This is a genomic window from Serratia sp. CY27727, assembly GCF_052169275.1.
In the GTDB taxonomy this organism is placed as follows: domain Bacteria; phylum Pseudomonadota; class Gammaproteobacteria; order Enterobacterales; family Enterobacteriaceae; genus Serratia; species Serratia sarumanii.
Genome location: NZ_JBJNLB010000003.1, coordinates 509619 through 564248, shown reverse-complemented (window position 1 = coordinate 564248; position 54630 = coordinate 509619). Strand labels below are relative to the sequence as shown.

The 54630-nt window shown below is 59.4% G+C and carries 59 protein-coding genes (2 of these 59 running past the window's edge); 38 read left to right on the top strand and 21 right to left on the bottom strand.

Annotated features, from left to right (window positions below):
- The 14 genes from amiB to ACJ8HB_RS12245 form a co-directional block, all read left to right on the top strand.
- Positions 1-498: the final stretch of an N-acetylmuramoyl-L-alanine amidase AmiB gene (gene amiB / locus ACJ8HB_RS12310; protein ID WP_033648705.1), read on the top strand. The gene continues 1335 nt to the left of window position 1, outside the view; only the last 498 of its 1833 coding nucleotides appear in the window; its start codon lies off the left edge, out of view; its stop codon occupies positions 496-498.
- A gap of 22 nt (positions 499-520) precedes the next feature.
- Complete coding sequence (gene mutL / locus ACJ8HB_RS12305) at positions 521-2404, top strand: DNA mismatch repair endonuclease MutL (protein WP_047569649.1); 1884 nt, start codon at positions 521-523, stop codon at positions 2402-2404.
- Positions 2397-3338 carry a tRNA (adenosine(37)-N6)-dimethylallyltransferase MiaA gene (gene miaA, locus ACJ8HB_RS12300; protein ID WP_004933679.1) on the top strand — a complete coding sequence of 314 codons (942 nt, stop codon included), beginning with the start codon at positions 2397-2399 and terminating at the stop codon, positions 3336-3338. The genes mutL and miaA overlap by 8 nt, the downstream gene beginning before the upstream one ends.
- Positions 3339-3452: 114 nt before the next feature.
- Positions 3453-3761 (top strand): RNA chaperone Hfq, encoded by a 309-nt coding sequence (gene hfq / locus ACJ8HB_RS12295; RefSeq protein WP_004933678.1) that lies wholly within the window; start codon positions 3453-3455, stop codon positions 3759-3761.
- Positions 3762-3859: 98 nt separating this feature from the next.
- Positions 3860-5140: a ribosome rescue GTPase HflX gene (gene hflX, locus ACJ8HB_RS12290; RefSeq protein WP_004933675.1), complete on the top strand. Its 1281-nt coding sequence runs from the start codon at positions 3860-3862 to the stop codon at positions 5138-5140.
- A gap of 68 nt (positions 5141-5208) precedes the next feature.
- Complete coding sequence (hflK, locus tag ACJ8HB_RS12285) at positions 5209-6459, top strand: FtsH protease activity modulator HflK (RefSeq protein ID WP_033636782.1); 1251 nt, start codon at positions 5209-5211, stop codon at positions 6457-6459.
- Positions 6460-6462: 3 nt separating this feature from the next.
- On the top strand, positions 6463-7467 hold the full coding sequence (gene hflC / locus ACJ8HB_RS12280) for a protease modulator HflC (RefSeq protein ID WP_033648702.1): 1005 nt from the start codon (positions 6463-6465) through the stop codon (positions 7465-7467).
- 63 nt (positions 7468-7530) lie between these two features.
- On the top strand, positions 7531-7731 hold the full coding sequence (locus ACJ8HB_RS12275) for a DUF2065 domain-containing protein (protein WP_004933666.1): 201 nt from the start codon (positions 7531-7533) through the stop codon (positions 7729-7731).
- A 98-nt stretch (positions 7732-7829) separates the two neighbouring features.
- On the top strand, positions 7830-9128 hold the full coding sequence (locus tag ACJ8HB_RS12270; protein ID WP_033654892.1) for an adenylosuccinate synthase: 1299 nt from the start codon (positions 7830-7832) through the stop codon (positions 9126-9128).
- A gap of 233 nt (positions 9129-9361) precedes the next feature.
- A complete protein-coding gene (gene nsrR, locus ACJ8HB_RS12265) occupies positions 9362-9787 on the top strand; it encodes a nitric oxide-sensing transcriptional repressor NsrR (protein ID WP_033636784.1) in 426 nt (141 codons plus the stop codon).
- Between the two features lie 59 nt (positions 9788-9846).
- A complete protein-coding gene (rnr, locus tag ACJ8HB_RS12260) occupies positions 9847-12321 on the top strand; it encodes a ribonuclease R (protein WP_039567854.1) in 2475 nt (824 codons plus the stop codon).
- Between the two features lie 61 nt (positions 12322-12382).
- The gene (gene rlmB / locus ACJ8HB_RS12255; protein WP_004933653.1) at positions 12383-13114 is read left to right on the top strand and encodes a 23S rRNA (guanosine(2251)-2'-O)-methyltransferase RlmB; all 732 of its coding nucleotides are present in this window, start codon (positions 12383-12385) and stop codon (positions 13112-13114) included.
- 116 nt (positions 13115-13230) lie between these two features.
- Positions 13231-14859 (top strand): isovaleryl-CoA dehydrogenase, encoded by a 1629-nt coding sequence (locus ACJ8HB_RS12250; protein WP_033654894.1) that lies wholly within the window; start codon positions 13231-13233, stop codon positions 14857-14859.
- 66 nt (positions 14860-14925) lie between these two features.
- A complete protein-coding gene (locus ACJ8HB_RS12245; protein WP_033636787.1) occupies positions 14926-15324 on the top strand; it encodes a DUF350 domain-containing protein in 399 nt (132 codons plus the stop codon).
- Here ACJ8HB_RS12245 and ACJ8HB_RS12240 read toward each other — a convergent pair.
- Complete coding sequence (locus ACJ8HB_RS12240; protein WP_033638652.1) at positions 15321-15596, bottom strand: DUF1471 domain-containing protein; 276 nt, start codon at positions 15594-15596, stop codon at positions 15321-15323. The two genes, ACJ8HB_RS12245 and ACJ8HB_RS12240, sit on opposite strands and share 4 nt — an antisense overlap.
- A 122-nt stretch (positions 15597-15718) precedes the next feature.
- The gene (gene bsmA, locus ACJ8HB_RS12235; RefSeq protein ID WP_033648696.1) at positions 15719-16027 is read right to left on the bottom strand and encodes a biofilm peroxide resistance protein BsmA; all 309 of its coding nucleotides are present in this window, start codon (positions 16025-16027) and stop codon (positions 15719-15721) included.
- Positions 16028-16153: 126 nt separating this feature from the next.
- Between bsmA and yjfP the strand changes: the two genes are divergently transcribed.
- Entirely contained in the window at positions 16154-16906 is a 753-nt protein-coding gene (yjfP, locus tag ACJ8HB_RS12230) for an esterase (RefSeq protein WP_047569646.1), read from the top strand.
- A gap of 123 nt (positions 16907-17029) precedes the next feature.
- Complete coding sequence (locus tag ACJ8HB_RS12225; protein ID WP_033654896.1) at positions 17030-17392, top strand: hypothetical protein; 363 nt, start codon at positions 17030-17032, stop codon at positions 17390-17392.
- Between the two features lie 96 nt (positions 17393-17488).
- On the opposite strand, the gene ACJ8HB_RS12220 is transcribed toward ACJ8HB_RS12225, so the two are convergent.
- Positions 17489-17755 carry a DUF1471 domain-containing protein gene (locus ACJ8HB_RS12220; protein ID WP_033654897.1) on the bottom strand — a complete coding sequence of 89 codons (267 nt, stop codon included), beginning with the start codon at positions 17753-17755 and terminating at the stop codon, positions 17489-17491.
- A gap of 10 nt (positions 17756-17765) precedes the next feature.
- Positions 17766-17972, bottom strand: coding sequence for a hypothetical protein (locus ACJ8HB_RS12215; protein WP_125863085.1), 207 nt, complete (start codon positions 17970-17972; stop codon positions 17766-17768).
- Positions 17973-18208: 236 nt separating this feature from the next.
- Between ACJ8HB_RS12215 and rpsF the strand changes: the two genes are divergently transcribed.
- The 5 genes from rpsF to ACJ8HB_RS12190 all read left to right on the top strand — a co-directional run bounded on the left by rpsF (position 18209) and on the right by ACJ8HB_RS12190 (position 20122).
- Positions 18209-18607, top strand: coding sequence for a 30S ribosomal protein S6 (gene rpsF / locus ACJ8HB_RS12210; RefSeq protein WP_004933634.1), 399 nt, complete (start codon positions 18209-18211; stop codon positions 18605-18607).
- Between the two features lie 8 nt (positions 18608-18615).
- On the top strand, positions 18616-18933 hold the full coding sequence (priB, locus tag ACJ8HB_RS12205) for a primosomal replication protein N (protein WP_049233092.1): 318 nt from the start codon (positions 18616-18618) through the stop codon (positions 18931-18933).
- 4 nt (positions 18934-18937) lie between these two features.
- The gene (rpsR, locus tag ACJ8HB_RS12200; RefSeq protein ID WP_000135199.1) at positions 18938-19165 is read left to right on the top strand and encodes a 30S ribosomal protein S18; all 228 of its coding nucleotides are present in this window, start codon (positions 18938-18940) and stop codon (positions 19163-19165) included.
- A 39-nt stretch (positions 19166-19204) separates the two neighbouring features.
- Entirely contained in the window at positions 19205-19657 is a 453-nt protein-coding gene (gene rplI / locus ACJ8HB_RS12195) for a 50S ribosomal protein L9 (protein WP_004933629.1), read from the top strand.
- A gap of 111 nt (positions 19658-19768) precedes the next feature.
- Positions 19769-20122 (top strand): DUF488 domain-containing protein, encoded by a 354-nt coding sequence (locus ACJ8HB_RS12190; RefSeq protein WP_047569644.1) that lies wholly within the window; start codon positions 19769-19771, stop codon positions 20120-20122.
- 3 nt (positions 20123-20125) lie between these two features.
- Here the strand turns inward: ACJ8HB_RS12190 and ACJ8HB_RS12185 are convergent, their stop codons facing one another.
- Positions 20126-20794 (bottom strand): OapA family protein, encoded by a 669-nt coding sequence (locus ACJ8HB_RS12185; protein WP_047569641.1) that lies wholly within the window; start codon positions 20792-20794, stop codon positions 20126-20128.
- A 267-nt stretch (positions 20795-21061) separates the two neighbouring features.
- Here ACJ8HB_RS12185 and fklB point away from each other — a divergent pair, with 267 nt between their 5' ends.
- Complete coding sequence (fklB, locus tag ACJ8HB_RS12180; protein ID WP_004933618.1) at positions 21062-21682, top strand: FKBP-type peptidyl-prolyl cis-trans isomerase; 621 nt, start codon at positions 21062-21064, stop codon at positions 21680-21682.
- Between the two features lie 43 nt (positions 21683-21725).
- Here the strand turns inward: fklB and ytfE are convergent, their stop codons facing one another.
- The gene (gene ytfE, locus ACJ8HB_RS12175; protein ID WP_033648691.1) at positions 21726-22391 is read right to left on the bottom strand and encodes an iron-sulfur cluster repair protein YtfE; all 666 of its coding nucleotides are present in this window, start codon (positions 22389-22391) and stop codon (positions 21726-21728) included.
- Between the two features lie 117 nt (positions 22392-22508).
- Entirely contained in the window at positions 22509-24461 is a 1953-nt protein-coding gene (locus ACJ8HB_RS12170; protein WP_047569639.1) for a bifunctional 2',3'-cyclic-nucleotide 2'-phosphodiesterase/3'-nucleotidase, read from the bottom strand.
- 254 nt (positions 24462-24715) lie between these two features.
- Here ACJ8HB_RS12170 and cysQ point away from each other — a divergent pair, with 254 nt between their 5' ends.
- On the top strand, positions 24716-25456 hold the full coding sequence (gene cysQ, locus ACJ8HB_RS12165) for a 3'(2'),5'-bisphosphate nucleotidase CysQ (protein WP_033654905.1): 741 nt from the start codon (positions 24716-24718) through the stop codon (positions 25454-25456).
- A gap of 1 nt (position 25457) precedes the next feature.
- On the opposite strand, the gene ACJ8HB_RS12160 is transcribed toward cysQ, so the two are convergent.
- Positions 25458-26015: a YtfJ family protein gene (locus tag ACJ8HB_RS12160; RefSeq protein WP_033636799.1), complete on the bottom strand. Its 558-nt coding sequence runs from the start codon at positions 26013-26015 to the stop codon at positions 25458-25460.
- Between the two features lie 330 nt (positions 26016-26345).
- On the opposite strand from ACJ8HB_RS12160, the gene ACJ8HB_RS12155 reads away from it, so the two are divergent.
- Complete coding sequence (locus ACJ8HB_RS12155) at positions 26346-26552, top strand: DUF1107 domain-containing protein (RefSeq protein ID WP_033636801.1); 207 nt, start codon at positions 26346-26348, stop codon at positions 26550-26552.
- Positions 26553-26625: 73 nt separating this feature from the next.
- On the opposite strand, the gene ACJ8HB_RS12150 is transcribed toward ACJ8HB_RS12155, so the two are convergent.
- Positions 26626-27951, bottom strand: coding sequence for a hemolysin family protein (locus ACJ8HB_RS12150; protein WP_047569637.1), 1326 nt, complete (start codon positions 27949-27951; stop codon positions 26626-26628).
- 180 nt (positions 27952-28131) lie between these two features.
- Positions 28132-28773 carry a peptide-methionine (S)-S-oxide reductase MsrA gene (msrA, locus tag ACJ8HB_RS12145; RefSeq protein ID WP_033648689.1) on the bottom strand — a complete coding sequence of 214 codons (642 nt, stop codon included), beginning with the start codon at positions 28771-28773 and terminating at the stop codon, positions 28132-28134.
- A gap of 304 nt (positions 28774-29077) precedes the next feature.
- On the opposite strand from msrA, the gene tamA reads away from it, so the two are divergent.
- From tamA to ACJ8HB_RS12130, 3 genes are read left to right on the top strand one after another with little or no spacing between them, the layout of a single operon-like run.
- A complete protein-coding gene (gene tamA / locus ACJ8HB_RS12140; protein WP_194243329.1) occupies positions 29078-30796 on the top strand; it encodes an autotransporter assembly complex protein TamA in 1719 nt (572 codons plus the stop codon).
- Positions 30793-34611: an autotransporter assembly complex protein TamB gene (gene tamB, locus ACJ8HB_RS12135; RefSeq protein ID WP_047569635.1), complete on the top strand. Its 3819-nt coding sequence runs from the start codon at positions 30793-30795 to the stop codon at positions 34609-34611. The genes tamA and tamB overlap by 4 nt, the downstream gene beginning before the upstream one ends.
- Before the next feature lie 2 nt (positions 34612-34613).
- Positions 34614-34961, top strand: coding sequence for a gamma-glutamylcyclotransferase family protein (locus ACJ8HB_RS12130; protein ID WP_033636808.1), 348 nt, complete (start codon positions 34614-34616; stop codon positions 34959-34961).
- 53 nt (positions 34962-35014) lie between these two features.
- On the opposite strand, the gene ppa is transcribed toward ACJ8HB_RS12130, so the two are convergent.
- Complete coding sequence (gene ppa / locus ACJ8HB_RS12125) at positions 35015-35545, bottom strand: inorganic diphosphatase (protein ID WP_004933594.1); 531 nt, start codon at positions 35543-35545, stop codon at positions 35015-35017.
- Between the two features lie 260 nt (positions 35546-35805).
- Here ppa and ACJ8HB_RS12120 point away from each other — a divergent pair, with 260 nt between their 5' ends.
- Positions 35806-37359, top strand: coding sequence for a methyl-accepting chemotaxis protein (locus tag ACJ8HB_RS12120; protein ID WP_033636809.1), 1554 nt, complete (start codon positions 35806-35808; stop codon positions 37357-37359).
- 45 nt (positions 37360-37404) lie between these two features.
- Here ACJ8HB_RS12120 and fbp read toward each other — a convergent pair whose 3' ends face one another.
- Entirely contained in the window at positions 37405-38409 is a 1005-nt protein-coding gene (fbp, locus tag ACJ8HB_RS12115) for a class 1 fructose-bisphosphatase (RefSeq protein ID WP_004933587.1), read from the bottom strand.
- 169 nt (positions 38410-38578) lie between these two features.
- Here fbp and mpl point away from each other — a divergent pair, with 169 nt between their 5' ends.
- Positions 38579-39958, top strand: coding sequence for a UDP-N-acetylmuramate:L-alanyl-gamma-D-glutamyl-meso-diaminopimelate ligase (gene mpl / locus ACJ8HB_RS12110; RefSeq protein WP_033636810.1), 1380 nt, complete (start codon positions 38579-38581; stop codon positions 39956-39958).
- A 197-nt stretch (positions 39959-40155) separates the two neighbouring features.
- Here mpl and yhcN (ACJ8HB_RS12105) read toward each other — a convergent pair whose 3' ends face one another.
- The 3 genes from yhcN (ACJ8HB_RS12105) to argR form a co-directional block, all read right to left on the bottom strand.
- Positions 40156-40419 carry a peroxide/acid stress response protein YhcN gene (yhcN, locus tag ACJ8HB_RS12105; protein WP_033648684.1) on the bottom strand — a complete coding sequence of 88 codons (264 nt, stop codon included), beginning with the start codon at positions 40417-40419 and terminating at the stop codon, positions 40156-40158.
- 120 nt (positions 40420-40539) lie between these two features.
- The gene (gene yhcN, locus ACJ8HB_RS12100) at positions 40540-40803 is read right to left on the bottom strand and encodes a peroxide/acid stress response protein YhcN (protein ID WP_033638655.1); all 264 of its coding nucleotides are present in this window, start codon (positions 40801-40803) and stop codon (positions 40540-40542) included.
- Between the two features lie 403 nt (positions 40804-41206).
- Complete coding sequence (gene argR / locus ACJ8HB_RS12095) at positions 41207-41677, bottom strand: transcriptional regulator ArgR (RefSeq protein ID WP_004933572.1); 471 nt, start codon at positions 41675-41677, stop codon at positions 41207-41209.
- Between the two features lie 464 nt (positions 41678-42141).
- Here argR and mdh point away from each other — a divergent pair, with 464 nt between their 5' ends.
- A complete protein-coding gene (mdh, locus tag ACJ8HB_RS12090; protein WP_033636811.1) occupies positions 42142-43080 on the top strand; it encodes a malate dehydrogenase in 939 nt (312 codons plus the stop codon).
- Between the two features lie 66 nt (positions 43081-43146).
- On the opposite strand, the gene ACJ8HB_RS12085 is transcribed toward mdh, so the two are convergent.
- A complete protein-coding gene (locus tag ACJ8HB_RS12085; protein WP_033636812.1) occupies positions 43147-43407 on the bottom strand; it encodes a helix-turn-helix domain-containing protein in 261 nt (86 codons plus the stop codon).
- 181 nt (positions 43408-43588) lie between these two features.
- Between ACJ8HB_RS12085 and ACJ8HB_RS12080 the strand changes: the two genes are divergently transcribed.
- A complete protein-coding gene (locus tag ACJ8HB_RS12080; protein ID WP_033655297.1) occupies positions 43589-43945 on the top strand; it encodes a DNA-binding protein in 357 nt (118 codons plus the stop codon).
- A gap of 48 nt (positions 43946-43993) precedes the next feature.
- Here the strand turns inward: ACJ8HB_RS12080 and ispB are convergent, their stop codons facing one another.
- The gene (gene ispB / locus ACJ8HB_RS12075; RefSeq protein WP_033636815.1) at positions 43994-44965 is read right to left on the bottom strand and encodes an octaprenyl diphosphate synthase; all 972 of its coding nucleotides are present in this window, start codon (positions 44963-44965) and stop codon (positions 43994-43996) included.
- Between the two features lie 270 nt (positions 44966-45235).
- On the opposite strand from ispB, the gene rplU reads away from it, so the two are divergent.
- From rplU to cgtA, 4 genes are all read left to right on the top strand, one after another.
- Positions 45236-45547, top strand: coding sequence for a 50S ribosomal protein L21 (gene rplU / locus ACJ8HB_RS12070; protein ID WP_004933561.1), 312 nt, complete (start codon positions 45236-45238; stop codon positions 45545-45547).
- Positions 45548-45564: 17 nt separating this feature from the next.
- Positions 45565-45822, top strand: a complete 258-nt coding sequence (rpmA, locus tag ACJ8HB_RS12065) for a 50S ribosomal protein L27 (RefSeq protein ID WP_004933559.1) — start codon at positions 45565-45567, stop codon at positions 45820-45822.
- 105 nt (positions 45823-45927) lie between these two features.
- On the top strand, positions 45928-46899 hold the full coding sequence (locus ACJ8HB_RS12060) for a DMT family transporter (protein WP_047569631.1): 972 nt from the start codon (positions 45928-45930) through the stop codon (positions 46897-46899).
- Positions 46900-46915: 16 nt separating this feature from the next.
- Entirely contained in the window at positions 46916-48088 is a 1173-nt protein-coding gene (cgtA, locus tag ACJ8HB_RS12055) for an Obg family GTPase CgtA (RefSeq protein WP_004933553.1), read from the top strand.
- A gap of 36 nt (positions 48089-48124) precedes the next feature.
- On the opposite strand, the gene pmrB is transcribed toward cgtA, so the two are convergent.
- The 3 genes from pmrB to dacB are packed head-to-tail and all read right to left on the bottom strand — an operon-like array spanning position 48125 to position 51287.
- Positions 48125-49186, bottom strand: coding sequence for a two-component system sensor histidine kinase PmrB (gene pmrB, locus ACJ8HB_RS12050; RefSeq protein ID WP_033655295.1), 1062 nt, complete (start codon positions 49184-49186; stop codon positions 48125-48127).
- The gene (gene pmrA / locus ACJ8HB_RS12045; RefSeq protein ID WP_033648677.1) at positions 49183-49845 is read right to left on the bottom strand and encodes a two-component system response regulator PmrA; all 663 of its coding nucleotides are present in this window, start codon (positions 49843-49845) and stop codon (positions 49183-49185) included. The genes pmrB and pmrA overlap by 4 nt, the downstream gene beginning before the upstream one ends.
- Before the next feature lie 8 nt (positions 49846-49853).
- Entirely contained in the window at positions 49854-51287 is a 1434-nt protein-coding gene (gene dacB, locus ACJ8HB_RS12040; RefSeq protein ID WP_047569626.1) for a serine-type D-Ala-D-Ala carboxypeptidase, read from the bottom strand.
- A 256-nt stretch (positions 51288-51543) separates the two neighbouring features.
- Between dacB and greA the strand changes: the two genes are divergently transcribed.
- A complete protein-coding gene (gene greA / locus ACJ8HB_RS12035) occupies positions 51544-52020 on the top strand; it encodes a transcription elongation factor GreA (RefSeq protein ID WP_004933539.1) in 477 nt (158 codons plus the stop codon).
- 112 nt (positions 52021-52132) lie between these two features.
- On the opposite strand, the gene yhbY is transcribed toward greA, so the two are convergent.
- Positions 52133-52426 carry a ribosome assembly RNA-binding protein YhbY gene (gene yhbY, locus ACJ8HB_RS12030; protein ID WP_004933536.1) on the bottom strand — a complete coding sequence of 98 codons (294 nt, stop codon included), beginning with the start codon at positions 52424-52426 and terminating at the stop codon, positions 52133-52135.
- Positions 52427-52569: 143 nt separating this feature from the next.
- On the opposite strand from yhbY, the gene rlmE reads away from it, so the two are divergent.
- The gene (gene rlmE, locus ACJ8HB_RS12025) at positions 52570-53199 is read left to right on the top strand and encodes a 23S rRNA (uridine(2552)-2'-O)-methyltransferase RlmE (RefSeq protein WP_004933533.1); all 630 of its coding nucleotides are present in this window, start codon (positions 52570-52572) and stop codon (positions 53197-53199) included.
- Between the two features lie 56 nt (positions 53200-53255).
- A protein-coding gene (ftsH, locus tag ACJ8HB_RS12020; RefSeq protein WP_004933529.1) for an ATP-dependent zinc metalloprotease FtsH crosses the window boundary here: on the top strand, positions 53256-54630 show its 5' portion. Its footprint extends 557 nt past the window's final position; 1375 of the gene's 1932 nt are visible here — the first part of the coding sequence; its start codon is at positions 53256-53258; its stop codon lies beyond the right edge, outside the window.

The window sequence follows — 54630 nt, the reverse complement described above, 5'->3', positions numbered from 1 at the left end:
AGCTACTTCCTGGCGCATCCGCTGCAAGCCGACCCAAAGGTGGAAAACCGACCGCTGGACGTCGCAGCGGCGGTTAACACCTCAACACCAGACGTGCGCCAGCCTGAGCCTATCGTCAGCTCGGCCGGCGCGAGCCGCAGCGTAAGCGGCAAGACCCGGATCCACGTGGTGAAGCGGGCGGAAACGCTGTCCGGCATCGCCGACAGCTACGGCACCACCATGGCGGCGCTGCGTGATCTGAACAAACTGAAAAAAGACGGCGTGTGGGTCGGGCAACGCCTGAAGGTGCCGGCGGGGAAAGCCGCCGCCGTCACCACCACCGTCGCCAAGGCGAAAACGCCGGCGAAGAAAACGTCTAAACATAAAGTGGCCCGCGGGGATACGCTCTCCTCCATCGCTTCTCGCTACGGGGTCAGCGTCGGCGATCTGAAACGGGTCAATAATCTGAAGTCGGACGTCGCGCCGCTGGATCGGACGCTGACCATTCCGCAGGCCTAGCGCCATCGCTACAGGAGCCAGCATGCCTATCCAGGTGTTACCGCCGCAGCTTGCCAACCAGATCGCCGCCGGAGAGGTGGTTGAACGCCCCGCGTCGGTCGTCAAGGAGCTGGTGGAAAACAGCCTGGACGCCGGCGCAACGCGCATCGATATCGATATTGAACGCGGCGGTGCCAAGCTGATCCGCATTCGCGACAACGGCTGCGGCATCGGCAAGGACGATCTGGCGTTGGCGCTGGCGCGGCACGCCACCAGTAAAATCAGCACGCTCGACGATCTGGAGGCTATCGTCAGCCTCGGTTTCCGCGGCGAAGCGCTGGCCAGTATCAGCTCGGTTTCCCGTTTGACCCTGACGTCGCGCACCGCCGAGCAAAGCGAGGCGTGGCAAGCCTATGCCGAAGGGCGCGAGCAGGCGGTGACCGTCAAACCCGCCGCGCACCCGGTCGGGAGCACGCTGGAAGTGCTGGATCTGTTTTACAATACGCCGGCGCGCCGCAAGTTCATGCGCACCGAAAAAACCGAATTCGGCCATATCGATGAAGTGGTGCGGCGCATTGCGCTGGCGCGTTTCGATGTGGCGATCAACCTCAGCCACAACGGCAAACTGATCCGCCAATACCGGGCGGCGAAAGAAGAGAGCCAGCACGAACGCCGTTTGGGCAGCATCTGTGGTCCGGCGTTTTTGCAGCATGCGCTGAACATCGACTGGCAGCACGGCGATTTGAGCATCCGCGGTTGGGTGGCGGATCCGGCCGGGGCGCGCCAGCTGGGTGAAATGCAGTATTGCTACGTCAACTGCCGCATGATGCGCGATCGTTTGATCAATCACGCTATTCGTCAGGCCTATCAGGATCAGCTGAAGGACGATCAGCAGCCCGCTTACGTGCTGTATCTGGAGGTCGATCCGCACCAGGTGGACGTCAACGTTCATCCCGCCAAGCACGAAGTGCGTTTCCATCAGGCGCGGCTGGTGCACGATTTTATCTACCAGGCGGTAACCACCGTGCTGCAGCAGGCCGGTCAGACGCCGCCGCTGCCGCTGGCGGAAACGCCTGACGAAGCGCCCGCGCCGGTCTGGCAGCCGGAGAACCGCGTCGCCGCCGGCGGCAACCATTTTTCTCAGCCTGCGCCGCGCCGTGAAACGCCGCCACCGGCCGGCACCGCCCGTGAGCGGGCGCCGCAGCCGGGTTGGCAAACGGCGGGCGGTTACCAGAAACGCGAAGGCGAGCTGTACGGTAAACTGATGCAGCCCGACGCCGAGCCGCAGGCCGATGCCGCGCCGGCAGTTTCGAGCAAGCCGCCGCTGTTCCCGCCGGCGAAAGCCGCAGCGGAAACGCCGTTGGCGGGCGGCCAACACAGTTTTGGCCGGGTGTTGATGATCCATCCGCCGTGCTACGCGCTGATTGAGCAGCGCCAGCAGCCGGCGTTGCTCAATCTGGCGGTAGCCGAACGCTGGCTGCGCCAGGCGCAGCTCAACCCGCCGGCGGAAGGGCTGCGGCCGCAGCCGCTGCTGATCCCGATTAAGCTGACGTTGGAGAAGCGCGAAGCGGCGGCCATTGCGCGGCATCAGGCGCTGCTCGTGGCGATGGGGCTGGATCTACAGACGGATCATGGCCGTGTGACGCTGCGCGCAGTGCCTTTACCATTACGCCAACAAAATTTACAAAAACTGATACCCGAACTGTTAGGCTATCTGGCCGAACATCAGGAGATGTCGCCCGCGGTGCTGGCCACCTGGCTCGCTCGCCGTCTTGGCAGCGAACATGAACAGTGGAACACCTCGCAAGCGATACAATTGTTGACCGACGTTGAACGACTTTGCCCGCAGCTGGTCAAATCGCCACCGAGCGGACTTTTACAACCCGTTGATTTACAGGCCGCACTGGCGGCCCTCAAGCATGACTGACACTGAAATGACACCACGTCCCCCGGCTATTTTCATCATGGGGCCGACCGCCTCGGGCAAGACCGCGCTGGCGATCGCGCTGCGCGAACGCCTGCCGGTGGAACTGATCAGCGTCGATTCCGCGCTGATTTACCGCGGCATGGATATCGGCACCGCCAAGCCGAGCGCCGAAGAATTGGCGCAGGCGCCGCATCGGCTGATCGATATCCGCGATCCCGCCGAAGCCTACTCGGCCGCGGAGTTTCGCGCCGACGCGCTGAAGGAGATGGCCGACATCACCGCCGCCGGGCGCATTCCGCTGCTGGTCGGCGGCACCATGTTGTATTTCAAGGCGTTGCTGGAAGGATTGTCGCCGCTGCCGTCCGCCGATCCCGCGGTGCGCGAGCGCATCGAACGGCAAGCGGCGGAGCAGGGCTGGGAGGCGTTGCATCGGCAGTTGCAGGCGATCGATCCGGTCGCGGCATTGAGAATTCATCCGAATGATCCGCAGAGACTGTCCAGAGCACTGGAAGTTTTTTTTATTTCGGGTAAAACTTTAACGGAACTGACTAAAATTTCGGGTGAATCGTTGCCGTATCAAGTTCACCAATTTGCGATAGCGCCGACCAGCCGTGAGTTGATCCATCAACGCATCGAGCTGCGGTACCATCAAATGTTGGCGGCGGGTTTTGAGACGGAAGCGCGTGCACTTTTCGCACGGGGTGATTTGCATACGGACTTGCCCTCCATTCGCTGTGTCGGTTACCGCCAGATGTGGTCATACTTGTCTGGTGAAATTAGTTACGATGAGATGGTTTATCGTGGTATTTGCGCAACACGTCAGTTGGCTAAACGCCAGATGACCTGGTTACGGGGTTGGGAGTCGGTCCATTGGTTGGACAGTGAAAAGCCGGGAGAGGCTTTGGACTCGGTGACACAGGTTGTTAGTGCATAGGTTGGGTGATTGTGTACAATTGCTGAGTATTCAGCGCGCAAATTTTTTACGTCGTTTATTTTAGAGCCGACAGGTTCTTAGTTACAAACAACAAGCAAATAAGGAAAAGATAGAATGGCTAAGGGGCAATCTTTGCAAGATCCGTTCCTGAACGCATTGCGTCGTGAACGTGTTCCGGTTTCTATTTATTTGGTGAATGGTATTAAGCTGCAAGGCCAGATTGAGTCTTTTGACCAGTTTGTCATCCTGTTGAAGAACACGGTTAGCCAGATGGTGTACAAGCACGCTATCTCTACCGTTGTCCCGTCTCGCCCGGTCTCGCATCACAGTAACAACCCGAGCGGCGGTTCAAGCAACTATCACCATGGCAACAATCCGTCTGCGCAGCAACAGCCGCAGCAGGAAAGCGATGACGCTGAATAAAGCGCGTTGCAAGTCAACCATGACGGGGAGCATAAGCAGCCGCGGGCTGTTTATGTCCCCCAAACTCACGGTGAGTGTCCGTTTGAGAGGTTGCACGCTTGTTTGACCGTTATGAAGCCGGTGAGCAGGCCGTACTGGTTCATATCTATTTCTCGCAAGACAAAGATACGGAAGACCTCAACGAGTTCGAATCGTTGGTTTCCTCAGCCGGTGTCGAAGCTTTGCAAGTGGTGACCGGTAGCCGCAAAGCCCCGCATCCGAAGTACTTTGTCGGCGAAGGAAAGGCCGAAGAAATTGCAGATGCGGTGAAAGCCAGCGGCGCGTCTGTTGTCCTGTTTGATCATTCCCTTTCCCCGGCGCAGGAAAGAAACCTCGAGCGCCTGTGCGAATGCCGGGTGATCGATCGCACCGGGCTGATTTTAGACATCTTCGCCCAGCGTGCCCGCACCCATGAAGGTAAGCTGCAGGTGGAGCTGGCGCAGTTGCGTCACATCGCCACGCGTCTGGTACGCGGCTGGACGCACCTGGAGCGGCAAAAAGGGGGGATTGGCCTGCGCGGGCCGGGGGAAACCCAGCTTGAGACCGACCGTCGCCTGTTGCGCGATCGCATCAGCTTGATTCTGCGCCGCCTGGAGCGGGTAGAAAAGCAGCGTGAACAAGGCCGACGCGCGCGGACCCGCGCCGATGTGCCGACCGTATCGCTGGTGGGCTACACCAACGCCGGCAAATCCACCCTGTTTAACCGAATAACGTCTGCCGAGGTGTATGCGGCGGACCAGCTATTTGCCACCTTGGATCCTACGTTGCGGCGCATTGACGTGCCGGACGTGGGGGATACCGTGTTGGCGGATACCGTAGGCTTTATCCGGCACCTGCCGCACGATCTGGTGGCCGCCTTCAAGGCGACGCTGCAGGAAACGCGCCAGGCATCTCTGCTGCTGCACGTCATCGATGCCGCAGATCCGCGCGTCGATGAGAACATCGAAGCGGTGAACACCGTGCTGGCGGAGATAGACTCGGATGAAATCCCTACACTGTTAGTGATGAACAAAATAGATATGCTGGACGATTTTGTGCCGCGTATCGACCGCAACGACGAAAACCTGCCGATCCGGGTGTGGCTGTCCGCCGCCAGCGGAGAGGGTATTCCGTTGCTGTATCAGGCGTTGACGGAGCGCTTATCGGGGGAGATCGCGCATTACGAATTGCGCTTACCGCCACGGGCAGGCCGTCTTCGCAGCCGTTTTTACCAGCTTCAGGCGATTGAAAAAGAGTGGAACGAAGAAGACGGCAGCATTGGCGTGGTGGTGCGAATGCCGATCGTCGAATGGCGTCGTCTCTGCAAGCAAGAACAGGACCTGATTGACTTTATCGTATGATCATATCCTGTTACATTTATGCTTCGCGAAAGCCTGAAGTACCCAATCACAGAATATGGAGCTAAAACATGGCGTGGAATCAGCCCGGTAATAACGGACAGGACCGCGACCCGTGGGGGAGCAGCAATAACAATGGCGGCAACTCTGGCGGTAACAACAAAGGCGGTCGTGATCAAGGGCCACCTGATTTGGACGATATCTTCCGCAAACTGAGCAAGAAATTGAGCGGTTTCGGCGGGGGCAAAGGCTCCAACAGCAATAGCGGCGGCACCGGCACCTCTGGTCCGGGCTTCAGCGGCCGCATTATCGGTATCGCGGCGGTGGCCGTGGTGGTGATTTGGGCCGCCAGCGGCTTCTACACCATCAAGGAAGCCGAGCGCGGCGTCGTGACGCGTTTCGGCAAGTTCAGCCACCTGGTGCAGCCGGGCCTGAACTGGAAGCCGACCTTCATCGACGACGTGCGTCCGGTGAACGTGGAGTCCGTGCGCGAGCTGGCGGCGTCCGGCGTGATGCTGACCTCCGATGAAAACGTGGTGCGCGTGGAAATGAACGTGCAGTACCGCGTGACCAACCCGGAAGCGTACCTGTTCAGCGTCGTCAATGCCGACGACAGCCTGAGCCAGGCGACCGACAGCGCCCTGCGCGGCGTGATCGGCAAATACTCGATGGACCGCATCCTGACCGAAGGCCGTACCGTGGTGCGTAACGATACGCAGCGCATGCTGGAAGAGACCATTCGTCCTTACAACATGGGCATCACGCTGCTGGACGTCAACTTCCAGGCGGCGCGTCCGCCGGAAGAGGTGAAGGCGTCGTTCGACGATGCGATCGCCGCGCGTGAAAACGAGCAGCAATACATCCGTGAGGCGGAAGCTTACGCCAACGAAGTTCAGCCGCGTGCGAACGGCCAGGCGCAGCGTCTGCTGGAAGACTCCAAGGCTTATAAGGACCGTACCGTCCTGGAAGCTCAGGGTGAGGTGGCGCGCTTTGCCAAGCTGTTGCCGGAATACAAGTCCGCACCGCAGATCACCCGCGAGCGTCTGTATATCGAAACCATGGAAAAAGTGCTGGGCCATACCCGTAAGGTGTTGGTGAGCGACAAGGGCAACAACCTGATGGTGCTGCCGCTGGATCAGATGCTGCGCGGCCAAGGCGCGGCGCCGGAGAGCGGCAACAAGGATACCAGCCTGATTCGCCTCAATCCGAATCCTGCGCCGGCTGCCAACAGCAGCGCCCCGCGCACCAGCGGCGGTTCGATTATGGATCAGCGCCGGGCGAATGCGCAGCGTGACGACACCACTCGCGTAGGGAGAGAGTAATCAATGCGTAAGTCTTTTGTAGTTATTGTCCTCGCGGTGCTGGTGGTGCTGTACGCTTCGCTGTTCGTGGTGCAGGAAGGCCAGCGCGGCATCGTGCTGCGCTTCGGCAAGGTTCTGCGCGACGGCGAAAACAAGCCGCTGGTGTATGCGCCGGGTCTGCACCTCAAGATCCCGTTCATTGAGACCGTGAAGAACCTGGATGCGCGCATCCAGACCATGGATAACCAGGCCGATCGTTTCGTGACCAGCGAGAAGAAAGACCTGATCGTCGACTCCTATCTGAAGTGGCGCATCAGCGACTTCAGCCGTTACTACCTGGCGACCGGCGGTGGAGACGTCTCCCAGGCCGAAGTGCTGCTGAAACGCAAGTTCAGCGACCGTCTGCGTTCCGAAATCGGCCGCTTGGACGTGAAAGACATCGTGACCGACTCGCGCGGCAAGCTGATGTCCGACGTGCGTGACGCGCTGAACACCGGCACCGTGGGTGATGGCGAAGAAGTGGCGACCACCGAAGCCGATGACGCTATCGCCTCTGCGGCGGCGCGCGTTGAGCGGGAAACCACCGGCAAACAGCCGCAGGTTAACCCGAACAGCATGGCGGCGCTGGGCATCGAAGTGATCGACGTGCGTATCAAGCAGATCAACCTGCCGGCCGAAGTGTCCGACGCCATCTACCAGCGTATGCGCGCCGAGCGTGAAGCGGTAGCCCGTCGTCTGCGCTCGCAGGGCCAGGAAGAAGCCGAGAAGCTGCGCGCCAGCGCGGACTACGAAGTGACCCGTACCCTGGCGGAAGCCGAGCGTCAGGCGCGTATCACCCGCGGTGAAGGCGATGCCGAAGCGGCCAAGCTGTTTGCCAACGCGTTCAGCCAGGATCCGGACTTCTATGCCTTTATCCGCAGCCTGCGTGCCTATGAAGCCAGCTTCAAGGACAACCAGGACGTGCTGGTACTGAGCCCGGACAGCGATTTCTTCCGCTACATGAAGTCGCCTGATAGCCTGCGCAAGTAAGCGCCTCAGGCAATCTGATCGAGGGCCCGTTTTCGCGGGCCCTTTCTCGTTTTTGGGGGATGCATGAACTCAACGATTTGGCTGGCGCTCGGGCTGGTTCTGGTGTTGGAAGGATTGGGGCCGATGCTGTTTCCGCAGGCCTGGCGCAAAATGATTGTGGCGATGTCGCAGTTGCCGGACGCGACGCTGCGGCGATTTGGCGGTGGAATAGTGGTTGCGGGCTGCGTGATCTACTACATGTTGAGCGGCCGCACGGGTCTTTAAAGTCTAGCCCAAAATTTATGCAATCGTATGCTAAAAGTGCTGAAAATCGAAAATTACGGTGGTAGAATCCATTTTTAAGCAATCGGTGATTTTGAAAAATGGGTAAGAACGTCGTCGTACTGGGCACCCAATGGGGTGACGAAGGTAAAGGCAAGGTTGTAGACCTGCTGACTGAACGGGCTCAATATGTTGTGCGCTACCAAGGTGGCCATAACGCTGGCCACACTCTGGTAATCAACGGTGAAAAAACCGTTCTTCATTTAATTCCTTCAGGTATTCTGCGTGAAAACGTCACCAGCATCATCGGCAACGGTGTTGTTCTGGCGCCGGACGCGTTGATGAAAGAAATGGGTGAACTCGAAGCGCGTGGCATCCCGGTACGCGAACGTCTGTTACTCTCTGAAGCTTGCCCGTTGATCCTGCCTTACCACGTCGCGTTGGACAACGCGCGTGAGAAAGCGCGCGGCGCAAAAGCGATCGGCACCACCGGTCGCGGCATCGGCCCGGCTTACGAAGATAAAGTCGCTCGTCGCGGTCTGCGCGTCAGCGATCTGTTCAACAAAGAAACCTTCGCCGCTAAGCTGAAAGAGATCGTCGATTACCACAACTTCCAGCTGGTCAACTACTACAAAGTTGAAGCCGTCGATTATCAGGCGACGCTGGACTACGTGCTGTCTATCGCCGACATCCTGACCGCCATGGTGGTTGACGTTTCCGAACTGCTGGACGGCGCGCGCAAGCGTGGCGACCTGATCATGTTCGAAGGCGCTCAGGGCACCCTGCTGGATATCGACCACGGTACTTACCCGTACGTTACCTCCTCCAACACCACCGCCGGCGGCGTGGCTACCGGTTCCGGCATCGGCCCGCGTTATGTGGACTACGTGCTGGGCATCGTGAAAGCCTACTCCACGCGCGTGGGTGCAGGTCCGTTCCCAACCGAACTGTTCGATGAAACCGGCGAGTACCTGTGCAAGCAGGGTAACGAGTTCGGCGCCACCACCGGCCGTCGTCGTCGTACCGGCTGGCTGGACGCGGTAGCGGTGCGCCGCGCGGTGCAGATCAACTCCCTGTCCGGCTTCTGCTTGACCAAGCTGGACGTCCTGGACGGCCTGAAAGAAGTGAAGATCTGCGTGGGCTACCGCATGCCGGACGGCCGTGAAGTGGATACCACTCCGCTGGCGGCTGAAGGCTGGGAAGGCATCGAGCCTATCTACGAAACCATGCCGGGCTGGAGCGAAACCACCTTTGGCGTGAAAGAGCACAGCAAGCTGCCTCAGGCTGCGCTGAACTACATCAAGCGCATCGAAGAAGTGACCGGCGTACCGGTAGATATCATCTCTACCGGCCCGGATCGCAGCGAAACCATGATCCTGCGCGACCCGTTCGACGCATAATCAGGCTTTGCAGCATTAAACAAACCGGGCGCGTCCCGGTTTGTTTTTATCCTGACTCCCTCCGATTGCGGTTTCACGTCAAAAAATCCTTTCATAAACCCGCCTTAGGGCGCGGGATTCGCTAAATAATTAGCGACGAACTCTCCGGCTGGTTTATTATCCAATGAGTAATCTTTTGAATAGCGCCGAAAAGCGGCGTATCAGACGGGTAAAACGATACCCAGAGGTAAGATGTGCAGTTAACAAGTTTTACTGATTATGGCCTGCGGGCGTTGATCTACATGGCCTCGTTGCCGCAGGACAAGATGACCAGCATCTCGGAAGTGACCGAGGTTTACGGCGTGTCTCGCAACCATATGGTGAAGATCATCAATCAGTTGAGCCGGGTAGGTTTTGTCACGGCGGTGCGCGGCAAGCATGGCGGCATTCGCTTGGGCAAACCGGCCGAGAGCATTCGCCTCGGCGACGTGGTACGGGCGCTGGAGCCGCTCGCGCTGGTTAACTGCAGCAGTGATTTTTGCCACATCACCCCTGCCTGCCGATTGAAGCAGGTGCTCCACCAGGGCGTACAGAATTTCCTTGAAGAGCTGGATAAGCATACGTTGGCCGACATGGTCGAAGACAATCCGCCGCTCTACAAGCTATTGCTTGTCGAATAAAACGACGTTGAGAAGACAAGGCTCAACGTCATCCTGCTGATGACAACGGAGGAACCGCAATGTCACAAGATCCATTCCTGGAACGAGAAGCAGAAAAATACGAATCCCCTATCCCCAGTCGTGAATATATCCTGGCCCATTTGGCGAAAAGAGAAACGCCGGCCAGCCGCGAAGAACTGGGCAACGAACTGGGCCTCAGCGGTGAAGAGCAGCTGGAAGCGCTGCGTCGCCGCCTGCGAGCCATGGAGCGCGATGGCCAGTTAGTGTTTACCCGTCGCCAGTGCTACGCGCTGCCGGAGCGTCTGGATCTGCTGCGCGGCACGGTGATCGGCCACCGCGACGGCTATGGCTTCCTGCGCGTTGAAGGCAGCAAAGACGATCTGTACCTGTCTGCCGAACAGATGAAAATGGCGATCCACGGTGACGTGGTGTTGGCGCAGGCGCTGGGCGCGGATCGCAAAGGGCGCCGCGAAGCGCGCATCGTGCGCGTGCTGGTGCCGAAAACCAGCCAGATTGTCGGCCGCTTCTTCATGGACGCTGGTACCGGCTTCGTGGTGCCGGACGACAGCCGTCTGAGCTTCGATATTCTGATCCCGGCGGACAGCGTCAGCGGCGCGCGCATGGGCTTTATGGTGGTGGTGGAGCTGACTCAGCGCCCGACCCGCCGCACCAAGGCGGTCGGCAAGATCGTCGAGATCCTCGGCGACAAGATGGGCACCAGCATGGCGGTGGACATCGCGCTGCGCACCCATGAGATCCCGCATACCTGGCCGCCGCAGGTGGAAAAACAGGTGGCCGATCTCAGCGAGCAGGTGCCGGAAGCGGCCAAGAAGGGCCGCGTCGATCTGCGCAAGCTGCCGTTGGTGACCATCGACGGTGAAGACGCACGAGACTTCGATGACGCCGTGTACTGTGAGAAGAAACGCGGCGGCGGCTGGCGCCTGTGGGTGGCGATCGCCGACGTCAGTTACTACGTGCGCCCGCGCACCGCGCTGGACGACGAAGCGCGCAGCCGCGGCAACTCGGTGTACTTCCCGTCGCAGGTGATCCCGATGCTGCCGGAAGTGTTGTCCAACGGGCTATGCTCCCTGAACCCGCAGGTCGATCGCCTGTGCATGGTGTGCGAGATGACCATCTCCGCCCAGGGGCGCCTGTCTACGGCCAAGTTTTACGAGGCGGTGATGAGCTCGCACGCTCGCCTGACCTACAACAAGGTGTGGCACATTCTGCAGGGCGATCAGGAGCTGCGCGAGCACTACCATCCGCTGGTCAAGCACCTGGAAGAGCTGCACGCGATGTACAAGGTGCTGGATAAGGCGCGCGCCGAGCGCGGCGGCATCGCGTTTGAAACCGAAGAAGCCAAGTTCATTTTCAACGCCGAGCGTCGCATCGAGCGCGTGGAGCCGACGGTGCGCAACGACGCCCACAAGCTGATCGAAGAGTGCATGATCATGGCCAACGTGGCGGCCGCGCGCTTCGTCGAGAAACGCAACGAGCCGGCGCTGTACCGCGTGCACGATCGTCCGAGCGACGACCACATCTCCGCGCTGCGCAGCGTGCTGAGCGAGCTGGGGCTGACGCTGGGCGGAGGCAACAAGCCGCAGCCGAAGGACTATGCGGTGCTGATGGATGAAGTGTCCGAGCGTCCTGACCACGAAATGCTGCAAACCATGTTGCTGCGTTCGATGAAGCAGGCGATTTACGATCCGGAAAACCGCGGCCACTTCGGCCTGGCGCTGGCGTCTTACGGCCACTTCACTTCGCCGATCCGCCGTTATCCGGATCTGGCGCTGCACCGCGCGATCAAATATCAGCTGGCCAAAGAACACGGCGAGCCGAAAGAGCGCTGGACGCCGACCGGCGGCTGGCACAGCGAATTCGAAGAGATGCTGCAGTTGGGCGAACACTGCTCGATGACCGAGCGCCGCGCGGACGAAGCGACGCGCAACGTCGCCGACTGGCTGAAGTGTGACTTCATGCAGGATCACGTCGGTGAAGTGTTCAGCGGCATCATCTCCAGCGTGACCGGCTTCGGTTTCTTCGTGCGCCTGAACGATCTGTTCATCGACGGGCTGGTGCACGTATCAACGCTGGATAATGATTACTATCGCTACGATAATATCGGCCAGCGCCTGATCGGCGAATCTTCCGGCACCGTCTATCGCCTGGGGGATACGGTGGAGATCCGCGTGGACGCGGTGCATATGGACGAGCGCAAGATTGACTTCGCGCTGGTGTCCAGCACCCGCAAAGCGCGCGGTGAAGGTAAAACCGAGCGCGATCGCGCCAAGAAGGGCGGCCAGCGCACGCTGCGCGACAACGGCAACGCGGGGCGCGGCAAGCGCCGCGGCGGCAAACCGCCGGCCAACTTCGAGCCGGACAGCGCCTTCCGCAAGCAGGACGACGCCAAGCCCGCGGACAACGTGAAGAAGGCGAAAAAGAAAGCCAAGAAAGCGTCCGACAAAACGCGGAAAATCGCGGCGGCGACCAAAGCCAAACGCGCAGCCAAGAAGAAAGGTGCCGAGCAGGCTTAACCTGCCGCACATCGTTATCATCGGCCGGTTATCGCCGGCCGCACGAATTTAAAAGAGCATCATGAGCGAAATTATTTACGGCATCCACGCCGTCAAAGCCCTGTTAGAGCGCGATCCGCAACGCTTCCTGGAAGTGTTTATCCTGAAAGGCCGCGAAGATCGTCGCCTGCAACCGCTGATCGCCGAGCTGGAAGCGACCGGCATCGTGATCCAGGTGGCGAACCGCCAATGGCTGGATGACAAGGTTGAAGGCGCGGTGCACCAGGGGATCATCGCCCGGGTGCGCGAGGGGCGTCAGTATCAGGAGAACGATCTGCCGGGCCTGCTGGAAAGCGTGGAGACACCGTTCCTGCTGGTGCTGGACGGCGTGACCGACCCGCACAACCTCGGCGCCTGCCTGCGCAGCGCCGACGCTGCCGGCGTGCACGCGGTGATCGTGCCGCGCGACCGTTCCGCCCAGCTGAACGCCACCGCCAAGAAAGTGGCCTGCGGCGCCGCCGAAAACGTGCCGCTGATCCGCGTGACCAACCTGGCGCGCACGCTGCGTCTGCTGCAGGAAATGAACGTTTGGGTGGTGGGCACCGCCGGCGAAGCCGACCATACGCTGTATCAGAGCAAAATGACCGGCCCGATGGCGCTGGTGATGGGCGCGGAAGGCGAAGGCATGCGCCGTCTGACCCGCGAACACTGCGACGAACTGATCAGCATCCCGATGGCTGGCACCGTCTCTTCGCTGAACGTGTCGGTCGCCACCGGCATCTGCCTGTTCGAAGCGGTGCGCCAGCGCGGCTGATTCTTCTGACGGGGGCTTAGTGCTCCCGTTAATTCCCCCTCTTGTGATCCCGCCTGCGGCAGAAATCTCTGCGCCGACCATACTTACTCCTGACGCTTTTCTCAGGGAGCACTCTCATGGTCTGGACTACGCACACCGTTTTTAACCAACCCAAGCCGCTGGGCAACAGCAACCTGTTTCTCTCCGATACGCCGCTGCGCGAAGCGTTGCAGCGCGAGCAGGGCGGCTGGGATGCCGAGGTATTGGCCTCGCTGGGCCAGCAGCTCGGCACCCAGGAGTCGCTGGAGCTGGGGCGCCTGGCCAATGCCAACCCGCCGGAGCTGCTGCGCTACGACGCCACCGGCCAGCGGCTGGACGACGTTCGCTTTCACCCCGCCTGGCATATCCTGATGCAGGGGCTGATCGCCAACCGGGTGCACAACCTGCCCTGGCAGGAGGATGCGCGCATCGGTTCCTTCGTGGCGCGCGCCGCGCGCTTTATGCTGCATGCGCAGGTCGAGGCCGGCACGCTGTGCCCGGTGACCATGACCTTCGGCGCTACGCCGCTGTTGCTGCAGGCGTTACCGGCCGAGTTTCGCTCCTGGCTGACGCCGCTGCTGTCGGATCGTTATGACGCTCACCTGCTGCCTGGCGGGCAAAAGCGCGGCCTGCTGATCGGCATGGGCATGACGGAGAAACAGGGCGGCTCCGATGTGCTGAGCAATACCACCACCGCCGCGCCGCTCGGCGCGCGCGGGCCGGGTGAAGCCTACCGGCTGGTGGGGCACAAGTGGTTCTTCTCGGTGCCGCAGAGCGATGCGCACCTGGTGTTGGCGCAGGCCGAAGGCGGGTTGTCCTGCTTCTTCCTGCCGCGCATTTTGCCGGACGGCAGCCGCAACGCCATTCGCCTGGAGCGGTTGAAAGACAAGCTGGGCAACCGTTCCAACGCCAGTAGCGAAGTGGAATTTCAGGACGCCACCGCCTGGCTGCTGGGGGAGGAGGGCGACGGCGTGCGGCATATCCTGAAGATGGGCGGCCTGACCCGTTTCGACTGCTCGCTCGGCAGCCACGGCCTGATGCGCCGCGGGTTGTCGGTGGCGCTGTATCATGCGCTGCAGCGGCAGGCGTTCGGCAAGCTCTTGATCGAACAGCCGCTGATGCGCCAGGTTCTGGCGCGCATGGCGCTGCGGCTGGAAGGGCATACCGCGTTGCTGTTCCGGCTGGCCCGCGCCTGGGAGAGCCGCAGCAATGAGGGCGAACTGATCTACAGCCGCCTGCTGACCCCGGCGGCCAAATACAGCATCTGCCGCCAGGGCATGCCGTTCATCGCCGAGGCGATGGAGGTGCTGGGCGGCATCGGCTACTGCGAAGAGAGCGAGCTGCCGCGCCTGTATCGCGAGATGCCGGTCAACAGCATCTGGGAAGGTTCCGGCAACATCATGTGTCTGGACGTGTTGCGCAGCCTGCACAAACTGCCGGGCGCGCTCGAGATGCTGCAGTTCGAACTGCAGCCGGTGCGCGGCCAGAATCGGTTGTTCGATCATGCCTGGCGGCAGTGGCAGCAGCGCGCCCGGCAACCGAGTGAGGAGATGGGGCGGCTGCTGACCCAGCAGCTGTTCGATCTGTGCTGCGCCGCGCAGCTGCTGCAGCACGCCAGCCCGCAGGTAGCCGACGCCTGGTGCCATCTGACGCTGGATCACCGCGGCGAGAGCCTGCTGTCGGCCGAGGTGTGCGAACTGCTGCTGAACCGCGCTATCGGCGGTTAGGGAAAAGGGTGGCGCGCGGCGGCGAAAACCTTTTTAATTCAGTCTCACTCTGACAGGAAAATGCACATGGATATTCTCAGCGCGTTGGCGGCGTTCGCCTCTTACTTCTTCAGCGGTTTCGCCATGGTTTTGGTGTTTCTGTTCGTCTATACCCGCATCACCCCGCACGACGAATGGGCGTTGATCAAGGCCGATAACCAATCCGCCGCCTTTGCTTTCATCGGCGCTTGCCTGGGGTATGTGATCCCGTTGGCCAGCGCGGCGATCAACTCGATCAGCCTGCTGGATTACCTGCTGTGGGGCGTGGTGGCGCTGGTGGTGCAACTGCTGTTGTTCGCGGCCGTGAAGATCTACATGCCGCGCATCAGCGACAAGATCGAAGCGAACCACCTGGCCGCCGGGATTTTCCTGGGGGGCGTCTCCGTCAGCGGCGGCGTGTTGAATGCGGCTTGCATGAGCTATTAAAGGTATAAGATGGCCGAGGCGCGCCAGCCAAGCGGGTGCGCCTGTTCTTCCATCCGCAGGATGCGGTAATAGCTGGCGCCGTGCTGGCCGGCGGTGCGGGCGATGGCCTGCTCCGCCTCCTGCGGTGAACCGGGCAGATCGTTAAAGGTGATCTCGGCGATTTCACTGAGCGGCGTCACGCGATCGGCGGGCGCCAGTTCGGCGGACTGTGCGCCGGTGCTGAGCAGCCCTACTGAAAGCAGGAGGGAGGTGAGTGCGGTGGAGCGTTTCATGGCGTTCCCCTTCGTCAGATCCTGAATCGCACCCGCAACATGCGGCATGCTGTCCGCCAGTGTGCAACACCCTACTTCAGCCTGTGCAAAGCCAGTGTAAATCTGCTTAAAAAATCCCCGCCTTACCGATACAGGATCGCCTGGGAATACCATTGGCCCGGCACGACGGTTTCGCTGTTCATGATGATCACGTAATACCGGGCGCCGGCGGCGGTGGCCTTGCGCTGGATCTCCGCTTCCACGTCCATCGGGCTGCCGCGCACTACGGCGGTGACGGTACCTATCTTCACCAGCTCGGCGGTCTGCGCGCGGACGATCTCCTGCGCCTGTGCGGTGGGCGGCGGCGGCGGTTTCGGCGTGGTGGTCATGATGCCGCAGGCGGAAAGCTGTGCGGCCAGCGTCAGGATGATGAGTGTACGGACAAGCGTCATGATGACCTCGGAAGAGCCGGTAGATGGCTTCAGTGTAACGCAATATAAGCTGGAACAGATTGAGCTAACGCTGGCCGGCGCAAGTTTGTCATGATGAGTGCCAACAGGTGCGTTGAGGATGAACGGATGATCGAAATTCATGACGAGCGGGCGGGCGATATCGCGGTGATCCATGCGGTGCCGGCGGGGCAGTATCATTGGCCGTTGCCGACGGTGTTCTTCTGTCACGGCTATACCTCGTCGAAAGAGGTGTACGGCTACTTCGCCTATGCGCTGGCGCGCGTCGGTTTTCGGGTGGTATTGCCGGATGCCGATCGGCACGGCGAGCGGTTCGACGGCGATGAGGCGCGGCGTCTGGCCACGTTTTGGGAGATCCTGCGCAGCAATATCGACGAGCTGCCGCAGATCAAGGCGCACTTCGAGCGGCTTGGCCTGATTGCCGACGGGCGTATTGGCATGGCCGGCGCCTCAATGGGGGGCATGACCGCGCTTGGCGCCTTCGCGCGCTTTCCGTGGGTCCGGGCGGCCGCCAGCCTGATGGGTTCCGGCTATTACCGTTCGCTGGCGCAAACGCTGTATCCGCCGTTGGGCGCAGAGGGCGAGGCGCTCTCGCCGGCGGCGTTTGCGGCGCGCACCGCCGTGCTGGCGGAATATGAGCTGGAGGGGCGTTTGGAGACGATCGCCGGGCGGCCGCTGCTGCTGTGGCACGGCGAGACGGACGACGTGGTGCCGGCGGCGGACAGCCTGCGTTTGGCGGCTGAACTGCGCCGGCAAGGTGCGGGCAGCCGTCTGACGTCGCTCGTCGAACCGGGGGTGAAGCACCGCATCACGCCGCTGGCGCTGTCCGCCACGGCCGACTTCTTCCGCCGCGAGCTGTAGTACGCATCCTGGCGCGATGCCTGGAATTGCACCTCTCTGTGCCTGCTGTTTCGGCCATCGTTTGGCCGAATAAAGGGGAGAATGCCAGCGTGAATTCTTTCAGGGTAGCAAGGAGCAAAGGGCATGATAAAAAACATCGGCAGTGCGGACGGTTTAATGGGAACGATGAAAGCACGCGCCGAGCTTAACTCAGCGGCCTTCAGCGAGATGTTGGGGGCCGCCGACGGCAAGGCGCGGCAAAACAAGGCGAATCCGCTGTCGCGCATCACCGCGCAGACGATGCAAAACGTGACGGCGCTGTTCGCCTCCGCGGCGAAAGCGGCGCCCACTCACCCCGCGGCAGCCGGTGCGCTCTCGTTCGAACAGCGGGCGACGCTGGCGGAAAGCGCAGAGCTGCTGCAAACGCGAACGAACTATCTGCGGACGGCGCTGCAATTGCACAATCCGGGCAAGGCGTTCAGCATGCCGGCGCTGCTCAAGCTGTGATGAGGAAAGCGGAGCGCCCAACGAGCGGCGCTCCGGTGCGGACTGAACGGGCTTTCTGATGAAGCCCTGGGGATTTCCCTGGCGTGGCTTGTCTCTTTAGCGATACAGCTCGGCGCTGACGTGCATCGTGCTGTTGTCGCCCGGTTCGTGCAGGGCGATGATGCGATAAGAGGTCGCGCCGCGTTGATCGGCGATTTTACTGACCTGGCTGCTGGCGTCATCCGGCGAAACCACGTTCTGGTTCAGGGTGATGAAGCCGACGCTCTGGCGTTGATCGGCCTGGTGCGACGTGATCTCCGTGGCGGCCATTACGTTGGCGGAGAACAGGGCGGCCAGCGCCGTTGCGAGAATGATGCGTTTCATAGTGCCTCTCTTACTTTTTGCCGTTACGGCCTGACAGCGAGTGTCGCTGCGGCAAAAAGTCATTTATCTGCATTGAATAACCTGGAATCTTTTTCGTCGCGCTGTCTGCGGCGGATATGGTTAATTTTAGTCCGTTGCGGCGGATTAAAAAGCGGGGTCTTTTGATGGCCTCTTTCAAAAAAAGTGAAATAGATTTGTGACTCAGCGCTGATTTCATTGAAAGATTTTTGAAACCGATGGATCGGCGTACATAGGTTCTCCCACGAGCAAATCGTGCTATTTCCCATAACGCCTCGCATTAACGCGAATAAAACCCACGCAGTCCTTGAGTTTCCCGCCCTGCGTCAGTATGATTACGCGTCATTTTTCAGCCGCACACTAAACACGTTCCTTGCTTCCATGGGCCGCGGTTGACCCTGACAGGAGGCTGAATAATCCGTAAGGAGCAATTCGATGCGTCATTACGAAATCGTTTTTATGGTCCATCCTGACCAAAGCGAACAGGTTCCGGGCATGATCGAGCGTTACAGTGCTACCATCACTAACGCGCAAGGTCAGATTCACCGTCTGGAAGACTGGGGCCGCCGTCAGCTGGCTTATCCGATCAACAAACTGCACAAGGCTCACTACGTTCTGCTGAACGTTGAAGCGCCGCAGGAAGCGATCGATGAGCTGGAAACTAACTTCCGCTTCAACGACGCCGTTATCCGCAGCATGGTTATGCGCGTTAAGCACGCGGTAACTGAAGCATCTCCGATGGTTAAAGCGAAAGACGAACGTCGTGGCGATCGCCGCGAAGACTTCGCTAACGAAACCGCAGATGATGCAGATGCTGGGGATTCTGAAGAGTAATTGCCGCCGTGACGGCTAATCGTCTGGTTTTGTCGGGCACTGTGTGCAAGGCGCCGGTTCGAAAAGTGAGTCCTTCCGGGATACCGCACTGCCAATTTGTGCTAGAGCACCGTTCGCAGCAGATGGAAGCCGGATTCAGCAGACAAGCATGGTGCCGAATGCCCGTGGTTGTCAGCGGACAACAGTCACAAGCACTAACTCAAAGATTAACGGTCGGCAGTCAGATTACCGTGCAAGGCTTTGTAAGCTGCCATCAAGGGCGCAACGGGCTGAGCAAATTGGTTCTGCATGCCGAGCAGATTGAATTGATAGATTCTGGAGACTAGCCAAATGGCACGTTATTTCCGTCGTCGCAAGTTCTGCCGTTTCACCGCGGAAGGCGTTCAAGAGATTGACTATAAAGACATCGCTACGCTGAAAAACTACATCACCGAAAGTGGTAAAATTGTACCGAGCCGTATCACCGGTACTCGTGCAAAATATCAGCGCCAGCTGGCCCGTGCTATCAAGCGCGCGCGCTACCTGTCTTTGTTGCCGTACACTGATCGTCATCAGTAATCGGCCACTGTCCATTAACGACTTTGAGAGGATAAGGTAATGCAAGTTATTCTGCTTGATAAAGTAGCAAACCTGGGCAGCCTGGGTGATCAAGTTAACGTTAAAGCGGGCTACGCTCGTAACTTCCTGGTACCACAGGGCAAAGCTGTTCCTGCTACCAAGAAAAACGTTGAGTTCTTCGAAGCACGCCGTGCTGAACTGGAAGCCAAACTGGCTGACGTTCTGGCTGCTGCTGAAGCTCGCGCAACCAAGATCAACGAACTGGGTTCAGTCACCATCGCTTCCAAATCTGGCGACGAAGGTAAACTGTTCGGCTCTATCGGCACCCGCGACATCGCTGACGCAGTGACTGCGGCAGGCGTTGAAGTTGCCAAGAGCGAAGTTCGTCTGCCGAACGGCGTTCTGCGTACCACTGGTGAGCACGAAGTGCACTTCCAGGTACACAGCGACGTGTTCGCACAGCTGAATGTAGTTGTGGTTGCAGAAGCGTAATTTACGCTGCTGTTAACCCGGTTAAAACGCCAGCCTCGCGCTGGCGTTTTGCTTTTCTGCGCCCGGCAAAACGCGCTACGCTTGAAGACGGGATGAAAAGGAGAGCGTGCGATGGCAAAGATTACGCTACAGCGGGTTTATGATTTCAGCGCGCCGGCGCCGGAACACTGTTATCTGATAGACAGGCTATGGCCGCGCGGCATCAGCAAGGCGCGGCTGACGGGCGTGCAGTGGCTGAAACAGGTGGCGCCGGATGACGAACTGCGCAAGTGGTTCCATCAGCATACCGACCAGTGGGCGGTCTTCGAGGCGCGTTACCGCCAACAGCTAGCGGCCAACGACGCCTGGCAGCCGCTGGTGGCGCTGTTACGGCAGGGGCAAACGCTGACGCTGCTGTATGGCAGCAAAGATACCGAGCACAACCAGGGCGTGGTGCTGCGCGAGTTTTTGCTGGCGCAGCTGTAGGGATTAGCGTTCCCGGCGGTAGCTGCCGTCGGCCTGGCGGCGGAACAGCGCCTGGCTGTTGTCCACCGTGGTCACCGACAGCGCGTTAATCACGCCGTTGGCGCCGCGTTCGATGCGCACTTCCTGGCCGGCTTTCATGTTGCTCAGCGGCTTGTCGCCGCCTTCCACCTGCGCCATGGCGAACACTTCATTCACCGGCAGATTGTTGTCGCGAAACAGCTGGGCCAGGGTCTGGCCGGGCTGGATCTGATAACGCTGCCAGTTGCCCGCCGGCGTTGGTTCGTTGGCAGACGTGGTGCCGCCGTTTTGCAGATCGGCCTGCAGCGGCACGCTGGTTTCCTGCTGGGAAACCGGGAACGGCTGTCTTTCGGGCGAGTACGGCCACAGCAGGGCCAGCAGCAGGATGATGCCGAAGATCAGCACCCAGCGGCGGTGGAAGTAGGGCAGTGGCTCCATCCAATGGAAACCGTCCGGCAGATGCCAGACTTTGGCCAGCAGCGCTTTGACCTGCTGCATTTTGTCGTTGGCCGGCGGTGGCTCCGATGGCGGTTCCGCGCCTTCAGACGTGGGTGCGGCGCCCGGTTTCAGGCGCTGGCTGACATTCAGCCAGGTGCGCAGCAGCGGCTGGTAGATGCGGGTGGTTTTCCTTCTCCTGGGCGCGATTCTGCCCATGGTGACCTCTCTTCGACGGCGTAATAATGAGCGCGGCGCGGCAAGCGCGTCGCCTGCCCGATATCCTGCTTTCAGTATAGTCCGCTAACTGATTGAAGTGAAAGGCGGCTGAGCGGCAGGGCCGGGGTTTGCGGCTGCGGGCGTTAACAGAAGGTTATTGTTTCTTTTTCTACGACAAAAGTCATCATTCTCCACACAAGATTTTACCCGGCATTGACGCGCTGTTATGCTGCGCTTTCGACTTTTTACAGACTTAAGGAAAACCCCATGACAACCCCTTCTTTTGACAGCGTTGAAGCGCAAGCAAGTTACGGGATTGGTTTACAGGTCGGCCAGCAGCTGCAAGAGTCCGGGCTGGAAGGTTTGCAACCGGAAGCTTTGCTGGCGGGCCTGCGTGACGCGCTGGAAGGGAATGCCCCGGCGGTTCCGGTAGACGTGGTGCACCGTGCGCTGCGTGAAATCCACGAGCGTGCGGACGCGGTGCGCCGCGAGCGCCAGCAGGCGATGGCCGTTGAAGGCCAGAAATTCCTGGACGACAACGCCAAGCGCGACGACGTGACGCTGACCGAGTCCGGCCTGCAGTTCTCCGTGCTGGAGCAGGGCAACGGCCCGATCCCGTCCCGTCAGGACCGCGTGCGCGTGCACTACACCGGTCGTCTGATCAACGGCGACGTGTTCGACAGCTCGGTCGAGCGCGGCCAGCCGGCAGAATTCCCGGTCAGCGGCGTGATCCCAGGCTGGATCGAAGCGCTGACCCTGATGCCGGTCGGCTCCAAATGGCAGCTGTATATCCCGCATAACCTGGCCTACGGCGAGCGTGGCGCAGGCGCGTCCATCCCGCCGTTCAGCGCGCTGGTGTTCGACGTCGAGCTGCTGGAAATCCTGTAATCCCACCGAGGATTGCTCCGGGCGCCTTCGTGGCGCCCTTATTTTATGCGCCGCGCAGCGCGCGCGGGAACAGCAGATTGTTTTCCAGGCTGATGTGCTCCATCAGATCGCCGATAAATTCATCGATGCCGGTGTACAGCGCTCGCCAGGTGGTGCAGGCGCCCTCCGGCGGCGTCACGTTATCGGTGAGGAACTTCACCACTTCCAGCTGCTCACCCGCCTCGTCATGTTCATGCTCCATCACCGAAATCGGTCCGGCGGCCTGCGGCCCCATGCCCTGTTTGATCAGCGGGAACAGGATCTGCTCCTCTTTCATCATGTGATTCTCCAGATCCAGGCGGATCAGGTTCAGCTGCTTCGCCAACCCGCGCGGGCAGCTGGGTTTGTCGCCGTGCACGCGTTCGACTTTTTCCGCCATCAGCACCAGTTCGGCCAATTGCTCGCGGTGCCGCTGATGAAAGCGCGGCAGAATGTAATCGATCACCTCACCGAGCGGCGCTGTGCGCCAGTCCCGGCTTTGTTCCGGCGTGGCGGCGAGTGCGGCCAGCGCGTTCTCCAACTGGTCGATGTCCAGCCCTTTACGCTCGGCGGCGCGCGCCAGCGACTGCCGGCCGCCGCAGCAGAAATCCAACTGATGCTGGCGAAACAGTCGGGATGCCCGGGGAATGGCGATGGCGAGCGCGCCAAGGGATTGGTTGCGGTAATCCATGGTAGTGCCTCTTTAAACGAAGGAATTTTATAACATACATTTTAAATGCAATTTAAAGGGCGCGCCAGTGGGAAAATAGCGAAGATGGCCGGGGGATGGCCCCGGCCGGGTGATTATTTATTTCGCGCTTAAATCGATGCGATAGAGCGCGAAGCCGATACGGTCATTGCCCTCGGCGGTCATCGGATATTGAGCGTGCTCCTTGATAAACGCTGTCGCTTTGTCCGACGGCGAAGTCTCGAAGCGGATATCCAGCGGCTGCTGGCTGCTGAAGGTCGCCAAACGCCAGTTGTTGTCCGCCTGCGGATGCACCGCGCCGTGCCGTTGGGTTTCGGCGCTGATGTAGGCCGCCAGCACCGAACGGTTCTCATCCGGCGAAGCGAAGGCGATGTGTTTGTCGCCGGTGCCGGCAAACTTGCCGCCGTAGGCGCGGTAGTTGTTGGTGGCGACCAGGAAGGTGGCGTTCGGATCGATCGGCTTGCCGTTGAAGGTCAGCTGCTTGATGCGCTCCGCCTTGTCGTTGATCAGCTGGCATTCGCCGTCGTAGCGTGCCGGCTGGCTGACGTCGATCTGGTAGTTGACGCCGTCGATCACGTCGAAGTTATAGGTGCGGAAGCCGTCCCAGTTGATCAAGCCCTGCGGCTTGGCGCTGTTGACGTCGATCTGGTTGAACTGGCCGGCGGAGCACTCCAGCCACTCTTTCACCTCTTTGCCGCTGGCCTTCACTACTACCAGGGTATTGGGGTAGAGATAGAGATCGGCGGCGTTGCGGAAGGTGAGCTGGCCCTTTTCCACTTCGACGAAGCTGGCCGGATCGTTCTTGCGGCCGCCGACCTTGAACGGCGCCGCCGCCGACAGCACCGGCAGATCGGCCAGATCCGGATCGCCCTGAATGTAATGTTCAACGTAGGCCTTCTGCGCATTGTTGACGATCTGCACCGTCGGATCGTCCTGCACCAGCGCCAGGTAGCTGTACATGTTGCCGTCGGATTTGCCGATCGGCTGGCTGACGAACTCGCGCGTGCCCTTGTGATCGTCCGCCAACACTTTCACCAGCGCGGTATCTTCCGCCGCCAGCGATTTCTTGTTCTCTTTGTCGTAGATCGGCCGCGCTTCCGCTTTGGCGGCGGTCACTTTCCAGCTGCCGCCATCGTTGTTGAGCTGCAGGTCGACCACGCCGAGATGATCGCCCCATTGGCCCGGCATCACCGCCGGTACGCCGTTCAGCAGGCCTTTATCGATATCCGCGCCTTTGATGTTGGCGAAGTCCTTGCTCGGGAACACCGCATGGGCGTGGCCGAACATGATGGCGTCGATGCCCGGTACCTGGCTGAGGTAGTAGACCGAGTTTTCCGCCATCGCCTTGTAAGGCTCGCTGGACAGCCCGGAATGCGGGATCGCCACCACCAGATCGGCGCCCTGTTTACGCATTTCCGGCACGTAGCGCTTGGCGGTGGCGGTGATGTCGTCCACCGTCACTTTGCCCTGCAGGTTAGCTTTATCCCACACCAGGATCTGCGGCGGCACGAAGCCGATGTAGCCGATGCGCAGCGTATGCGCCTTGCCGTCGCGGTCTTTCACCGGCGTATCGACGATGATGTACGGCGTGAACAGCGGTTTTTGCGTTTTGGCGTCGATGACGTTGGCGTTGATGTACGGGAATTTGGCGCCGGCGATGGCGTTCTTCAGGTAGTCCAGCCCGTAGTTGAATTCATGGTTGCCGATGTTGCCGACCACGTAGTCCAGCGTGTTCATCGCCTTATAGACCGGGTGCACGTCGCCCGGCTTCAACCCCTTGGCCGCCATGTAGTCGCCGAGCGGGCTGCCCTGAATGATGTCGCCATTGTCCACCAACACCGCGTTGGTAGCCTGTTGGCGCGCCTGCTGGATCAGGCTGGCGGTGCGCACCAGGCCGAACTTGTCGGTCGGCGTGTCCTTGTAGTAATCGAAGTCCATCATGTTGCTGTGCAGATCGGTGGTTTCCAGCACGCGCAGATCGACGGTGGCCGCCTGCGCCGAGGCGCACACCAGCAGCGCAAGCGCGGACAGCGTCAGTGGATGCTTCATCATTTGGGGGCTCTCCATTCCATTATTCGAGTGTTATCGCAGAGGAAAATGTAATTAACATTGCTTGCCACAGTAAACTGTGAAGTGTGGCAGAAAACGGCGGCAGGTAACGCGGGGAAGTTCACAGTTGCGCCCAACAAGATCTGAGGAATTCCCGGGGGTTAGCCGGTTGAGATGGATATTCGGCGTAAAAAAAACTAGTCTGCTAGCAGAGACAGAGGGAAATTTCCCACGGAGATGCAGAGTTGAGGTGCATGATGTTAGAGCGAATTTGCCAACTGTCCCGCGAGGCGGGGGCGGCGATCATGGCGGTGTACGACGGTGAACAACCGCTTGATGTCGCACAGAAAAAAGATGATTCACCGGTGACGGCGGCCGATCTGGCGGCGCATCACATCATCAAGCGCGGCCTGGCGGCGCTGACGCCGGAGGTGCCGCTGCTGTCGGAAGAAGATCCGCCGGCGTGGGAAGAGCGCCGCAGCTGGACGCGTTACTGGCTGGTCGATCCGCTGGACGGCACCAAAGAGTTTTTGCACCGCAACGGTGAGTTCACGGTCAATATCGCTCTGATTGAAGAGGGGCAGGCGGTGATGGGCGTAGTGTACGCGCCGGCGATAGACGTATTGTATCTGGCGGAGCGCGGCAAGGCCTGGAAAGAAGAGAAGGGCGTGCGGCAGGCGATCGGCGTCAGCAACGCGCATCCGCCGCTGGTGGTGGTGAGCCGCTCGCATATCGACGACGAGCTGAAAGATTATCTGCAGCAGCTGGGCGAGCACCAGACCGTGTCCGTCGGCTCCTCGCTGAAGTTCTGCCTGGTGGCGGAAGGCAAGGCGCAGCTCTATCCGCGCTTCGGGCCGACCAACATTTGGGATACCGCCGCAGGGCATGCGGTGGCGGTGGCCGCCGGGGCGCAAATTCACGATTGGCAGGGCAGGCCGTTGCTCTATACCCCGCGTGAATCCTTCCTCAACCCCGGCTTCCGGGTGTCGCTGTTCTGAGTTAGTTCGCCAACAGCTGGTGCAGCTTGGACATCACCTGCTGCACCTCTTCCGGCGTCAGCGCGCCGTCTTTGGCAAACTGAATGCGCCCTTGCTTATCCAGCACCACGATGGCGGAGCCTTTCGGCTGCAGATCCCAGGCCTTGCGCACGTTACCGTCGCTGTCGACGATAAACTGCGACCACGGGAACTCCTTCTTGCTGTCTTCAATGCTGCTGCGCACAAACATCGCGGTGCCCATCAGGGCATCGTCGGTGTTGACGATTGTCGTCGTTTGGTAACGATCGTGTGGTAGCTTCGCCTTCTTGATCGCTTCAATCAGTGGGTCGTTCATGTCTTTGGCGGAGCTGCGGCCGGCAATATGTTGTATCACTCGCACTTTTCCACTGAGCTGCGCGCTGTTCCAGTTCTGGTAGCTAAAATTACCTTCAGCGTAATTGAGCTCTCCTTTGTCGCTGACGCCGACCGGCGCCACGCGCTGCTGGAGCTGGAAGTTGTGCGCGGAAGCGAAAAGCGGGGCGAGCAGCAGGGATACCATCAGCATGCGACTTGTTTTCATGCTTTCTCCTTGTAATGGGGGGAATTTGTGCGACAGCACTTCGACAGCCTAAAGCATAGGATGTGATAAGAGGTCTGTCCTGTTAACCGGATCGCAGATTTTCCCTTGGTTCGCTAATCATCAGATTTTGAAGGGATATCCTGAAAACGTTATAAATTATCATATACAATTCTGTCAAAAAGTGTAAATCCAGTGCAGATCACCGGGCAGAAGTGAACGATCTGGTCTTTACTGGGTCTACTACATGCAATCAAGTTGCGTTCTGAATTTCGAGGCTGCCACCTTTGGCGGCTCGCTGAGCGCATGGATCAACGGGAGGAGCGTAAAAGAATGAGAATCTTCCAGCGTTATAACCCTTTGAAAGTGGCGAAGTACGTTAAGACCCTGTTTCGCGGAAGGCTGTATATCAAGGACGTGGGCGCATTTGAATTCGACGAGGGGAAAATCCTGCCGCCGAAGATTCGCGACAAGCGCCATTTCAGCGTGATGTCTGAAGTGAACCGTCAGGTGCTGCTGCTGCAGGCCGAGATGGGGTGAACACCTCGCTGACAGCGGTAAAAAAATGCGGCCCCGATGGGGCCGCTGATGTTTTTGTCTTATCGCCGTCAAGCTACGGGGTGTCATCCGGCGCTTTCGGCAGCACCGCCGCCGGTTTGTCGCTCAGCCGGGTGACCAGCAGCTGGTCTATCTTGTAGCTGTCGATATCCACCACTTCGAACTTGTAGCCGGCGTATTTGACGAAGTCGGTGCGTTTCGGGATCTTGCGCAGCATATACATCATAAAGCCGCCGATGGTCTCGTAGTTGCCCGCCTGCGGGAACTCGTCGATATCCAGCACGCGCATCACGTCGTCGATCGGCGTGCCGCCCTCAATCAGCCATGAGCTTTCGTCGCGCGCCACGATCTGCTCTTCCTGGCCCTGGCCGACCAAATCGCCCATCAGCGTGGTCATCACGTCGTTGAGGGTGATGATGCCCACCACCAACGCATATTCATTGAGGATCACCGCGAAGTCTTCGCCGGCGGTCTTGAAGCTTTCCAGCGCTTCGGACAGCGTCAGCGTATCCGGCACGATCAGCGCCGAGCGGATCTGCACGCCGCTGCTCAGCACCAGGCTCTGGTTGCCCAGCACGCGGTTCAGCAGGTCTTTGGAGTCGACGTAGCCGACCACCTGATCGATATGGCCGTCGCACACCAGGAACTTGGAGTGCGGATGGGTCGAGACCTTCTCCTTGATGCTCTCTTCGCTTTCGCGCAGGTCGAAGTACACCACGCTTTCGCGCGAGGTCATCGAAGACGGCACGGTGCGCGATTCCAGTTCGAACACGTTTTCAATCAGCTCATGTTCCTGCTTGCGCAGCACGCCCGCCAGGGCGCCGGCTTCCACCACCGCGTAGATGTCGTCGGAGGTGATGTCGTCCTTGCGCACCATCGGCAGCTTGAACATACGGAAGATCAGGTTGGCCATGCCGTTGAAGAACCACACCAGCGGGCGGAAGATCATGATGGAGAAACGCATCGGGTTGATGATCCGGACGGCGACCGTCTCTGGTGCAATCATACCGATGCGCTTCGGGGTCAAATCGGCGAACAGGATAAACAGGCTGGTCACCAGCACGAAGGAGCAGATGAAGCTGACCTGTTCCGCCAGTTCGGGCGACAGGAAACGATCGAACAACACCTTGAAGGTGGGAGAGAAAGCCGCGTCGCCGACGATACCGCCGAGGATGGCCACGGCGTTCAGGCCGATCTGCACCACGGTGAAGAAGATGCCTGGGGTTTCTTGCAGTTTAAGCACTCTGGCGGCGTTGACGTTGCCTTCGTCCGCCATCAGCTTCAGTTTGATCTTGCGCGAGGCGGCCAGAGAGATTTCCGACAGTGAGAAGAACGCACTCACCGCGATCAGAAAAAGAATCAGTAAAATACTGTTTAACATAATCTATCCATACGTGCCGACGGGATGCCGGCGCTCTTGAGGAAGGGTAGTACATAGCAAAAAAAGCAGCGATAACAACCAGAAGGGAAGCTATCGGGCCGCAGAAGCGGCCCGCACAGTATAGCAGTTGCCCCACAGGGGCCGCCAGCGGTTAAAAAAGTGCCGCCGGCCGGCATCGGATCAGCCCTGCGGCGGCAGGCAAACGCCGATGCCGCCCAGCCCGCAGTAGCCTTCCGGATTCTTGAACAGGTACTGCTGATGATCATCTTCCGCGTAATAGAACGGCAGCGCCGGTGCGATCTCGGTAGTGATGACGCGCTTGTCGCCCGCCGCCTCCATCGCCTGCTGGAAGCGCTGCAGGCTGCTTTCCGCCTCGGCCTGCTGCTCCGGGCTCAGCGTATAAATCGCCGAGCGGTACTGGGTGCCGACGTCGCCGCCCTGGCGCATGCCCTGCGCCGGATCGTGATTTTCCCAGAACACCTGCAGCAGCTGTTTGTAGCTGACGACCTGCGGATCGAACACCACGCGCACCACTTCGGCGTGGCCGGTCTGGCCGCTGCACACTTCGCGGTAGGTCGGGTTCGGCGTGTAGCCGCCGCTGTAGCCGGCGGCGGTGCTGTAGACGCCCGGCTGCTGCCAGAACAGGCGCTCAACGCCCCAGAAACAGCCCATGGCGAAGATCGCCACCTCCATGCCTGCCGGCACCTGGGTCATCGAGTGTTCGGTGACCACGTTGAGCGTTGCGACAGGCATTGGCGTGGTGCGGCCAGGCAGCGCGCTTGCCTTATCGACGGTTTGTGATTTATCAAAAAATGGCACCACGGTTGACTCCTGTTGTCACAGTAAGAATTGACCCTACATGGGGGCGGTTCGGTTGTATCTCACCGCGTCTTTGCCCACAATAAGTGGCAAGTTGAGTTTATGTATAAGCTTAACGCAGTATTTTGAGCGCCAAAAGTGAAGAATTCGCCTGTTGCGCGGTGGTGGCAAGCGCGGCGGGCGGCGTCCGGAACAAGGTTGAAGAGGGCTGCCGTCATGATAGCGCGGAGTCTGCCCTGGCCCCGGAGCGAACACCATAACAGGAAAGTAAAATCAATAAGGAGAACACGTGCCAAAGTACCCGGTCATGTGCTTGATATCTGTGTTGCTTGCGGCACCTGCGGCCTATGCGGCCAACGTGCGCTTGCAGGTGGAGGGGTTAAGCGGAGAGTTGGAAAAAAACGTCCGGGTGCGGCTGTCGTCGATCACGCCTGAAGAGGTCGGCACCGACGGGCGCTTCCGCGCGCGGGTGGATGAGGCGGTGCGCCAGGGGCTGCGCGCGCTCGGCTATTACCAGCCGACCATCGAGTTTACGCTGGACGATCGGCCGGGGATGTCGCGCCCGGTGCTGCACGCCAAGGTCAATCCGGGCGAACCGGTGCGTATCGCCGGCGCCAACATCGTGCTGGAAGGCGGCGCGAAGACCGATGAGGACTACCTGGCGCTGGTGAAGAAGGGGCGGCCGACCATCGGCGAGATCCTCAACCACGGCAAGTATGACAGTTTCAAAGGCTCGCTCACCGGCCTGGCGCTGCGCAAAGGCTACTTCGACGCCGACATGACCAAAAGCCAGCTCGGCGTGGCCGAAGATCTGCACAAGGCGTTTTGGGATATCGATTTCAACAGCGGCGAACGTTACCGCTTCGGCAAGGTGAAATTCACCGGTTCGCAAATCCGCGAAGACTATCTGCAAAATCTGGTGCCCTTTCATCAGGGGGATTACTACAGTTCGGAGGATTTGGCCGAGCTGAACCGCCGTTTGTCCGCCACCAACTGGTTCAACTCGGTGGTGGTATCCCCTGATTTCAACGATGCCAAAGAGAACAAGATTTTGCCGTTGGACGCGCTGGTGACGCCGCGCACGCGCAACACCGTCGAAACCGGTATCGGCTACTCCACCGACGTCGGCCCGCGGGTGAAAGGCACCTGGAAAAAGCCCTGGCTCAACGATCGCGGGCATAGTCTGGAAACCAGCGCCAGCGTGTCGGCACCGGAGCAGCAGCTGGATCTGACCTACAAAATCCCATTGCTGAAGAACCCGCTGGAGCAGTATTACCTGCTGCAGGGCGGCCTCAAGAACGTCGATCTTAACGACACCAAGTCCGTCACCTCCAAAGTGGTGGCCTCGCGCAACTGGGATCTTTCCAGCGGCTGGCAGCGGGCGATCAACCTGACCTGGCGCTGGGATAACTTTACCCAGGGTAACGTCAGCAACACCACCATGCTGCTGTATCCCGGCGTCAGCTTCAGCCGCACCCGTTCGCGCGGCGGTCTGATGCCGACCTGGGGCGACAGCCAGCGCTACTCTATCGACGTGTCCGACACCTCCTGGGGCTCCGGCGTGGACTTTGCGCTGATGCAGGCGCAGAACGTCTGGATCCGCACCCTGGCCGACAAGCATCGTTTTGTGGCGCGCGGGCAGGTGGGCTGGATAGAAACCAACGACTTCGACAAGGTGCCGCCGGATTTGCGCTTCTTCGCCGGCGGTGACCGCAGCATTCGCGGCTACAAGTACAAAGACATCTCGCCGCGCGGTGACGACGGCAAGCTGACCGGCGCCTCCAAGATGCTGACCGGCTCGCTGGAGTACCAATACAACGTGACCGGCAAATGGTGGGGGGCGATGTTCGTCGACTCCGGTGAAGCGGTGAACGATATCAAGAAGAGCAACTTCAAGACCGGCGCCGGCGTAGGCGTGCGCTGGCAGTCGCCGGTGGGGCCGGTGAAGCTGGATATCGCCGCGCCCGTGGGGGACAAGGACACCCACGGGATGCAGTTCTACATCGGTTTGGGGCCTGAACTATGAGCCTGGTTAAAAAGATTTGTCTCGGATTTCTGGTCGTTCTGCTGTTGCTGATCGGCGGCCTGGCCTTCCTGATAGGCACCACCACCGGTTTGCATATGGTCATCAACGGCGCGGCGCGCTGGGTGCCGGGGCTGGAGATCGCCGGCGTCAGCGGCGGCTGGCGCGATCTGACGCTGAAGGGCGTGAAGTATCAGATGCCGGGCGTGACGGTTAACGCCGGGCAGTTCCATCTGTCGCTCGATCTCTCCTGCTTTAAGCGCAGCTCGCTGTGCGTCAACGCCTTGACCGCCCAGGATGTGGACGTGGCGGTGAACACCAAAGAGATGGCGCCTTCCGCGCCGGTGGAGGAGAGCAGTGAGCCGACCACCAATCTCAGCACGCCTTACCCGATCACGCTGCGCCTGTTGGCGTTGAACAACGTCAAGGTCACCGTCGACGACACCGCCATCTCGCTGGCCGAGTTCCGCACCGGCGCGCAGTGGCAAGAGCGCGCGCTGACGCTGATGCCGACCAAGATCGGCTCGCTGCTGATCGCCTTGCCGAAAACCCCGCAAAATCCGTTGCCGGAAGCGGTGCAGCCGGCGGTCGAGGTGGCGAAAAAGGTCGGCGAGCAGGCCACCGACGCGGCGAAGCCGGCGCCGCAGCCGGAAGAGAAGCCGCTGGGCGAAACGCTGAAGGAACTGTTCGCCAAACCGCTGTTGCCGGATCTGCCTGACATCCGCCTGCCGCTGGATATCACCGTCAAAGAGATCAGCGGTGAGCAGCTGCGCTTGACCGGCGATACCGACGTGCTGATCACGAGCCTGTTGCTGCAGGCCAGCACGCAGGATCAGCATATCCAGCTGGACAACTTCGACGTGAAGTCGCCACAGGGCACGCTGTCGGTGCAGGGGCAGGCAACCCTGACCGGCGACTGGCCGGTGTCCCTGACCGCCAACAGCGCGCTGAATATCGAACCGCTGAAGGGCGAGAAGGTGAAGCTGAACGTCGGCGGCGGGCTGCGTGACGAGCTGAAGGTGGCGCTGAACCTGTCCGGCCCGGTCGGCGCCCAGCTCGATGTGCAAACCCGGCTGGCCGAAGCCGGCCTGCCGCTGGCGCTGACGTTGCAGAGCAGGCAGCTGAAATGGCCACTGAGCGGCGAGGCGCAGTATCAGGTCAACGATTTCCGCCTGCGCTTTAACGGCAAGGCGACCGACTACGCGCTGTCGACGCGCGCCAATCTGAAAGGCCAGGACTTGCCGCCGGCGGTGCTGACGCTGGACGGCAAAGGCAACGTCGAGCAATTCAAGCTGGAGCGCCTGCGCCTGGCGGCGCTGCAGGGCAATACCGATCTCACTGCGCTGGTGGACTGGAGCAAGGCCATCAGCTGGACCTCGCAATTGACGCTGAGCGGCATCAATACCGCCAAGCAGTGGCCGGAATGGCCGGCGAAACTCGACGGCAAGATCACCACGCGCGGCAGCCTGCACGGCGGCAGCTGGCAACTGCAGGTGCCGGTGCTGCAGCTGGACGGCAACGTGAAGCAGAACAAGGTCACGGCGCGCGGTACGCTGAGCGGCAACGCCGCCGGGCAGTGGAAAATCCCCGGCATCGATCTGGCGCTGGGGCGTAACCAACTGAACGTCAAAGGGCAGCTGGACGAGAAGAGCTGGAACCTGGACGCGAACATCGACGCGCCGCGTCTGGACGGCGCGCTGCCGGGCCTGGGCGGCACCGCCAAAGGGCTGCTGAAGCTGCGCGGCAATCTGCAGGCGCCGCAGCTGCTGGCTGATTTGACCGCATCCGGCCTGCAGTGGCAGGCGCTGCGCATCAACCGCGTGAAAATAGACGGCGACGTGCGCTCCACGGATCAGATTCAGGGGCAACTGGCGGTACGCGTCGAGCAGCTGAAGCAGGATGCGCTGGAGGTCAGCCTGTTGACTCTCGATGCCAAGGGCAGCGAGAAGCAGCACCAACTGCAGCTGAAGATCGACGGCAAACCGGTCTCCGGCCAGCTGGCGCTGCAGGGCAGTTTCGATCGTCAGCAGCAGCGCTGGCGCGGCAATCTGAACAACACTCGCTTCGATACGCCGGTCGGGGAATGGCGCCTGACGCGCGCCATCGCGCTGGACTACCTGAACACCGAGCAGAAAATCAGCGTCGGGCCGCACTGTTGGCAGAACCCGAACGCCGAGCTGTGCGTGCCCAAGACCATTGAAGCCGGCCAGAGCGGCCAGGCCAGCGTGGTGCTCAACCGGTTCGATCTGGCGATGATCAAGCCGTTCCTCGGCCCGGAAACTGCCCTGAGCGGGGTGTTCACCGGCCGGGCCGATGTCAGCTGGAAACCGGGCGGCGCGCTGCCGGAGGCGAAAGTCACGCTGGCCGGCAACGGCGTCAAGGTGGTGCAGCAGGTGCAGGGCAACGCGCTGCCGATCGCCTTCGACACGCTGACCCTCAACGCCGGCCTGAACAACGGTCGCGCGCTGGCCGACTGGCGGATCAAGCTGACCAACAACGGCCAGTTCGACGGCAATATCCAGGTGGCGGATCCGCAGGTGCGGCGCACCATCAGCGGCAACGTCAATATCACCAATATCTCGCTGGCGCTGATCAACCCGGCGCTGATGAAGGGCGAAAGCGCGGCGGGCATGCTGAACGCCAACCTGCGCTTGGGCGGCAGCGCGCAGAAGCCGCTGGTGTTCGGGCGCCTGGCGTTGGATCGGGCGAAGGTGCAGGGGCACTGGATGCCGTTCGATATGACCGACGCGCGGCTGGCGGTGAATTTCAACGGTATGACCTCGACGCTGGAAGGGCTGCTCAGCACCACGCGCGGTCAGCTGAATCTGGCGGGCGACGCCGACTGGCGCGATATCAACGCCTGGCGTGCGCGCATTGCCGCCAAGGGCGATAAGCTGCGGGTGACGGTGCCGCCGATGATCCGCATCGACGTGTCGCCGGATCTGGTGTTCGAAGCCACGCCGCAGCTGTTCTCGCTCAACGGCAAGGTCGACATTCCCTGGGCGCGCATCACGGTGCAGGAGCTGCCGGAAAGCGCGGTGGGCGTCTCTTCCGACGAGGTGATGCTGGACGACCAGCTGAAGCCGATTCAACCGAAGACCGCCTCGATCCCGATCAACAGCAATCTGATGATCCACGTCGGCAATGACGTGCGGTTGGACGCTTTTGGTCTCAAGGCCCGTCTGAAGGGCGACCTGAAGGTGGTGCAGGACAAGAAAGGGCTGGGCCTCAACGGCCAGATTGACATCCCTTCCGGCCGCTTCCATGCTTATGGTCAGGATTTGATCGTGCGTAAAGGGCAGCTGATGTTCTCCGGCCCGCCGGATCAGCCGCTGCTGAATATCGAGGCGATCCGCAACCCGGAATCCACCGAGGACGATGTGACCGCCGGCGTGCGCGTGACCGGCCTGGCGGATGCGCCGAAGCTGGAAGTGTTCTCCGATCCGGCCAAATCGCAACAGGAAGCCCTGTCTTATCTGCTGCGCGGCCAGGGCTTGAGCAGCTCCGGCGCCGACGGCAACGCCATGACCTCGATGTTAATCGGCATGGGGGTTGCACAAAGTGGTCAACTTGTGGGTAAAATCGGCGAGGCATTCGGCGTAAGTAATTTGGCTCTGGACACTCAGGGGGTTGGCGACAGTTCCCAGGTTGTCGTGAGCGGCTATGTTCTCCCAGGCTTACAAGTAAAATATGGGGTGGGCATCTTCGACTCCTTGGCCACGCTGACGTTGCGTTATCGCCTGATGCCTAAGTTGTATCTTGAAGCGGTGTCTGGTCTCGACCAGGCATTAGATTTGCTCTATCAGTTTGAGTTTTAGCGATGCGAATAATTGTCTACGGCAGTTTACGGCGCAAACAGGGAAACAGCCATTGGATGACCAACGCCCAATGGCTCGGCGAGCACGAGCTCGAAGGCTATCAGATTTATAATCTGGGCCATTACCCGGCGGCGATCCCTGGAGAGGGCACGATACATTGCGAAGTGTATCGTATTAACTCATCGATTCTGGCAGAGCTGGACGAACTGAAAAGCAACACCAAGGACTATAAGCGTGAACTGATTCAGACGCCTTATGGGAGTGCGTGGATCTACCTGTACAAACACAGCGTGGACGGTTACCCGCGAATTACCAGCGGCGACTGGCTGAAACGTCTCGACGATCAGTAATAAAAAAAACACCGCTCATTGAGCGGTGTTTTTTCATCGGACGGCGGCAGGCATTACTTCTTGGCGGCGCGTTCGAACGAGGCGATGATTTCCGCTTTAGCCGCGGCAGCGTCTGCCCAGCCTTCCACTTTCACCCATTTGCCTTTTTCCAGATCTTTGTAGTGCTCGAAGAAGTGAGCGATCTGGGCTTTCAGCAGTTCCGGCAGGTCGTTCACGTCTTTCACGTGATCGTACTCTTTGGTCAGCTTGCTGTGCGGTACCGCAACCAGCTTGGCGTCTTCACCGGCTTCGTCGGTCATCTTCAGCACGCCAACCGGACGGCAGCGGATTACGGAGCCCGGCTGCAGCGGGTATGGGGTTGGGACCAGCACGTCAACCGGGTCGCCGTCCAGAGACAGGGTGTGGTTGATGTAGCCGTAGTTGCACGGGTAGAACATCGCGGTGGACATGAAACGGTCAACGAACAGCGCGCCGGTTTCTTTGTCGATTTCGTATTTGATTGGATCGGCGTTGGCCGGGATTTCGATTACTACGTAGATGTCTTCCGGCAGGTCTTTGCCAGCAGGGACCAGATTCAAGCTCATGTCGGTTTCCTTTAATCATCAAACCAGAAATGGAGTGGCGGCTATTATAGCGGACTCTTTTGCGATTTCCTGCCCTTTTCATCGTCGAAAACCCAGTGCGCCGGCGCACGGAGAATTTCCAGATTAATCCCGCCGCGGCATGAAGTTTTGCCTCCGCCTGCCGATAACTTCAACAAACAATAATGAGCCAGCAAAGCTGGCTCCGCGTTTTGCCACCCCTACTACGTCTGATCTCACTATTCTGAAGCCGGGAAGAACTCATGCTAAAAAAGATTACGGTGAAGGCTGGGCTGATCGCCCTGCTGAGCCTGATGACCATGCTGCTGATCATGGTCAGCGTTATTGGCGTCAACGCGATTAACGAAGGATCGCGCTCGATCCATACCTTAAACCAGATCCTCGGCGAAGAGCTGGGCTCGCTGGCCAACAGCTCCAACCTGACGCTGCGCGCCAGAACCGCCGCCTCGCTGGCGGTGCGCCAACGGGAGATCGGCCAGACTGATGTCTCCGACGCCACCGTGGGCCGCATCTACGGTTACCTCGAGCAGTCGAACAAGGAAATGGCGCGCTTTGTCGGCGTCGGCACCGTGACCGAGCGCGGCCGCGAACTCTCCAACCGCCTGCAAAACAGCTACCGCGCCTATCTGGATCAGGGCGTGAAGCCGATGGCCGCCGCCATCAAGGCCGGCAAAATCGATGAGTATTATCATATTCAGGAAACGCGCATCTCCGCGTTGAGCATCGCGTTCGAAAAGGATCTCAGCGATTTCCGCAGCTTCGCCATGAAGCTCGGCGCGCAGCAGGTGTATGACGCGGAAAGCAACGCCAGCACCAAGATCTCGCTGATCGTGGTGGCGGGCCTGCTCAGCGTGCTGCTGGCGGTGCTGGCCTGGTTCGCGCTGCGGGTGATCATTCTGCGCCCGCTGGACGAGTCCATCGCGCAGCTGGAACACATCGCCGGCGGCGATCTGACCCATGAGATCCGCGGCGAGGGCGATACCGAGATGGGCCGCCTGGTGCGGGCGATGCAGCGCATGCAGCAGGCGCTGGCCAGTTCGGTCAGCAAAGTGCGCGACGCCAGCAGCCAGATCGACACCGGTTCACGCGAACTGGCGGCCGGCAACCTGCATCTGGCGCAGCGCACCGAAGAATCGGCCGCTTCGCTGGAAGAAACCGCCGCCAGCATGGAACAGCTGACCTCGACGGTGAAAATGAACGCCGAGAACTGCGAACAGGCCAACCAGCTGGCGCTGAGCGTGTCCGATATCGCCAACCAGGGCAGCGAGGTGGTCAGCCAGGTGATGAGCAAGATGCAGGCGATCACCGACAGCTCGCGCCGCATCGCCGACATCATCAGCGTGATGGACGGCATCGCCTTCCAGACCAATATCCTGGCGCTGAACGCGGCGGTGGAAGCGGCGCGCGCCGGCGAACAGGGCCGCGGTTTTGCGGTGGTGGCCGGTGAAGTGCGCAATCTGGCGCAGCGCAGCGCCCAGTCGGCGAAAGAGATCAAAGGGTTGATCGAAGCGTCGCAGAACCGGGTGCAGGAAGGCGAGCAGATGGTGGAGTCGGCGGCGCAGACCATGAGCGGCATCACCGGCGAAGTGGGCCGGGTGACGGCGTTGATGCGTGAGATCTCGGCGGCGACGCGCGAACAAAGCAGCGGTATCGAACAGGTGAACCTGGCGGTGGCGCAGATGGATCAGGTGGCGCAGCAGAATGCGGCACTGGTGGAAGAGTCGGCGGCGGCGACGCGCTCGCTGGAAGATCAGGCTCAGCTGCTGGCGCAGAGCATGGCGGCGTTCAAGCTGTAAGGCGATAAGGGTTCGGCGCGGCGCCGAACCCTTGCAAAGAACGCGTTACTCGTCCGGGTTTTCGGCGATGAAGCGTTCCGCGTCTTCTACCATCGACTTGGTGCCGACGAAGAATGGCGCGCGCTGGTGCAGTTTCACCGGCGTGATGTCCAGAATGCGGTTTTTGCCGTCGCTGGCCTTACCGCCGGCCTGTTCGGCCAGGAACGCCATCGGGTTGCATTCGTACAGCAGGCGCAGCTTGCCTTGCGGGTGGCTGGCGGTGCTTGGGTAGATGTAGATGCCGCCTTTCAGCAGGTTGCGGTGGAAGTCCGCCACCAGAGAACCGATGTAGCGCGAGGTGTAAGGGCGCTGCGTCGCTTCATCCTGCTCCTGGCAGTATTTGATGTATTTCTTCACGCCGAGAGGGAACTTGATGTAGTTGCCTTCGTTGATGGAATACATGTTGCCGCTCGCCGGGAAGCGCACTTTCTCGTGGGAGAGGCAGAATACGCCCAGAGACGGGTCGTAGGTGAAGGCGTGGACGCCGTAACCGGTGGTGTACACCAGCATGGTGGACGAACCGTAAACCACATAACCCGCTGCGACCTGGGCGCTGCCCGGCTGCAGGAAGTCTTCTTCGGTCACCGGCGTGCCGACCGGCGTGATGCGACGGTAGATAGAGAAAATCGTACCGACCGAGACGTTGACATCGATGTTGGACGAACCGTCCAACGGATCCATCAAAACGACATACTTGGCATTTTCAGCTCGCTCGCCGTCGAATATCACGATTTCATCTTCTTCTTCGGAAGCGATACCCGCAACTTCACCACGCGCTTTCAACGCCGCTTTCAGTTTTTCGTTCGCGTACAGGTCCAGTTTCATCTGAACTTCGCCCTGTACGTTGGACACCCCGCTGGTGCCCAGAATATCAACCAGGCCGGCCTTGTTGATGTCGCGGTGGATGATTTTGGCGCCCAGTTTAATTGCAGAAAGTAACGCGGTCAGCTCGCCGGTGGCGTGAGAGAAGTCGTGCTGTTTCTCGACGATAAATTCGCCTAACGTTTTCATGACACAATCCCTGAATCTACGGATGGATAGCGGCCTGTTAACAAACCGCCAACGTTTTCGCGTGCAGTGTAGCCCAAAGATGCGCGCTATTCATAGGCAAATCCATTTCTTCTGGACGATTCTGAGCGTTAGAATATGCCGACATTCGATGCACTCACATGAGAAACCTATGCGCATTCACATTCTTGGGATCTGTGGCACCTTTATGGGCGGGTTGGCGATGCTGGCGCGCTCACTGGGGCATGACGTCACCGGTTCGGACGCCAACGTCTATCCGCCGATGAGCACGCTGCTGGAGAACCAGGGGATCGATCTTATTCAGGGTTATGATCCGGCCCAGCTGGATCCGGCGCCGGATCTGGTGATCATCGGCAACGCCATGACGCGCGGCAACCCGTGCGTGGAGGCGGTGCTGGAACGTGGCATCCCTTACGTTTCCGGCCCGCAGTGGCTGCACGATGCCGTGTTGCGCGATCGCTGGGTACTGGCGGTCGCCGGCACCCACGGCAAAACCACCACCGCCGGCATGGCGACCTGGATCCTCGAGGCCTGCGGCTACCAGCCCGGCTTCGTCATCGGCGGCGTGCCGGGCAACTTCGACGTATCGGCGCGCCTTGGCGGCAGCCCGTTCTTCGTGATCGAGGCCGACGAATATGACTGCGCGTTCTTCGACAAGCGCTCCAAGTTCGTGCACTACAGCCCGCGCACGCTGATCATGAACAACCTGGAGTTCGACCACGCCGATATCTTCGACGATCTGAAAGCCATCCAGAAACAGTTCCACCACCTGGTGCGTCTGGTGCCGGGCAAAGGCAAGATCATCCTGCCGGACAACGACAGCCACCTGAAGCAGGTGATGGCGATGGGCTGCTGGAGCGAGCAGGAGCTGGTGGGGGAAGAGGGCACCTGGCGCGCACAGAAGCTGACGCCGGACGCCAGCCATTACGCTGTGTTCCTCGACGGCGAACAGGTCGGCGAAGTGAACTGGGCGCTGGTGGGCGAGCACAACATGCATAACGGCCTGATGGCCATCGCCGCCACCCGCCACGTCGGCGTGCAGCCGGCGGACGCCTGCCGCGCGTTGGGCGATTTCATCAACGCCCGCCGCCGCCTGGAGCTGCGTGGCGAAGCCAACGGCGTCACGGTCTACGACGACTTCGCGCACCACCCGACGGCGATCCTGGCCACTCTGGCCGCGCTGCGCGGCAAGGTCGGCGGCACGGCGCGCATTCTGGCGGTGCTGGAGCCGCGCTCCAACACCATGAAAATGGGCATCAGCAAAAACGATCTGGCGCCTTCGCTCGGCCGCGCCGACGAGGTGTTCCTGTTCCAGCCGCACCACATTCCGTGGCAGGTGGCGGAAGTGGCGGATGCCTGCGTGCAGCCGGCGCATTGGAGCGCGGATCTCGACACGCTGGTGGACATGGTGGTAAAAACCGCACAGCCGGGCGATCACATTCTGGTGATGAGCAACGGCGGCTTCGGCGGCATTCACGACCGTCTGCTGGACGCGCTGGCGAAAAAGCAGGAACCGAAAGTCACCTACTGATCGCTCAGCCGCATCAGCCACATCAAGGGCCGCATTCGCGGCCTTTTTTACGCCCATAAAAAAGCCCTCGCGAGCGAGGGCAACGGGGTTCGTCGGATAGGACGACGAGAGGGTCTCTGGGAAATCGGCGTTTGCGTCAGAACTCGGCAGTGGCAGTGACGAGGGTAATCAGCTCTGCAAAGCCGTTCCCAGAGTTGTTATTTGTAAATCTCGGCGGTGGCGTGGTAGTTGCCTTCGTTACGCGCTTCGATCACGCGGTAGGCGGTCGCGCCTTTCGCGTCGGCTTTGTCGGACAACGCCTGGCGAATGTCGGTCGGCGCGCCGTCGATGCCGCTGACGGTGATGGTGCCGATAGATTGCAGATTGGCGGTCTGATCGTTAGTCACCAGCTGGGCGGCGGAGGCGCCGAAGGAGATGACAGACAGCAGGCCGAATGCAGCGAGAGTAGTTTTCATGTTCATGATAGCGATCCTTGGTCATAACAGCCTGGAAGGGCTTGGCAGCGATTTTTATTCTTGAAGGCCGTTATGACAGCGTTTGATTCCAGAGATGTATTGCCCGTTGCCGGGTAATGCCGGTACTTATTTGTAGATTTCAGCGGTTGCGTGGAAGCTGCCGTCATTGCGGGCTTCGATTACGCGGTAAGCGGTCGCCCCTTTGGCGTCGGCTTTGTCGGACAGCGCCTGGCGGATGTCGGAAGGCGCAGCGGCGACGCCGCTCACGGTGATTACACCGGCCGGTTGCAGTTTTGCGGCCTGAGTTGCATCAATAGATTGTGCTGCGAATGCACCAAAGGAAAGCATGGACAGAACGCTCAGGGTTGCAACGGTAGCTTTAATTTTCATCATCTCACCTCATCGTATTCTTTTATCAGTTCCAACGAACTGTGATTCAGTTCACGAAAATGAGTATACAGCTAGTAACGCGAAAAATTAATAGTTAGCTAACAGTTGCTAGTGAAACTTTAACCTTATGATCCTTATTTTTTATAACTGTAAGGAATAAAAAACGCTCACAAAACGATCTTTTGATGTTAAATTTATGTAATTTCAATAAGGTAAGTGCTTTTGACCAAAAGTGCGGAAGATCACAGTGGGTACTGCTGGTTACATGTAGATGTCATGGAAATGTGTTGCTGAGGGATAAAAAAGCAGTGTTAAACGCGGTTGAGGGCGGGAAAGGTAACGTAAGAGTTAAAGAAGCGCTAACAAAGTGCGGGCTAAAGCCGCACTTTGTTAGCGCCAGGTTTCACAGCTCTTGCTCGAACACGCCCAGAATAGCCTCATGCAGTTTCTGAGCGGTAAAGCCGTTGGACGGGGTGACGAAAATCGTGTCGTCGCCGGCAATCGTGCCGAGGATGCCCTGGGATTTCCCCAATGAGTCGAGCAGGCGGGCGATCAGCTGCGCGGCGCCCGGGCTGGTGTGGATCACCACGACGGCGTCGTTATGGTCGACGTCCAGCACCAGATTCTTCAATGGGCTGGTGGTGGTCGGCACGCCGAGTTCGGCAGGAAGGCAATACACCATTTCCATTTTGGCATTGCGCGTACGTACCGCGCCGAACTTGGTCAGCATGCGCGATACTTTGGATTGGTTAATGTTTTCGAAGCCTTCTTCTTGCAGCGCCAAAACGATCTCGCCTTGAGAACTGAATTTTTCTTCTTTCAATAACGCTTTGAACGTCTTGATCAGATCTTCCTGTTTTGCGGGATTACGCATTTTGCACCGTGGAATGTTGATAGTGGAAGTCATGATTATGCATATAGATGAATTTTTATGCAACAAAGGCCGACCCAAAGAAAATAAGCATGACCGGGCGGCGAGGAAAGGGCGGCATTTTAACAAAATCCGGCCGCGATGAATATGCCCTTTTGGCGACGGAAAATCGGCCCGCAGTGGTAAATAAAATGTTATTAAAATGATGTTGTTCTGATGTTGCGTAAGGGTGTAATGTAACGGCCGGTTAACTTGCTCGTGAATAACCTCGCACTATTTTTGATTAGTGTGCGCTATGCCCTTCATGCGTAAGCGATTTAATCTAAAATGGGCGCGACAGCGGCCGTTTTATTACACCTGCAGGCAAGAATTGGCTAATTTATTGTTTTGAAAGGTGTAATGACTTAAGGTCCGTAACCAACACATTCACGGCGCTTTATATATTTAAGATAATAAAGGAGTATAGGATGAAAGTTGCAGTTCTCGGTGCTGCTGGCGGTATCGGCCAGGCCCTCGCCCTTCTACTCAAAACCCAGCTTCCTTCAGGTTCTGAACTCTCTCTCTACGACATTGCCCCCGTTACCCCAGGCGTTGCCGTCGACTTAAGCCACATCCCAACCGCAGTTAAAATCAAAGGCTTCAGCGGCGAAGACGCGACCCCGGCTCTGCAAGGTGCGGACGTGGTGCTGATTTCCGCCGGCGTGGCCCGTAAGCCAGGCATGGATCGCTCTGACCTGTTCAACGTTAACGCCGGCATCGTGCGTAACCTGATTGAACAAGTGGCGAAAACCTGCCCGAAAGCCTGCATCGGCATCATCACCAACCCGGTTAACACCACGGTCGCCATCGCGGCGGAAGTGCTGAAAAAAGCCGGCGTTTACGACAAGAACAAACTGTTCGGCGTGACTTCGCTGGATATCATCCGTTCCAACACCTTCGTGGCCGAGCTGAAAGGCAAGCAGCCGGAAGAGCTGAACGTGCCGGTCATCGGCGGCCACTCTGGCGTGACCATCCTGCCTCTGCTGTCGCAGATCCCAGGCGTGAGCTTCACCGATCAGGAAGTGGCGGATCTGACCAAGCGCATTCAGAACGCCGGCACCGAAGTGGTGGAAGCCAAAGCCGGCGGCGGGTCTGCAACGCTGTCCATGGGCCAGGCGGCCGCCCGTTTCGGTCTGTCTCTGGTGCGTGCGCTGCAGGGCGAGAAAGGCGTTGTGGAATGCGCTTACGTTGAAGGCGACGGCAAATACGCTCGCTTCTTCGCACAGCCGCTGGTGCTGGGCAAGAACGGCGTTGAAGAGCGCAAGGATATCGGCACCCTGAGCGCCTTCGAGCAGAAAGCGCTGAACGAGATGCTGGACGTGCTGCACAAAGATATCGAACTGGGCGAGAAGTTCATCAATAACTGATCGACGCCGATAGTCAGCCGATAAACGCCGCCGGACGCTGTTCCGGCGGTTTTTTTTGCTCCGCGTTCACGATTTGATGCGCGCCTTGCGATCCAGCAGGCAATCGCTGTGCGGATCGTAATAGCGGCTTGGCCAGATCTCCGAGGGGTGGACGCCTATCGCTTCGGCGATCAGCCATTCCCCCTTCGGCCACGGGCGCGACAGCGCGTTGGCCAGCGTCGATGAGCTTAATCCGGCCTTGCGCGACACTGCCGCCAGCGTGGTGCCCTGCTTGCGTAGCGCCGCGATGATATCTGCCGGATGCCAATCTGGGTTCCTTGAATTCATGTTTACATTCCTTTTCTGATTAGCCAAAGTTGCGTTAGTGGTATAACTAACGGGTCAAGGTTAAGCGCATGAACAACGTGAAACGCTTATTCGGAAACCAGAATACCATTAAATTTCCTAAAAAATACCCAAGTAATTTCCAAAAAATGACGTTGCCCACTATTGCCCAGAGATGATGGCTATGAAAAAAGAGTGGTTTGCCGCCAAGGAACTGACAGGCATCGCAGGATTACCTTCCTCACCACAGGGAATCAATCTGATGGCCCGGCGCGAAGGCTGGATCAGCCGCAGGCGTAAAGGCGTGCAGGGAAAAGCGTTGGAGTACCATATCGACAGCCTGCCTTCAGACGTGCGTAACCTGCTGGTGCTGAAGGAAGACGGGGCGGCATATGACGTAGAGCGTCAGGATCCGTTGGCGGTCTGGATCGAGTATTACTACCATTTGACGGAAAGCGAGCGCGAGAAAATGGTGGCTTTCCTGATGCGGGAAGGGATCGGCGGCCTGCTGGCGCGTATCGACGAAGAGAGCAATACCTAGGCAGGCCCGCGTATGCGGGCCTGATGGTTTTTAAGAAACATTAATTTCTTAAAAGTCGCGTTGCACCGCCAGATGGGCCAGGCCCTCCAGCGCCGTGCGGTGCTCCGATGCCGGCAATGCCTGCAGCGCGGCGATCGCCTTGTCGGCCTCTTCCTCGGCGCGTTTGCGGGTGTATTCCAGCGAACCGCATTGCTGCATCGCCTGCAGCACCGGCTCCAACAGGTGACGGCCGTTGCCTTGCTCAATCGCGCCGCGGATCATGTCACGCTGGGCGTCGTCGCCGTTGTGCATCGCGTGCAGCAGCGGCAGGGTCGGTTTCCCTTCGTTCAGATCGTCGCCGGTGTTTTTGCCCAGGGTGCTGCCGTCGGCGCTGTAGTCGAGCAAATCGTCGATCAGCTGGAAAGCGGTGCCGAGGTAGCGGCCATAGTCTTGCAGCGCCCGTTCTTGCTCAGCGCTGGCGCCGGACAGGATCGCCGACGATTGCGCCGCCGCCTCAAACAGACGGGCGGTTTTGCTGTAGATCACCCGCATATAGCTTTCTTCGCTGATGTCGGGATCGTGCACGTTCATCAACTGCAGCACTTCACCTTCGGCGATGACGTTGACCGCTTCCGACATCAGCGCCAGCACGCGCAGGGATTCCAGGCTGGTCATCATCTGGAAGGCGCGGGTGTAAATAAAGTCGCCGACCAGCACGCTGGCGGCGTTGCCGAACGCCGCGTTGGCGGTGGCTTTGCCGCGGCGCATGTCCGATTCGTCGACGACGTCGTCATGCAGCAGCGTGGCGGTATGGATGAATTCGATCAGGGCGGCCACGGTGACGTGCTTGCTGCCTTCATAGCCCAATGCCCGCGCCGCCAGGACGGCGATCATCGGCCGGATGCGCTTACCGCCACCGCTGATAATGTAATAGCCAAGCTGATTGATGAGCGTGACATCGGAATTCAGCTGTTCGAGAATTGTTGCGTTCACGGCCGCCATATCTTGCGCGGTTAACTCGGTAATTTGCTCTAGGTTCATTGTATTTTTTTCAGCTGTGTTTCTCTTCACCGCGTTGAGATCGCTGCTCACATCGGTACATGGCGGTAACTGTCCCTATGATTGTACTTGAAAAACGGTTCAGATAAACGCCACGAAAGAAACTGCGCTTTTTTTCTTCTTTTTTCTTGTTCTGGTCTTATTCTGCTCTTGTCATGCGCTGCTTTTTTGCGTAGAATTCGCGCCCTATTGTGAATATTTATAGCGCGCTCTGAACTAACACAGTCGGGCACGCGGAAAGCGGAGTTTTATATGTACGCGGTTTTCCAAAGTGGTGGTAAACAACACCGAGTAAGCGAAGGTCAGACCGTTCGCTTGGAAAAGCTGGACATCGCAACTGGTGAAGCGGTTGAGTTTGACCAGATTCTGATGATCGCTAATGGCGAAGATATCAAAATCGGCGTTCCTTTCGTCGATGGCGGCAAGATCAAAGCTGAAGTCGTTGCTCACGGTCGTGGCGAGAAAATTAAAATTGTTAAGTTTCGTCGTCGTAAACACCACCGTAAGCAGCAGGGCCACCGTCAGTGGTTCACTGACGTTAAAATCACCGGCATCAGCGCTTAAGTTAGGAGAGCGGATTAATGGCACACAAAAAGGCTGGCGGCTCGACTCGTAACGGTCGCGATTCAGAAGCTAAACGTCTGGGCGTAAAACGCTTTGGCGGCGAAGCAGTACTGGCAGGCAGCATCATCGTTCGTCAGCGCGGCACCAAATTCCACGCTGGTACCAACGTGGGTTGCGGCAAAGACCACACTCTGTTTGCTTTGAAAGACGGTAAAGTCAAATTCGAAGTTAAAGGCCCGAGCAATCGTAAATTCATCAGCATCGAAGCTGAATAATTTTTCGAGCCTTACGAAATAGATGTAAGCCCCGCAATTCGTTGCGGGGCTTTTTACATTTATGGGTTGCCTGAGGGCAGGCCCGTCAGCGTTGGCGAAGGTGATATGGATACGAAGCAGCAGGTCGGCGTTGGCATTTCTCTGGCGTTAACCACGGCGGTTTGCTGGGGCGCGTTGCCGATTGCGATGAAAGAAGTGTTGGTGGTGATGGAGCCGTTTACCGTTGTCTGGTATCGCTTTACCATGGCCGCCATCGGTTTGGGCGCGATCCTCGCGGTGCGCGGCAAGCTGCCGCCGCTGACGATGTTCCGCCAGCCGCGTTGGCTGCTGCTGTTGGCGATCGCGACGGCGGGGCTGCTGGGCAACTTTGTGTTCTTCAGCTCCTCGCTGCAATACCTGAGCCCGACGGCGTCGCAGGTGATTGGCCAGCTGTCGCCGGTCGGCATGATGTTCGCCAGCGTGCTGATTTTAAAAGAACGCATGCGTATCACCCAGGTCATCGGCGCCCTGATGCTGATTTGCGGACTGATGCTGTTTTTCAACGTCAGTCTGATAGAGATCTTCACCCGGCTGACGGACTACACGCTGGGCGTCATGCTGGGCGTGTGCGCGGCGATGGTCTGGGTGAGCTACGGCGTGGCGCAGAAGGTGTTGCTGCGCCGACTGGCTTCGCCGCAGATCCTGGTTATGTTGTACACTTTATGTGCGATAGCGTTGTTCCCTCTGGCCAAACCCGAGGTGATTTTCCAGCTGAGCGGCTGGCAATTGGCGTGCCTGCTGTTTTGCGGCGCCAATACGCTGATCGGCTACGGCGCGCTGGCAGAGGCGATGGCGCGTTGGCAGGCGGCGCAGGTAAGCGCGTTGGTGACGCTGACCCCGCTGTTTACCCTGCTGTTTTCAGATTTATTGGCGTTGGCCTGGCCCCAGGCATTCGCCGCGCCGACGCTGAACATTGTCGGCTATGTCGGTGCGTTTGTGGTTGTGGCGGGCGCCATGTTTTCCGCAATTGGTCACCGGTGGTGGCCGCGACGGGCAGAACCCCCCCTGGTTGCTCCTTTGAAGCAGCCCGGTGAATGATTTACGGAGACGGTAAATGAAGTTTGTAGATGAAGCAGCGATTCTGGTCGTTGCAGGCGACGGCGGCAACGGATGCGTCAGCTTCCGCCGCGAAAAATATATCCCCAACGGCGGGCCTGACGGCGGCGACGGCGGCGACGGCGGCGACGTCTACCTGCTGGCGGACGAGAACCTCAACACTCTTATCGACTATCGCTTTGAGAAGTCTTTCCGCGCCGAGCGCGGCCAGAATGGCCAGAGCCGCGACTGTACCGGTAAACGCGGTAAAGACGTCATCATCAAGGTGCCGGTCGGCACGCGCGTGAAGGATCAGGGCACCGGCGAGATCCTCGGCGACATGACCCGCCACGAGCAGAAGCTGATGGTCGCCAAAGGCGGCTGGCACGGCCTGGGCAACACCCGTTTCAAATCTTCGGTCAACCGTGCACCGCGTCAGAAGACGCTGGGTACCGCTGGCGAAGCGCGCGACCTGTTGCTGGAGCTGTTGCTGCTGGCCGATGTAGGCATGCTGGGGCTGCCGAACGCCGGTAAATCGACCTTCATTCGCGCGGTGTCCGCCGCCAAGCCGAAGGTGGCCGATTATCCGTTCACTACGCTGGTGCCGAGCCTGGGCGTGGTGCGTATGGACCATGAGCAGAGCTTTGTGGTCGCCGACATTCCGGGGCTGATCGAGGGCGCCTCCGAAGGTGCGGGCCTGGGCATTCGCTTCCTGAAACACCTGGAGCGTTGCCGCGTGCTGCTGCACCTGGTGGACATCGCGCCGATCGACGAATCCGATCCGGTGGAGAACGCCAAAGTCATCATCAACGAGTTGAACCAATACAGCGAAAATCTGGCGCAGAAGCCTCGCTGGCTGGTGTTCAACAAAATTGATGTGATTGGTGAGGAAGAAGCCGCCGAACGCGCCAAGGCGATTGTGGAAGGCATGGGCTGGGAAGGGAAGTACTACATGATCTCCGCCGCCAACCGCGAAGGCGTCAACGCGCTGTGCTGGGACGTGATGAACTTCATCAACACCCAGCCGAAAGCGATGGCGATCGAAGAAAGCGCACCGGAAAAAGTCGAATTCATGTGGGATGACTACCACCGCGAGCAAATCGCGGAAGTGGAAGCCGAAGCGGAAGATGACTGGGATGACGACTGGGACGAAGACGACGACGAAGGCGTCGAAATCATTTACCAGAAGTAATTCGGTGATAAGGGGCTCAGCAACGCTGGGCCCTTGTTATTTAAGCGCCTTTTCCGGCAGCCAGCACTGGGCGTTCAGGCCGCGCGCATCGCGGCGGTTTTCCAGCGTCAAACGCCCCTGGTGCAACTGCACGATGCGGATCACGATATTCAGGCCCAGCCCACTGCCGCCGTAGCGTTGATCCATGCGGCGAAACGCCTGCGTCAGCTCCCCGACCATCTCTTCCTTGATCCCCGGGCCATCGTCGATGACTTGCAGCAGATAGCCGTTGTCTTGCGGCGTTAACTGCACCTGTATCGCGCCGCCTTCAGGGCCGTAACGGTGGGCGTTTTCGACCAGGTTGCGCAGCAGCAGCCGCAGCAGCACCGGATCGCCGTTTACTGTGGCAGTAGCCGGCAAGTGCCAGTCCAGCGTCTGCCCACGTTGGGCGGCCATTTCGTCGAGCTCTTCACGCAGCGGCTGGATCACATCGGCCACCCAATCGACATGCTGATAATGGCCGCGGGCGAAGTCTTGCCCGGCGCGCGACAGCATCAGCAACTGCTCGACGGTGTGCATCAACTGATCGATGCGGGCGATCAGCGCCTGGCTGCCCTTGACGCCCTGTTTCTCCATCAGTTCCAGATGCAGGCGGATGCCGGCCAACGGCGTGCGCAGCTCGTGGGCGGCGTCGGCGGTGAACAGGCGTTCCTGTTGAATGGTGTTGTCCAATCGTGAGAACAGCTGATTGAGTGCATTGGTGACCGCCACCATTTCCTGGCTGTCGCTGGCGATCGGCAGCGGCGTCAGGTTATCGGCAGAGCGCTTTTCCAGCCGTTTCTGCAATTGGTTGAGCGGGCGGATGATCCAACTGATGGCCCAAAACGACGCCAGCAGCGTGACGATCATCATGATCAGCGAAGGCGCCAACAGCGACGCGATGGCCTCGGCGATCTCGCTATCGACGCGTTCGGTACGCACTTTGGCGGACAGGGTTTCGTCCACCAGGAAGCCGATCTGTTCCTGGCTTTCGTGCCACAGCCAGAAGGCGCTGATGAGTTGCGTGACCAGCAGGATCAGCGCCAGCATCAGCAGCAGGCGGCGGCGCATGCTGATCATGAGGAGGGTTCCAGGCGGTAGCCGATGCCGCGCACGGTGCGGATGCGATCCTTGCCCAGTTTGCGGCGCAGGTTGTGAATGTGTACTTCCAGCGTGTTGGAACCTAAATCGTCTTGCCAGGTATAGAGATCCTGCTGCAGGAGTTCACGGTTGACCGTCTGCCCGGCACGCATGATAAGACGCGCCAGAATGGCGAACTCTTTCGGCGTGACCTCCACCGGCTGCTGCTGCAGGTAAACCTGCTGGCTGGAGAGGTTCAGCTGCAGATCGTCCACCTGCATCAGATTGTCGCTGTGCCCCTGGTAGCGCCGCAGGAGGGCGCGCACGCGCGCCTGCAGCTCGACCAGCGCGAAGGGTTTGACCAGGTAGTCGTCGGCGCCGGCGTCCAGCCCGTCGACGCGGTCTTCCAGCGCGTCGCGGGCGGTCAGGATCAGCACCGGCAGATCGATCTGTTGGCGGCGCCACTGCCGCAGCAGCGCGGCGCCGTCGGTGTCCGGCAGGCCGAGATCCAGGATCACCATGCTGTATTGGCTGGTGATGAGCAGGCTGTTGGCCTCCGCCGCCGTGGCGGCGCAGTCGCAGACGTAACCTTCGCCGGTCAGCGCCAGCGCCAGCCCCTGTTGCAACAGTTCATCATCCTCAACGACCAGCAGCTTCATGATGATCCTCAGTTGTTTTGGTAAATATCCCGATACAGGCGGCTTTCGAAACGCACCAGCGGCGCGCGGCGCTGTTTCTGATCCTCCGGCGGCACGGCGTAGCCGGAGAGATACTGCACGAAGGCCATGCGCTGGCCGCTGGCGGTGGTGATGAAGCCCGCCAGGTTGTACACGCCCTGCAGCGCGCCGGTCTTGGCCGACACTTTGCCGTCGACGCCGGCTTCGTGCAGGCCGCCGCGGTAGCGCAGGGTGCCGTCATAGCCGGACAGCGGCAGCATCGAGATGAAGTTCAGCTCGTTGTCGTGCTGCGCGATGTACTGCAGCGCCTGCATCATGGTCGCCGGCGCCAGCAGGTTGTGGCGCGACAGGCCGGAGCCGTCGGCGATGATGGTGTTGCCCAGATCGATGCCGGCCTTCTGGCGCAGCACCTGCCGTACCGCATCGGCACCCGCTCGCCAGGTGCCCGGCACGCCGAAGCGTTCGTGGCCGATGGTGCGGAAGACGGTATCGGCGATCATGTTGTCCGATTTTTTCAGCATGATCTTCAACAGATCGTGCAGCGGCGCCGACTGGGTTTGCGCGATCACCGTGCCGGTGATGCCGGGGCGCGTCTGGCGTTTCAAGTGCCCGTCGATCTGGATGCCGGCCTGGATCAGTTCGTCTTTCAGGATGGCGCCCGCATAGCTGGCACCGTCCTGGATGGCGAAGGCCAGCGGCAGCGGTTCGCTGCGCTGCGTCAGGCAACCGGTCAGGGTAAAGCGGTTCAGCTCGCCCGGCACCACGTCCAGTTCGCAGTACTGCGCGTCTGCAGAGCCGCGCGCCAGGGTGCGCACCTGGCTAAACATATTGACCGGATAATAGGAGGCGACACGGATAAACGCCATGTCGCCCGGATTCGGCGCGCTGTACAGCGAAACCGAGAAACAGTTGCGATCGACGATGGCGGCGGCCGGCGGCGCGCTGAAGCACTGCGTCAGATCGTTCCACGGCCAGCCGGGCGCCTTGTCATGGCTGGCGAAGACCGAGGTATCGACCAGCACGTCGCCACTGATTTGGCGCACGCCCTGTTTCTTCAGGACGGCCACCATATTGCGCAGGCTCTGGCGTTTGAAGGTCGGATCGCCGCTGAAGCGGGCGATCAGGTTGCCGCGCAGCACGCCGTCGCGGATATCGCCCTGGCTCTCCAGCGTGGTGGTGAAACGGTAATCGGGCCCGAGTTGCAGCAATGCCGCCAGCGCCGTTAGCACTTTTTGGGTACTGGCCGGCAGCGCCATCTGCTGAGAGTGAAAATCGATCGTCGGCGCGCCGGCACCGATTTTCTGAACGACCAGGGCAAGGTTGGCCCCATCAGGCAGATATTGTGTGTACTCTTCAACCGGGGCCGCATTCGCATTCAGAACAAATGCGCAAGCCAATGCACTGACAATTCGTGAAAAACGCATAATCTCGGGATAACAGCTGGATAACGTGCCGTCATACTACGGTGCAATCAGGGAAAAAGTAAACGATGACCCTCAAGGAACTCTAGGCTAAAATGCGTATCAAAATGCAAAACCGATCTTGGCTTGGGCTCCGTTCCGAGTCAGGTTTCTTTTGTTTGTCGCCTGGAGGCGGGTGGCGGTATGCCAACCGTGTTTTCATACGAATACGTCAGGATGACGGTTATTTGAACAGGAAAGATTTAGAGGTATTTATACGATGAACCAAATTCCGATGACCTTGTTTGGCGCTGAAAAACTGCGCGAAGAGCTCGAATATCTGAAAAGCGTGCGCCGCCCGAAAATCATTGCGGACATCGCGGAAGCGCGCGAGCACGGCGATTTGAAAGAGAATGCCGAGTACCACGCCGCCCGCGAACAGCAGGGTTTCTGCGAAGGCCGCATTCAGGAAATCGAAGCCAAGCTGTCCAATGCTCAGGTGATCGATATCACCAAGATGCCGAACACCGGCCGAGTGATCTTCGGCGCCACCGTATCGGTGATGAATCTGGACAGTGAAGAAGAAGTGACTTACCGCATCGTTGGCGACGATGAGGCCGATTTCAAGAAAAATCTGATTTCGGTAAACTCGCCGATGGCGCGCGGCCTGATCGGCAAAGAGCAAGACGATGTGGTGGTGATCAAAACCCCTGGCGGCGACGTCGAGTATGAGATCCTGAAGGTTGAGTATCTCTGATCGAGGCCGTTGGTCATTAATGCGCCAACGTTTTGTAAAGATAGGAAAAAGGCCGCAAGCGGCCTTTTATCTTGGTCAGGCGCATGGCACCTTTTCGTTAACCTGATGGTTATTAACGCGGTAGACTGATCTTGCGCTCTTTCGACGGGCGGTAAAGAATAAGCGTACTGCCGATAACTTGCACATTGCAGGCGCCCGTTTCACGCACGATAGCATCGGCGATCAGGGTTTTGGTTTCGCGATCTTCAGCGGCGATTTTTACCTTGATCAGCTCGTGATGCTCCAGAGCCTGTTCAATTTCAGCCAGCACCCCTTCGGTAAGACCGTTATTGCCCAGCATCACCACCGGTTTTAACGGATGCGCCAGGCCTTTCAGGTGCTGTTTTTGTTTATTATTCAGATTCATTGTCTTTTTTGCTTAAGTTGGGATTGAAAACGGTACATTCTACCGCCATCTCATGTATATCACCAAATCGGTCTTCACCGGTGTGAGTCTACGTGAGCAGCGACCCTGACATAAGACTCTTTTTATGATAGTTGGAAAACGAGATGGCTAATAAAAAGCGTTCGGCTAGCTCCAGTCGCTGGTTACAAGAACACTTTAGCGATAAATATGTACAGCAGGCGCAGAAAAAGGGACTGCGTTCCCGCGCCTGGTTTAAACTTGATGAAATACAGCAGAGCGACAAACTGTTCAAACCGGGCATGACCGTGGTGGATCTCGGCGCCGCGCCGGGCGGCTGGTCGCAGTATGTGGTCACCCAAATCGGCGGTACCGGGCGCATCATCGCCTGTGATATTTTGCCAATGGATCCTATCGTTGGCGTCGATTTCCTTCAGGGCGATTTTCGTGATGAACTGGTGCTGAAGGCGCTGTTGGAACGAGTAGGCGAGAGTAAGGTTCAGGTGGTCATGTCCGATATGGCCCCGAATATGAGTGGCACCCCGGCGGTCGATATTCCAAGGTCGATGTATCTGGTGGAGTTGGCGCTGGATATGTGTCGGGATGTCCTCGCACCAGGCGGAAGTTTCCTGGTGAAGGTGTTCCAGGGAGATGGCTTTGACGAGTACCTACGGGAAATTCGCTCCCTGTTTACGAAGGTTAAGATTCGTAAGCCAGACGCTTCCCGCGCCCGTTCGCGCGAAGTGTACATTGTAGCGACAGGGCGCAAACTGTAGTACCCTAACGCTGTTTGTTAACACAGTTGTAAGATGAGGTTAATCCCTTGAGTGACATGGCGAAAAACCTAATTCTCTGGTTAGTCATCGCGGTAGTGTTGATGTCTGTATTCCAGAGCTTTGGGCCCAGCGAGTCGAATGGCCGTAGGGTGGATTACTCTACCTTCATGTCCGAACTGACCCAGGACCAGGTTCGCGAAGCGCGAATCAACGGACGTGAAATTAACGTTACCAAGAAAGACAGTAACAAATACACGACCTACATCCCTGTCAACGATCCTAAGTTGCTGGATACGTTGTTAACGAAGAATGTGAAAGTTGTCGGCGAGCCGCCTGAAGAACCGAGCCTGCTGGCTTCTATCTTTATCTCCTGGTTCCCGATGCTGTTGCTGATCGGGGTCTGGATCTTCTTTATGCGGCAAATGCAGGGCGGCGGCGGCAAGGGCGCGATGTCCTTCGGCAAGAGCAAGGCCCGCATGCTGACGGAAGACCAGATCAAGACCACTTTCGCCGATGTCGCCGGTTGTGACGAAGCGAAAGAAGAGGTGAGCGAACTGGTGGAATACCTGCGCGAGCCGAGCCGTTTCCAGAAATTGGGCGGCAAGATCCCGAAAGGCGTGCTGATGGTTGGCCCGCCGGGGACCGGTAAAACGCTGTTGGCGAAAGCGATCGCCGGCGAAGCGAAGGTGCCGTTCTTCACCATTTCCGGTTCCGACTTCGTCGAAATGTTCGTCGGTGTGGGGGCATCCCGCGTGCGCGACATGTTCGAGCAAGCGAAGAAAGCCGCGCCGTGCATCATCTTCATCGATGAAATCGACGCCGTCGGTCGCCAGCGTGGCGCCGGCCTGGGTGGCGGTCACGATGAGCGCGAACAGACCCTGAACCAGATGCTGGTTGAGATGGACGGTTTCGAAGGCAACGAAGGCATCATCGTCATCGCGGCCACCAACCGTCCGGACGTGCTTGACCCTGCGCTGCTGCGTCCGGGCCGCTTCGACCGTCAGGTCGTGGTCGGGCTGCCGGATGTGCGTGGCCGTGAGCAGATCCTGAAGGTGCACATGCGCCGCGTGCCGTTGGCGGCCGACATCGACGCCTCCGTCATTGCGCGCGGTACGCCGGGCTTCTCCGGTGCCGATCTGGCTAACCTGGTCAACGAAGCGGCGCTGTTCGCCGCCCGCGGCAACAAGCGCGTGGTGTCGATGGTGGAGTTCGAGAAAGCCAAAGACAAGATCATGATGGGTGCGGAACGCCGCTCCATGGTGATGACCGAAGCGCAGAAAGAGTCGACCGCGTATCACGAAGCGGGCCACGCCATCATTGGCCGCCTGGTTCCTGAACACGATCCGGTGCACAAGGTGACGATCATTCCTCGCGGCCGTGCGCTCGGCGTGACCTTCTTCCTGCCGGAAGGGGATGCGATCAGCGCCAGCC

Bases quoted from the DNA above. Each gene is read 5' to 3' on its own strand.
- mpl (WP_033636810.1), top strand. From the start codon at position 38,579: ATGCGCATTCACATTCTTGGGATCTGTGGCACCTTTATGGGCGGGTTG.
- ACJ8HB_RS12160 (WP_033636799.1), bottom strand. From the start codon at position 26,015: ATGAAAACAAGTCGCATGCTGATGGTATCCCTGCTGCTCGCCCCGCTT.
- ACJ8HB_RS12240 (WP_033638652.1), bottom strand. From the start codon at position 15,596: ATGAAACGCTCCACCGCACTCACCTCCCTCCTGCTTTCAGTAGGGCTG.
- pmrB (WP_033655295.1), bottom strand. From the start codon at position 49,186: ATGATCAGCATGCGCCGCCGCCTGCTGCTGATGCTGGCGCTGATCCTG.
- rplU (WP_004933561.1), top strand. From the start codon at position 45,236: ATGTACGCGGTTTTCCAAAGTGGTGGTAAACAACACCGAGTAAGCGAA.
- rlmE (WP_004933533.1), top strand. From the start codon at position 52,570: ATGGCTAATAAAAAGCGTTCGGCTAGCTCCAGTCGCTGGTTACAAGAA.
- ACJ8HB_RS12130 (WP_033636808.1), top strand. From the start codon at position 34,614: ATGCGAATAATTGTCTACGGCAGTTTACGGCGCAAACAGGGAAACAGC.
- tamB (WP_047569635.1), top strand. From the start codon at position 30,793: ATGAGCCTGGTTAAAAAGATTTGTCTCGGATTTCTGGTCGTTCTGCTG.
- rpmA (WP_004933559.1), top strand. From the start codon at position 45,565: ATGGCACACAAAAAGGCTGGCGGCTCGACTCGTAACGGTCGCGATTCA.
- ACJ8HB_RS12225 (WP_033654896.1), top strand. From the start codon at position 17,030: ATGATAAAAAACATCGGCAGTGCGGACGGTTTAATGGGAACGATGAAA.
- ACJ8HB_RS12120 (WP_033636809.1), top strand. From the start codon at position 35,806: ATGCTAAAAAAGATTACGGTGAAGGCTGGGCTGATCGCCCTGCTGAGC.
- yhcN (WP_033648684.1), bottom strand. From the start codon at position 40,419: ATGAACATGAAAACTACTCTCGCTGCATTCGGCCTGCTGTCTGTCATC.
- ACJ8HB_RS12275 (WP_004933666.1), top strand. From the start codon at position 7,531: ATGAACTCAACGATTTGGCTGGCGCTCGGGCTGGTTCTGGTGTTGGAA.
- ACJ8HB_RS12080 (WP_033655297.1), top strand. From the start codon at position 43,589: ATGAAAAAAGAGTGGTTTGCCGCCAAGGAACTGACAGGCATCGCAGGA.
- ytfE (WP_033648691.1), bottom strand. From the start codon at position 22,391: ATGGATTACCGCAACCAATCCCTTGGCGCGCTCGCCATCGCCATTCCC.
- cgtA (WP_004933553.1), top strand. From the start codon at position 46,916: ATGAAGTTTGTAGATGAAGCAGCGATTCTGGTCGTTGCAGGCGACGGC.
- yhcN (WP_033638655.1), bottom strand. From the start codon at position 40,803: ATGAAAATTAAAGCTACCGTTGCAACCCTGAGCGTTCTGTCCATGCTT.
- hflC (WP_033648702.1), top strand. From the start codon at position 6,463: ATGCGTAAGTCTTTTGTAGTTATTGTCCTCGCGGTGCTGGTGGTGCTG.
- ACJ8HB_RS12185 (WP_047569641.1), bottom strand. From the start codon at position 20,794: ATGGGCAGAATCGCGCCCAGGAGAAGGAAAACCACCCGCATCTACCAG.
- greA (WP_004933539.1), top strand. From the start codon at position 51,544: ATGAACCAAATTCCGATGACCTTGTTTGGCGCTGAAAAACTGCGCGAA.
- rnr (WP_039567854.1), top strand. From the start codon at position 9,847: ATGTCACAAGATCCATTCCTGGAACGAGAAGCAGAAAAATACGAATCC.
- ACJ8HB_RS12270 (WP_033654892.1), top strand. From the start codon at position 7,830: ATGGGTAAGAACGTCGTCGTACTGGGCACCCAATGGGGTGACGAAGGT.
- argR (WP_004933572.1), bottom strand. From the start codon at position 41,677: ATGCGTAATCCCGCAAAACAGGAAGATCTGATCAAGACGTTCAAAGCG.
- fklB (WP_004933618.1), top strand. From the start codon at position 21,062: ATGACAACCCCTTCTTTTGACAGCGTTGAAGCGCAAGCAAGTTACGGG.
- rpsR (WP_000135199.1), top strand. From the start codon at position 18,938: ATGGCACGTTATTTCCGTCGTCGCAAGTTCTGCCGTTTCACCGCGGAA.
- tamA (WP_194243329.1), top strand. From the start codon at position 29,078: ATGTGCTTGATATCTGTGTTGCTTGCGGCACCTGCGGCCTATGCGGCC.
- cysQ (WP_033654905.1), top strand. From the start codon at position 24,716: ATGTTAGAGCGAATTTGCCAACTGTCCCGCGAGGCGGGGGCGGCGATC.
- ACJ8HB_RS12250 (WP_033654894.1), top strand. From the start codon at position 13,231: ATGGTCTGGACTACGCACACCGTTTTTAACCAACCCAAGCCGCTGGGC.
- ACJ8HB_RS12085 (WP_033636812.1), bottom strand. From the start codon at position 43,407: ATGAATTCAAGGAACCCAGATTGGCATCCGGCAGATATCATCGCGGCG.
- pmrA (WP_033648677.1), bottom strand. From the start codon at position 49,845: ATGAAGCTGCTGGTCGTTGAGGATGATGAACTGTTGCAACAGGGGCTG.
- bsmA (WP_033648696.1), bottom strand. From the start codon at position 16,027: ATGACGCTTGTCCGTACACTCATCATCCTGACGCTGGCCGCACAGCTT.
- hfq (WP_004933678.1), top strand. From the start codon at position 3,453: ATGGCTAAGGGGCAATCTTTGCAAGATCCGTTCCTGAACGCATTGCGT.
- dacB (WP_047569626.1), bottom strand. From the start codon at position 51,287: ATGCGTTTTTCACGAATTGTCAGTGCATTGGCTTGCGCATTTGTTCTG.
- rplI (WP_004933629.1), top strand. From the start codon at position 19,205: ATGCAAGTTATTCTGCTTGATAAAGTAGCAAACCTGGGCAGCCTGGGT.
- ACJ8HB_RS12220 (WP_033654897.1), bottom strand. From the start codon at position 17,755: ATGAAACGCATCATTCTCGCAACGGCGCTGGCCGCCCTGTTCTCCGCC.
- ACJ8HB_RS12060 (WP_047569631.1), top strand. From the start codon at position 45,928: ATGGATACGAAGCAGCAGGTCGGCGTTGGCATTTCTCTGGCGTTAACC.
- ACJ8HB_RS12245 (WP_033636787.1), top strand. From the start codon at position 14,926: ATGGATATTCTCAGCGCGTTGGCGGCGTTCGCCTCTTACTTCTTCAGC.
- ACJ8HB_RS12155 (WP_033636801.1), top strand. From the start codon at position 26,346: ATGAGAATCTTCCAGCGTTATAACCCTTTGAAAGTGGCGAAGTACGTT.
- mutL (WP_047569649.1), top strand. From the start codon at position 521: ATGCCTATCCAGGTGTTACCGCCGCAGCTTGCCAACCAGATCGCCGCC.
- ACJ8HB_RS12170 (WP_047569639.1), bottom strand. From the start codon at position 24,461: ATGATGAAGCATCCACTGACGCTGTCCGCGCTTGCGCTGCTGGTGTGC.
- yjfP (WP_047569646.1), top strand. From the start codon at position 16,154: ATGATCGAAATTCATGACGAGCGGGCGGGCGATATCGCGGTGATCCAT.
- ACJ8HB_RS12215 (WP_125863085.1), bottom strand. From the start codon at position 17,972: ATGAAATCAGCGCTGAGTCACAAATCTATTTCACTTTTTTTGAAAGAG.
- fbp (WP_004933587.1), bottom strand. From the start codon at position 38,409: ATGAAAACGTTAGGCGAATTTATCGTCGAGAAACAGCACGACTTCTCT.
- rpsF (WP_004933634.1), top strand. From the start codon at position 18,209: ATGCGTCATTACGAAATCGTTTTTATGGTCCATCCTGACCAAAGCGAA.
- ACJ8HB_RS12190 (WP_047569644.1), top strand. From the start codon at position 19,769: ATGGCAAAGATTACGCTACAGCGGGTTTATGATTTCAGCGCGCCGGCG.
- hflK (WP_033636782.1), top strand. From the start codon at position 5,209: ATGGCGTGGAATCAGCCCGGTAATAACGGACAGGACCGCGACCCGTGG.
- ACJ8HB_RS12150 (WP_047569637.1), bottom strand. From the start codon at position 27,951: ATGTTAAACAGTATTTTACTGATTCTTTTTCTGATCGCGGTGAGTGCG.
- yhbY (WP_004933536.1), bottom strand. From the start codon at position 52,426: ATGAATCTGAATAATAAACAAAAACAGCACCTGAAAGGCCTGGCGCAT.
- ispB (WP_033636815.1), bottom strand. From the start codon at position 44,965: ATGAACCTAGAGCAAATTACCGAGTTAACCGCGCAAGATATGGCGGCC.
- ppa (WP_004933594.1), bottom strand. From the start codon at position 35,545: ATGAGCTTGAATCTGGTCCCTGCTGGCAAAGACCTGCCGGAAGACATC.
- mdh (WP_033636811.1), top strand. From the start codon at position 42,142: ATGAAAGTTGCAGTTCTCGGTGCTGCTGGCGGTATCGGCCAGGCCCTC.
- miaA (WP_004933679.1), top strand. From the start codon at position 2,397: ATGACTGACACTGAAATGACACCACGTCCCCCGGCTATTTTCATCATG.
- rlmB (WP_004933653.1), top strand. From the start codon at position 12,383: ATGAGCGAAATTATTTACGGCATCCACGCCGTCAAAGCCCTGTTAGAG.